This is a genomic window from Salinivibrio sp. IB282 (assembly GCF_001995685.1).
In the GTDB taxonomy this organism is placed as follows: Bacteria; Pseudomonadota; Gammaproteobacteria; order Enterobacterales; family Vibrionaceae; genus Salinivibrio; species Salinivibrio kushneri.
Genome location: NZ_MUET01000021.1, coordinates 1 through 42,040 on the forward strand (window position 1 = coordinate 1; position 42,040 = coordinate 42,040).

The window sequence follows — 42,040 nt, forward strand, 5'->3', positions numbered from 1 at the left end:
CGTGTGCCATGACACTGAGATCGGCAGCGTCTTTTAATCGCCACTCAAACCCTGCCGGATCGCAGTCGAGGCGATGCAGTGCCGGCGTTGAGACATACAGGTGGTTCAGCGCTTTCACCCATGCTTGGATACCTTGATGGCGACCGTATTGTAGCCAATGCCATTCAAGCTGACTGTCATGGTTCCACTCTGCGGTCTGACCGATCTCCGCCCCCATAAAGTTAAGCTTTTTACCTGGCTGACCATACATATACCCAAGAAAGGCACGTAAGTTGGCGGTTTGCTGCCACTCGTCACCGGGCATTTTACCGATCAACGAACCTTTTCCATAAACCACTTCATCATGCGACAGTGGCAATACGTAATTCTCGCCAAACGCATAAACCAATGGAAATGTTAGCGTGTCGTGGTGATAGCATCGATACACCGACTCTTCACGGATATAACTGAGGCTGTCATGCATCCAGCCCATATTCCATTTGAACCCAAACCCAAGTCCGCCGGCATAAGTAGGTGCCGATACTCCCGGAAATGTCGTCGATTCCTCGGCAATGGTCATCGCATTTGGGAAATAATGATAAACAGACTCGTTCATCCACTTTAAGGTAGCGATGGCATCATAGTTCTCGTTGCCGCCATCCACGTTGGGGACCCATTGATCCTGCTCGCGCGAGTAATCGAGATACAGCATCGACGCGACGGCATCGACACGCAGGCCATCGATGTGAAACTGGTCAAGCCAATACAAGGCGTTATTCACCAAAAAGCGGCGCACATGCTCTTTACTCATATCGTAGAGATGACAATGCCAGTCGTTGTGCCAGCCACGTCGTGGGTCGGGGTCATGATATAGCGGAGTGCCATCGAAAAAGGCTAAACCGTGATCATCGGTAGGGAAATGCCCCGGCACCCAGTCAAGGATCACACCAATACCCGCTTGATGGCACTGGTCGACAAAATACTTAAAATCATCTGGCGAGCCATAGCGGCTGGTCGGCGCAAACAGGCCAACCGGCTGATAACCCCAGGAACCATAAAACGGATGCTCACTGACTGGCATTAGCTCCACATGGGTATAACCCATTTCTACCAAGTAAGGAACGAGACGGTCAGCAAGCTCACGATAGCCTGGGCACTGACCCGATGCATCTCGCTGCCAGGAGCCGAGGTGAAGCTCATAAAACGATAACGCTTGCGTGTGTTTTTCGGTGACGGGACGCGCTTGCCAGTGCTGGTCGTGCCATTGATAAGCATGTTGATCATAGGTCAGAGAGGCAAAGGACGGGTATTGCTCGGCATACGCCCCGTAAGGGTCGGCTTTGTGCGGTAAGCACTGTCCATCAGGCCCCGTTAGGGCGTATTTATAGCGCTGCTGCATGCTAAGGTGAGCAATAAACCCGACCCAAAAGCCATCTTCAATGGGCGTCATCAAGGCGGTATCAGCTTGCCATTGGTTCCAATCGCCAATCACGCTGACCGATTGCGCATGAGGGGCAAAGACAATAAAACGCACGCCTTCAATAGGCTCACCGTTAACCGGCAAGGTCATAGGATGCGCACCCATGAGCTGATGCGCATAGCGAGGATTGTGCAAGGCCGCGAGATCGATGTCGTAGTGATCGGGGTGCGTATAATATGGTGTCATCGAGGAAGAGGAATGTGACACAGAAGGCTCCTTATAGAAAAACGCTCCATCCCATGCGTGTTGGCTAGCACTAAGGATAGAGCGTGGTCGCGTGGTGATCAGGCGATCAAACGGATAGACGACTCGCGTGTAAGCGTACCCGCGAAAGATCCTTCGCCAGTTGATTTAACTCTTCGCGGCTAAACAACGTATCTAGGTTCACTGAGAGTTTACGTCGCCAGTTAGGATACTCATCCACCGTGCCTGGGATGTTGACCGGTTTCTCCATTTCCAACCAATCTTCCAACTGGACACTTAACAGCGCCGATTGGCCGGCGGCAACATGCAATTGCAATGCGCGGCACAAGTGGCCATCCATCGGCACATAGCGCGCATCAGCCCCCACGCCATCCGGTAGCATGCCGTGCCAGCTTACACTGTCTAATATGCCTTGTTTGGCTTTTAAGCGATCATCAAACAATTGTTGGAGTTGCGCTTCATCTGGGTATAGGCCTAACTCTTGCCCCAGCTTTAAATCGTCGCAATGCCAAAAACCACGAATCGTTGGCATATCATGGGTGGCAAGCGTCGCCATCGCTTGCTCGGTGTAATGCGCCGGAGAAATAAAGCCACCGTCCTCTTCTGAGGTTTCAAAGAAGAATACCTTGTAGGAATGCACGCCCGCATCCGCAAGTAACGCGCCAATTTCATCGGGTACCGTCCCCAAGTCCTCACCAATCACACTGCACTGATGACGATGCGACTCAAGCGATAAAATCGCGAGCATGTCTTTAACGGGATAGTACAAGTAAGCGCCCTCGGTAGCATTTTTCCCTTTAGGGATCCACCATAAGCGCAGCAAGCCCAGTACATGATCGATACGCAACGCCCCACAATGACGCATGTTGGCACGTAGCAATTCGATGTAGGCATGGTAACCGGTGTGTTGCAGCGCTTGCGGATCAAATGGCGGCAAGCCCCAGTTTTGTCCCCGCGGTCCCAACACATCCGGCGGTGCACCAATGCTAGCATCCAACACTAACGGTGAATTATCCGACCAGGTTTCGCTTCCCGCGTCTGACACCCCAACAGCAAGATCACGGTACAAGCCCAGCGACATCCCCTGCTCTTCAGCAATGGCTTGTACCTCTTCCATTTGACCTTCGGCAATCCACTGTAGATACATGTACAGTTGAATGTCATCGCTATGCTGCTCGATAAATGCTTGCGTCGCCGCGTTTTCATAACGGCGATATTTTTCAGGAAACACCGGCCAACCCCAAGCGTGAGGATCATCGGCCCGTAAATACTGGTGCAACGCATCAAACGTCGCTTGCTGTTTTAAGCTCTCTCCCCCTTGCTCAATAAAGTCTAAAAACGCACGGCCACGTCGTGTCTGTTGCAGTAGTTCGCGTTGCTTAAACTCTTGAAATAAAAGCGGTAGTACGGCCATCTTTAAGGCGGCGACTTCACTATAATCGACCCAATGCGTGTCGCGTACTGCTTGCAGGCGACGCTGGAATTCGGCACTGCCCACGAGTTGCTGGGCACGGGCGCTCAAACAAAACTCTCGAACGTTGCTCACATCAATATACAAAAGATTAAGCCAGCGGCGTGATGACGGACTATACGGGCTCGCGGCTTCTGGATTGGCAGGGAACAACGCATGAATAGGGTTAAGGCCAACAAAGTCAGCGCCGCGCGAGGCAAGCTCACTAACCAATTGTTTGAGATCGCCAAAATCACCAATCCCCCAGTTGTGAGGGGTACGCAGTGTGTAGAGCTGAATACTCGGCCCCCACATTTTCTTGTGTTGATCCAATTCTGGCTGCTTATAACATTGGGTGGGCGCCATGATGAGTGTCATTTGATACGGGGCTTTGCGCCGTTTACGTATCACGGAAAGGCGGTGATAGCCCCACGGTAGGGAGCAAGGCAGGCTAAACACCAATGGGCCACCATTACTGCGCTCATCGCGAACGATTTGTGACTGTAAGTAACCTTCAAAGCATTCGCCCTGTTCGGTTTCCAAACGCCAACTAAAGTCACTTTCTCGCGCACTGGTACCTAAATGAAGCGCAATTTCAACCGGCTCATTCTCCTGCACCACCTGCACAGGGGCGAGCACATCCGCTTTGTGTTTTTTCTCCGCCGACGCCAATAACGCCTCGTCGTTTCGTGTGTCATAGCCAAGTGACGTTAGTAAGTCATGTAAGGTACTGTCCGGCACAGCCGCTTCTGAGCCCCATGCACTGATATAGCGATCAGCGAGGTTGGCCATTTGTGCGACTGTCTTCAATGCAGATTCTTTCATCGCTTTCTCCGAGGGGTCTGCCCCCTTCTTTTATTGGGCAATATTGTTGTCATTATTGTTAGGTGGCAAGGCTCATTCCTTGCCACCGATAAGGTTGTTAACCCGTTATATTGCAATTAGCGCTTAATCGCTTCTAACTGCCAAATGTTATTAACGTAATCGCGAATTGAGCGGTCTGAGCTAAACTTACCGACCAGCGCGGTGTTCAGAATCGCTTTACGTGCCCATTGCGACGCGTCACGGTAATCACGGTCAATGTCATTGTGTGCGCGCACGTAATCGGCAAAGTCAGCCAAACACAGGTACGGGTCGCCGCTACCCATCACGCTGTCAAACACAGGACGCAGGGCCCCTGGCTGACCTGGCGTGAACGTCTCATCCAGCAAACTATCCAAAGCGGCCTTCAATAGGGGCTGGCTGTGATAGACCGCTTCAGGCTGATAGCCTTTTTGGCGTAATTCGGTGACACCATCAACATCTAAGCCGAAGATATAGATATTATCGTCACCCACTTCTTCACGGATTTCCACGTTAGCGCCATCCATGGTGCCGATGGTAAGCGCGCCGTTGAGTGCCATTTTCATGTTACCCGTGCCAGACGCCTCTTTACCGGCCATAGAAATCTGCTCAGACACATCGGCAGCCGGAATAATGATTTCTGCCATGCTGACACGATAATCAGGAATGAAGACGACCTTGAGCTTGTCACCGACCCGTGGATCATTATTAATGGTTTCAGCGACCTTATTAATTGCATAGATGATCGATTTTGCTAATTCATAGCCAGGCGCGGCTTTCGCGGCAAAAAAGACCACTCGTGGCGCCATGTCAAAGTTTGGCTCGTTAAGCAAACGCTGATAGAGCGAAATCACATGCAATAGATTCAAGTGCTGACGCTTATATTCATGCAGACGCTTAATTTGTACRTCAAAAATCGCATCGGTATTGAGGGCAATATCGAGGTGCTCTTTGACCCATCCTGCCAAACGCTGCTTGTTGCGCTTTTTGACATCCATGAATGTCTTTTGAAACGCAGTATCATCGGCGTATTGAGCAATCTGCTCGAGTTGCTCTAATTGCGCTGGCCACTGCTCACCGATTTTTTCACTGATCAAGTTGGACAAGTCAGGGTTACAGAACTTCAACCAGCGACGCGGTGTGATGCCATTGGTCACATTTTGAATGCGGCCCGGATATAGCGCATCAAATTCTGGGAATAAATCACGCTTAACTAACTGAGAGTGCAACGCCGCAACGCCATTTACCGCATAAGAGCCAACCACACAAAGATTCGCCATACGCACCATGCGCTCACCTTTGTCGTCAATCACTGACAACACCTGCTTTTTCGCCACATCGCCGGGCCACTTCGCTTCTACCTCTTGCATGAAGCGATGGTTAATCTCAAAAATGATCTCCATATGACGCGGCAGCAAGCGCGCAATCAACGCCTCACTCCAGGTTTCCAGCGCTTCGGGCAGTAAGGTGTGGTTAGTGTAAGCAAAAGTACGACTGGCGATTGACCACGCCTCATCCCAGCCCAGACGATAATCATCCAGCAATACGCGCATCAGCTCAGGAATCGCGATGGTGGGGTGGGTGTCGTTTAATTGAATGGTTTCATACTCTGGCAACGCCGCTAGAGCATGACCTGCCTCTAGGTGACGACGGAGGATATCTGCGACCGAGGCGGCACTGTGGAAGTACTGCTGCATCAAGCGCAGCGTCTTGCCCGAATCATGGTTATCGTTGGGGTAAAGGACTTTAGACAGGTTACCCGCATCAATATCTGCTTGCTGCGCATGGGTATACTCGCCCGCATTAAAAGCATCAAGCGCGAACGGTGTCAGTGCTCGACCTTCCCACAAACGCAATGGATAAACGGTGTTACTTTGGTAACCGACAATGGGTAAGTCCCAAGGCATTGCCTGGATTTTCAAGCTTGGCACCCATTGGCGATAGGTATGCCCTGCTTCTTCAACGACCTCAACATGACCATAAAAGCCGATAATTTGGGATAATTCAGGACGTACCAGTTCCCATGGGTAGCCTTCCGGTTCGCGCCATGCATCAGGAGCCTCTTGCTGCGCCCCTTCATGAAAAGACTGACGGAAAAGCCCATATTCATAATGTAATCCGTAACCCACTGCCGGATACTGCTGTGCCGCCAAAGAGTCCATAAAACAGGCCGCCAGACGTCCCAAGCCGCCATTACCCAGAGACGGATCACGCTCTTGTTCGAGTAAATCCGTTAACCCAAGCCCAAGCTCACTCACGGCATCGGCGATAGCATCGTACAAGCCCATGCTAATCAGGTTGTTCCCGGTTAAACGACCAATCAAAAACTCGAGGGATAAATAGTTAACACTTTTCGCTTGTTTAATGGCTTGATCGTGTTCAGTGGCCACCAAGTCACTCGTCGTGTGTTCGGCTAATGCGCGGCCAAGCGCGAGGTACCAATCACGCAGTTGAGCAGTATCTGGTGCGTGACCTAGCTGGGTTAAGTGTTGAACCATACTGATTTTAAACGCACTTTTATCAAACGCATGTTGCTGTTTTGGTGTCATGTCGTTGCTCTCGATAATGGAATGAAACCTTGATGGTTAGTCATCCTGCCCAACCCGAGCACGGCAAACATCCTCCCACGTCGTTCTCATCAAAGGAGGAGACCACAGGGCGTAGAGAGCCAGGTCACACATCAACAGTGAGCGGGCTCTCATCAAAATGAAGCACAGCCCACTGACTGGTGATCTTCATCACGCTATGAGACAAAAGCCTGTCTAAGCCGGCGATGAAAAAAACCGTCTAGCTTTTGGTGATTTTTGTGCGCTAGCGCAAATTAAACCCTGACAAACCAACATGAATGTGTACACCGACGATAAAAAAAGCCAAGAAAAAGGCAATTGAGTGACATTTATCACAATTATAAGGCGTAGTTGCACTAAATTAGGGCACCCGTTAAGAGATCAGGGATAGATCATAGTTTGTGTCTTTGAAGTTACATACACTGCAATCAGGACAGAGGTGCGCACCAAAGATGACGCACCGCATTTGTAGTGAAGGACAGTGTCTTATGTGGATCCCATCAAAGCTGACTCGGCCTGGACGGCTTTATAACGCGATATTGCGCCCGCGTGTGCTCGATATTTTACAACAAGCCCCCCACTATAAGCTGGTGCTGTTTCGCTCTCCGGCCGGTTATGGCAAAACCACCATGGCTGCCCAGTGGCTCGCCGATCAACCCAATGTCGGTTGGTTTAGCATTGATGACAGTGATAACGACAGCTTTCGCTTCATAAACTATTTATTACAAGCGTTGCACCAAGCCACCCAAGAAGGCTGCGCTAATACGATAAAACTGGCGGAAAAACGCCAATTCTCATCACTTCGTGCGCTCTTGTCTGATGTTTTTGCCGAACTGGCCGGATTTCACGCCACCAGCTATTTGGTGCTGGACGACTATCAACTGGTTGATAACGAAGAAATCCATGAAGCGATGCGCTTTTTCATCAAGCACATGCCAGAGAACCTCACGTTAGTGGTGACGTCACGCGCTAACCCACCACTGGGCACCGCGAACTTACGCGTGCGAGACCTGATGATCGAGATAGGCAACGAGCTTCTCGCGTTCGATAACGAAGAGACAACCCGGTTTTTCAACCAACGTATCGACGATGGCGTCGATGAATCGACCGCGAATGCCTTATGTACCTACGTCGAAGGTTGGCCATCCGCGCTGCAACTGATCGCCATTCAAGCGCAGCACCAAAAACGCACGCTAATGCAAAGCGCCGCCTCGTGTGCAGAATTTAACCATGCCCATCTTTGGGACTATCTAGCGGAAGAAGTCTTCGACTTGCTTGACACGGAGACACGTCAGTTTCTGATGAAAGTCTCAGTGTTAGAAATGTTCAATGATGAACTGGTTTTCGCCTTGACCGAGCGAGAAGACGCCCTGGGCATGCTTGAGTCACTGAATCGCTATGGTTTGTTTATCTATGCGCTGGAGGGGGATAACAATTGGTTCCGGTTTCACCATTTATTCGCGGAGTTTTTGGCCCACGAGCGCCAAGCCAGGATCCCCCACCAGCAACAAACCTTGCATCGACACGCGGCACTGGCTTGGCTAAAGCTGCAGTCCCCTCATCAAGCCTTGCGCCACGCACGCTATGCCAAAGACGATGCGTTGCTGGCCGATATTCTCAATCAACACGGCTGGCGTATGTTCAATCGTGGCGAACTATCCACACTCGCATCCGCGATTATCAAGCTCAGTGATGAGCTTTTATACCAATACCCCAATTTGAGCTTACTGCGTGCTTGGTTAGCACAAAGCCAACACAGGTATCACGAAGTTGGCGAGTTATTGGCCAGTGCCGAAAAGGCGTATCAAGCCCGCGACATTCCACTGGATATTGATTACCAAGGCAATGCCAATGCCCTGCTTGCCCAAGTAGCCATTAATGCGAATGAGCCTGAGCAAGCGATGCAGCTGGCAGAAAAAGCACTCGAGCAACTCGATAGCGCCAATTACCGAGGACGTATTGTCGCGACTTCCGTGGTTGGCGAGGTGAATCATGTGCTCGGCGAACTGGATCGCGCTTTATCCATGATGCAACAAACGGAAAAGTTAGCGCGCCAGCATCAGGTATATCACCAAGCGCTGTGGGCCATTTTACAGCAAAGTGAAATTCTCCTGGCACAAGGCTATGTGCAAGCCGCGTTTGAGTTGCTCGACAGCGCCGATCAGCTCATTGAAGATCAGCAATTGCACCAAGTTCCTTTACATGAATTTGCTCTACGGCTTCGCGCCCAAATACTCTGGTGTTGGAACCGACTGGATGAAGCTGAAGCCTGTGCGTATAAGGGGCTACAGGTTTTGGAAAACCAACCGCCGAGCAAGCATTTGCATAGCTACTCTATGCTCGCGCGCGTGGCTGTTAGTCGCGGTGAGTTAGATAAAGCGGCCAAAAGCATTGAGCACATAGAGCACCTTCTACGAGAGTCTGTTTATCATGTTGATTGGACCGCTAACGCGTCACTCTCGCTATTGCTCTATTGGCACGCCAAAAACGAACTGACCAATATGGATGAGTGGTTACATCAAGCCGTTCGCCCCGCGACCGCCTGCAACCACTTTAGCCAGCTTCAGTGGCGAAACATTGCCCGCGCGCACCTGCATTTGGGTCAGTATGATCAAGCACGTCAAGCGGTCGATTTTCTGCGCCGCGAAGCGAACCGGGCCAACTTAGTGACGGATAAAAACCGCAATCTCATCGTCGAGGCCGTGCTCGCCAGTAAAGTGCAAGAGACGGAATACGCCAAAAGTCTCTTGCAAGATGCCCTGATCCTAACCAATCAAACCGGGATGATGGGTAACTTTTTAATCGAAGGTGATGCGCTCTCATCATTGCTGCACGCGTTGATTGAACAACATGCGCTCGGCGCATTAGAGCGCCACCGGGCACAGCAGCTATTAAAAGAAATCGCCAGCCATCAGCGCTCACGCTCCACCCACTTTGATGAAGCCTTTGTCGAAAAACTGGTCAAGCACCCTAACGTGCCAGAGCTGGTGCGAACCAGCTCCCTGACGCAACGCGAATGGCAAGTGCTCGGCTTGATTTATTCCGGGTTTAGTAACGAGCAAATTGCTCATGAACTGGATGTCGCCGGTACCACCATCAAAACCCATATCCGTAACCTTTACCAAAAGCTCAATATTGCTAACCGTAAAGAAGCGGTCGTCACCGCCGAAAACCTCCTTCAGCTTATGGGTAACTAGTCATCTATGCCTACGCCCCCAGACTTTTCGGGGGCGTAGTGGTCTTTCGCTCTCCCCCTACTTTTCGTGATACTTTACTGAATTTCATCATCTTTTCTGCCATAACACGCTGAGTTTTAACCCGATCACGCATGGTAGGTGTCGCCCTTCAGTATGCTGCGCCTCAGTATTGACACATGAGGAATAATCAATGAAGCGCACTCACTTTTTGCAACCGCTCGGCGCATCGGTTGCCATCGCGACTATCATGGTGAAGGTTGGAAGAAGTCGCCAACGATCGCCAGTTTGTCCAAGCCACCCAAGCAAACCTGGCCGGCACAGGTATTGGTTCGTTTTCTGACCGACTTCGTGATGCGGTTCGTGGCGGCGGTCCATTCGATGGCGGCGAGTACCTGCGTAAAAACCAAGGCTTTGGTAATGGTCAATGGGTCGCGCCCAATGATCTGCAACAGCAAAGCAACGGGGAAAGAGCCAGTGCCCTGCATAACGCCGATTTAGTCCGTTTGGGTATGGCGGGTAATTTAAAAGATTTTCAGTTACAAATTGCCAATGGAGATACGGTCCGAGGCGACGAGGTCGATTACAACGGTCAACCGGCTGGCTACGCACAAGATGCTTGGGAGATCCAAAACTATGTCTCCAAGCACGACAACCAAACCTTGTGGGATAACAATCAATACAAATTCCCTTACGCCATGCCGCTCGCGACACGCGTCCGTGCCCAGGCCGTGTCACTCTCCACTGCACTGTTGGGACAAGGGGTGCCTTTTATTCACATGGGCAGCGAGATGCTTCGTTCAAAATCCATGCAGCGTGACTCATATGATTCGGGCGATTGGTATAACCGCGTCGACTTTACCCAACAAACCACGCAGTGGGATCAAGGGCTGCCGCGTGAAGATAAAGACGGCTACAACTGGCCGATGATTGAAACCGTGATTGCCAACCACAACAACGAGGCCAAACCAACGCCACAGGCAATCAGCAACATGGACAGCTACTTTAATGAGCTGGTGGCGCTGCGTACGTCGTCAGGGCTGTTCAATCTGGGCCAAGGCAGCGTGATCAACCAACGTGTCAGCTTTCACAATACAGGCGCCTCACAAATTTCAGGGCTAATTGTGATGAAAATTGATAACAGTGGCAGTCTGCTCGACAGCACGATGGATGCAACGCGTGACGGGATTATCGTCGCGATCAATGCCTCAGGCGCGGCGGTCAATGACTTTGCCAACATCGACGCCACCGGCTATCAGCTTCACAGCTTGCAAGCCAATGCGGGCAACGGCTCGATAGCGTATAACCAACAGCCCGCTCAAGTGACCAACGGCAAACTCACTGTACCCGCTTGGTCCGTCGCCGTGTTCGAGAAACCTCAACAGCCTTAACCATCATTTGGGGGAGTCCGGCTCCCCCACTCCACTTGCCGCCCGGACATACAGGCTTAACGCCATCATCATCAACCTAGCCTTCCTTTAAAAAGCCGTTAAATACACGAGTTTTCTGGCCCGCGCTCGCGTTATTTATAGTGATATCAACGCTTGAATACGCTTTGACAGTATTTCCTCGTTTTTTGTGTTGCTATTGGCATAAACGCTGATCGGTTCACTCAACACCCGAGTACAGGATGTGATACGGTATTTCTCTCTAATTGGAACTGACATCACACTCATCAATAGTCACCGAGGAGTGTGAGCGGTCAATAAGGAATAAGTGAATGTTAAAAGATTTGGTCGTTGATGGACGTTATAAAAAAACACTGGATCAGTCGATACACGCTATCGTGACCATCGACGAAAAAAATGATGTTATCTATTTCAACGATGCTGCTGAATCGCTGTGGGGTTATCAACGCAATGAAGTATTAGGTCACAACGTCAAAATGCTGGTTCCAGAAGAAATTCGGGGCAGTCATGACGGGTTCATTAATCATCACCGTACGACCCAAGAAAATCGCATCGTCGGAACATCTCGCGATGTACAGTTAGAAAGAAAAGATAGAACTCGTGTATGGGTGAACATCTCGTTAAACCATATTAAACATGCTGGAAAATCTACTTACACCGCATTTGTTCACGATATCTCTTCACAAAAACAAGCTCAAGAGATTGTTCATCAAACCCTCGAGCAAGCTCTAGATGCAGTCGTGACTATCGATGGCCGTAACTGCATCACCTTTGCTAATAAATCTGCTGAGCAAATGTGGGGATACTCTCGGGACGAAATGCTAGGCCATAACGTAAAAATGTTGGTGCCTGAACAACACCGTCATGAGCATGATGAATTAGTCAATCGAAACCGAAGAACCGGTATCAACAAAATTGTGGGCTCCACCCGCGAAGTCCCTTTCGTACGTAAAAATGGTGAAAACCGTTGGGGAAGTTTCTCAATATCTAAAATAGAACTTGATGACGAGATTCAGTACACCGCGTTTGTCAAAGACGTCACAGAGGAAGTTGAGCGTCGGGAAGAATTCAAAATGCTGTCGATGGTAGCAAATGAGACAGATAACTCAGTCATCATTACCGATGCTGACGGCTATACCCGTTATGTTAACCAAGGGTTTGAAAAACTTACAGGTTATACAATGTCGGAAATGCGCGGCAAAAAACCAGGTACCATGCTTCAAGGGCCAGGAACTAACACCGAAACTGTCGCGAAAATCTCACAAAAACTAAAAAATCGCGAACCCTTTTACGACGAGCTCCTTAATTATAACAAACACGGTGATGCCTATTGGATATCTGTCTCTATCAATCCAATTTTTGATGATAACGGACAGTTATCTAGCTTTATTTCTATTCAAGCTGATATCACCGAAGCGAAACAACGATCACTTGAGGCAGAACGTCGATTTGATGCGATCAGTGTCAGCAACGGCATTATGCAGTGGAGTCTTGACGGTACACCTGATTCGTTTAATTCGTACATGCTTGACCACTTACGCGCAGAAACATCGTCGAACTCAGAAATTCTAAGCAACAACCTCAAGAATAAGCTCGGAGAACCGACATTTAGCGATGTGCTCTCGGGTAAACAAATAAAAGAAGTACTGCCGTTTACAGCTGCAGACGGAAGCGAACGCCGTTTCGATACTGTCGTCGCCCCCATTTTTGACTCCGAAGGGAACCCTGTGTACCTCGTCTCCTACGGTATTGATGTGACCAATAGAGCCCAAGCTGTTGATGTAACGGAGAAGGAAATGACAAAAGTCGAAGCATCTAGCAGCGAAATACAACAAATTATTGGTGTAATAAACGGCATCGCCGAACAGACAAACTTACTTGCGCTCAACGCAGCTATTGAAGCAGCTCGGGCCGGTGAGTCGGGCCGAGGTTTTGCCGTGGTCGCCGATGAAGTACGACAATTGGCACAACGCTCTGGAGAGTCTGCAGCCGAAATTCGTCGCCTTGTCGATCAAACGAATGAACGCGTGAGGGCACTAGCTGATGCTCTTCAAAATTTAAATGGCGAAGACGACTAGTCGTCCTAGTATAAGCAGGCCTATCACTGACGATTCATCTCGGTATAATGCAGCCCTTAGCTTTTTATCGATGAATAGCATTATGATCAAGAACCTGGTCTCAACTTACCTTAAAGGCATGGCGATGGGGGCTGCAGATGTGGTTCCTGGTGTCTCTGGCGGCACCATCGCATTTATTACTGGTATCTACACCCAGTTACTTGAGAGTATTCGGCGTATCACGCCGCGCCTTTTTACACTCTGGCGCAAGGAAGGGTTCAAGGCCGTCTGGCACCATATCAACGGCACCTTTCTTTGTGTGCTCTTAGCCGGCATTCTGACCAGTATTGCCAGTTTGGCCAAAGGGATAAGCTGGATGCTCACCCATCACCCGATCCCACTGTGGTCGTTTTTCTTTGGCTTGATCATCGCTTCAGCGTTGCATATTGCCAAACAATTGCCCGCCCCCAGAATAAGGCCTAAAACCGTTCTCGCCGCACTGCTAGGGATCGGGTTTGCCTATTGGATTACTATTGCGAACCCGTTGCAGCTCACCGCCTCGCCGCTCACCGTCTTTCTCGCCGGCGCCATCGCGATTTGCGCTATGATTTTGCCTGGGATCTCTGGCAGTTTTATTCTGCTGTTGCTGGGAATGTACAGTCCGATCCTAGATGCGGTTCATCAAACGCAGTTTGGCTTACTGGGATTATTTGCGGTGGGCGCGGTGACTGGCTTATTGACCTTTTCGCACCTGTTGTCATGGCTGCTGCGCCGCTACTACGCGCTAACGCTCGCGTTTCTGACCGGCCTGATGTTGGGCACGCTAGGTAAAATCTGGCCGTGGAAACACACGCTTACATGGCGTACCAACTCATCCGGTGAGCAAGTGCCTCTGATGCAAGATAACCTTCTACCGGGCGCGTACGAGGCAATCGTGGGACACCCGGCACAAGTTAGCTTGGCCATCATTGCCATGATAGGTGGCTTTGTGCTGGTATTATTGCTGGAGCGTTTCTCGCCTAAGCAGGACTAAATAATGCATATATCACCCTCACAATCACCCGTGAGTCGCCCATTGTTTATCACTGTCGGTCTCTTAATGCTGGCAGTGATGGCTTTTTTTCTTCCCTCTTGGCTATCTGGCTTTTTCTCGACCGCTTCGAGTTCAACCGTCGCGCCAGCCGCCTACTGTTCGCTAAATCAGCAAACGTGCCAATACAAGGGTTATCAAGCCCACTTAGGCAATCCAGTGGTTCATCCACTACACGCCAATACCCTCACGGTAACCGCCCCCCAGGCGCTTAACACGGATACCTTGCTCGTGAAGCTCCAAGGCGTCGAAATGAATATGGGGGAATATCGGCTGGTGCTTAAACAAACCGATAAACTGACTTACCAAGGGCAATTGATGCTGCCCGTTTGCACTGAAGACAGCATGACCTGGGCGGGAACCATTACACTTAATGATGATGCAAACACGCTATTCCCCATTAAAGTAAGCATGGAGCGACTATGAGTAAGAAAGCTTGGCTTGTCGCCATTATTGCCGTTTGTTTTGGCTTGGGTGCCCGCGCGCTATTTGATCACTATCAAACGTCACAAAAGCAGGCACAAGCGGGTGCATTACAATCACAAGGGCAACCGTTTAACCTTTACAATACCGATGACCCACGTCCGCGCATTGTTTACTTCGGTTATACCCATTGTCCTGATGTTTGTCCCACCTCGCTCGCCGTACTATCTGCTGCGTTAAAATCGCTCCCTGAGTCGACACGAAACGCGGTGTCGCCAGTCTTTATCACCCTCGACCCAAAGCGTGATACCAGCGAAAAAGCCGCGGAGTATGCCCATTTTTTCCATCCGGCCATCACCGGCGTCAGTGGTTCAGAAGCACAAATCGCCCAGCTGGCAAACCGTTACGGAGTTTTATATCGCATCACCGAGCTGGAAGACTCCGCCATGGACTATGCCGTTGACCATAGCTCCTTTTTTTATTTTCTCTCACCGAACGGTGAACTCGTAGAGAAAGTCCCTCACACCTTAAACCCTGAGATGCTGATCGCAGCGATTGAACGGGTGACTGGTCAAAACAAGGAATAACAATGACATCATTCAAATCTTTTATTGCCGCTATCGCTTTTATGGTTGCCCCATTGGTGCATGCCCATGGTGAGTTTTTTATTCATGATGCCTACGCGCGTGCCACTGCACCTGGCGCACCAAATAGCGCCGCTTTCATGGTGCTCGATAATCAAAGCAAGGTGCTAAAACGGGTGGTGAGTGCGAGTACACCGGCGGCGAAACGGGTAGAGTTGCATGAGCATGCCATGGTAGATGGCATGATGGAAATGCGACAAATTGCGCAAATCTTGGTGCCTGAAGGCGAGCAAGTCACATTAAAGCCAGGAGGCCTGCATGTGATGCTATTTGATCTTACCCAGCCACTCAAAGTAGGCGAGCACATTTCGTTGACCTTAAACACTGCAGACGGTCATTCACTGACCAAGCAGATCCCAGTGAAATCAGTCATGGATGGTATGCAGCACCATAGCGATGAAGGAAATCATCACCACGAATAGTCTTTAACGTGTCTCGATGGATGGGTCGAACAGCGCGTTAAATGTTAACTGTGTCAAGGTATGGCCGCCAAGTTGAGGATTCAGCAGCAAAATCCCCTACCAGCGTCTATGGTAAAAGGTAGTCGCGCTTGCGCGTGACCCTTTTGACGTGATTGCTATCTCCAACAACAATAGCGAGGTTCTCTATGAAAATCCGTCCAATGGCGCTAGCAGCAATAGCTTCAACCGTGTTGCTCGTCGGCTGTACTAGCAACACCGCACTACAACAAAGTGTTGATGATTTATCCGCGAAAGTCGATGCGCTCTCTAACGACGTTTCTATGATGAAAAGCGACGTGAGTGATACCAAAGATACCTCTCAAATGGCCTATGACGAAGCCAAACGTGCTAACAAGCGCATTGATAATATGGCGCAGTCGTATACCAAGTAGCGTATCGACTTAAGCACCGACGACGCATTGAATAAACAAAACGGCGCTACGCCATGCGCCGTTTTCATGCTGTTATCTGACGTTTACTCCTTCGTTCGCCTCACTGGCTTGACATCTACGTCTGCACGCTCGAGACGCTGCCAGGCTTTTAACTGTGCTGGGGTCAGTGTCGCGATCTCTATCGGCACGCCTTCCTGAACCGATAACGCCGCTCGGTACCGCTGAGGTGACAATTCCAATCGCGCTAACATCGCTAACACCTGAGGATCAGGCTCAATCGACAAACGCGCTTTGGTCTCTTTTTCATTTTTTGACAAAGGACGATGGGCTTCTACCATCACGCGCCCATCAGGCTCAACGCTTAGCTTCGCGGGTTGATTAATCACCCTCACGGGAGTATGAACGTCCACTTGCTCAAACAGCCATGCCACATCGTCAGGACGAAGTCGGATACAGCCCGCGCTGACTCGCAGCCCAATACCAAACGACTTATTCGTGCCATGAATTAAATACTCACCGTTACCGAAGCCCAACCTTAGCGCATGTTCACCTAAGGGATTGTTTGGTCCTGCCGGCACCACATCAGGCAAAATGATGCCGCGCTGTTTTTTATATTCATCACGAATGCTCTGAGGTGGCGTCCACGTCGGATGTTCGCGCTTTTGGCTAATATAGGTGTTCATGGTGGGGGTTTCGCGCCCCACTCTACCAATCCCGATGGGGAATACATGAACAGCACGTTGAGCGTCTGTTGTTTCTCCTCCTGCTCTAGCGGCTGGCTCAGGGAAATAGTAAAGGCGTAACTCGGCAAGATTAATCACGATCCCCGAGTGAGGTGGTGAGGGCAGCAAGAGCTGATTGGGTAAGCGCACCAAAGCGCCGGGCTCAGGCAAGTAGGGATCCATTCCTGGGTTGAGCGCTAAAAGCGCTAGAAACCCCACATCATAGTGTTTGGCAATGGCTTCTAAGTGCTCGCCCTCTTTGACGATGTGCGCTTCTGGATAGCCAACCAGTCGACTGCCGTCGGTGGGCAACGGATACTGGGTGGCAAACGCTGTTGGCACCGCTAACGCCCAAAGCATCGCACAGGCTAACCCCAGCGATGCAACCTTTTTATTAATCACAGACGGGAGTCGGCTAGAAATAAATCCGCGCCCCAGCGGCACCTTCAAACTCAATATCGCCTTTTTCCTCCCAATACCACGTCGTGCCCGCCTCGGCGAACAGTTCCACATCCCCCGTACCCACCGGAAGCGTGACGCCGAGCCCTGCGCGTGGGCCCCACTGGTGCGTTGAATCATCTACCCACTGACCCCCCGCATAGACATACATAGGCGCATATTCCATCCGCCCAAGCCATTCACCCAAATTCCAAGTCCCATCGACGGCAACGCCCACCTTGTCGATGCCCGCTTGAATTTTAAATTGGTTTTGTTTCAAGGTCACGCCCGACATCGGCGAGCCAAGGAAAACCCCCGCGGCAAGGCCATCAGCCGCGTATGAAGAAACGGGAAATGAGGCAACCGTCAACCAGACTGCTGCACGAAGCCAAAGGTTTAAATTCATGGTATTCCGTTGTATTACTGTGACATGCACACAGACAAAAGCAATTTTAGTGCCAATATGAGATAGCAATTGAACAGGCACTGGTGTGTCTCCAAATAAGGCAATGAGCCGGTGATCGTCAAGGTGACTGGGTCAACGCATCACCCCGTCCCCACCGAAGGAGGCAATAATCTGCCAATAAGGGTAGATAAAAACATACAAACCATGCCGCTTGATTGGTCACAACATGGTACCGATCGCCGTTCAGCCCCTCCCCGCGATGAGAAAGTGCGCACAAAGTAGCGTTTCTCCCTGATTTATTGGGCGATTTAAGTGATATACTGCATACTTTAGGCTGTGTGCCCTGATGAGTCCGCGCAACAGGACGACATCCGCGTTCAAGACGTTTTTGGTAGGAGTAACGGGTTTTTGTTAGATGATCTGGTCTCGCTGGCACTGCGCCAGTTTCAGCAAGATTGTGTCAAATTGTGCGAGCATCACTATCCGACGGTTCACAACCGGGGAATGCGTGATCCCCACATGGGCAAAGCACTCGCACGCCGACTCATGCGAGTGCTTGATGCACACGACAAGCCCGCAACGTTTCATTTGCTCGACGATACCCGCCCACATAGCCAAACCGTCTATCAACTACAACTTGATGGCAGCGCGATATACATACTCGCCCATCGCCTACTCAGCGGCAATAACGCTTGTCGTGATGCCCTGGTGCGTGACGTTGCTTGGCTACTGAATCATGGCATCACCAACCCGGCTGAGCCTGGACGCGTGATTGTGGTCAGTGATCACTGGATTGATCGCACCAACGCCAGTAAGGCCGTTCCTTCATGGTGGTTGGGACACCAGCCAATTCACGCAGACGCCTATCGCGCGCAAGGAATACGCCTGACCAGCGCGACATCGAGCCTTGCTGAGACCATCGCACCCTTAGGGTTAACTGAGGGGCGATATCGTATCTTTCACCCTTTGTTTCGCAAAAAAGATGGCTTACCGTTGCACAAATACCTTTTACTCACCGCCACGTTTCCGCTCGGTGTTGAAGAGGACAATAACAGTCTTTAATGTGGTTTGTGCCACACAGATTTAAAATCAAACCACCCCACTGCATTCGATGCCACATCTTGGAGATCTGGCGTTGCCATGACACCCATCCAAATATGAAACAACGGCACCATTTGATGCTCAACCAGACAACGGGCTAAGTGCTCAGCACAGCTATCATCTTGCGTGTCTCGCCAACGCTGCGTGTGACTTTCAATGGTTTTGAGCATGGGATCCGTGCAGGCACTCAATACCAGATCATGCGTCCCCAGCCAGTTGAATAACCCTGCCTGTCCGCGTTCTCCAAAGCTCATCGCCCCTAACCAGATATCGATTTTGCGGCCATATTGACCACTAAAATAGTCGGTAGGTGACAATGCCAGGGTTTTCACTTGAATACCATCCTCAAGTAAGTGCGCGTGTATTGCCTTGGCGAGAAGGGGATAGAGAGGATGATCAGATAAATACGCCACGGTCAATGACGTTGGCGACGGCACGACTGGTGACATGGACGAAAGGCCATGATGCATCCAACCTGGCATCAGTCCATACGCATTGAACAATCGGTATTCACCCATGCCACAATGCGCCAAGCGTGGAAGTAGTTGCAGCGATGAGAGCTTGGCATGTAGGTATTCACGCCATGCGGGTTGCTTTGCTAATCCATCGCGACAATTCAACAATAAATAACCGGCCCCCTGATCCATTTCTAACTTTTGACTCAAGGTCGTTTGATGGCTGGCTAATCGCTCCGGCGTCAGTGAGGTACTGGGAGTGAGATAGCACATTGCCGCCTCATCAAACACCATAATCTGGATCTCATCGGTCAGGGCACGATAACCAAAATAATCATCAAATGCCTCGAGAACTAAGCGGTGTGGCTGTTTCTCTGCCACGCGATAAGGGCCCGTCCCAATCGGTTGATAACTACTGGATTGAGCTTGGTGGCGATCGGCTGGACGAATGACTGCCTCTGGCAAGGTAAGCGCGTGATCAAACCTTGGGTCGGGGGACGAAAGGTGCACATCGATCATACGCGGACCCGGCGAGTCAACGCGCGAAAGGTGAGCAAAAAAACGCCGCGTAGAAAGCGCAGATAGGCTCGCTATCACATCCTGCTCGCGCATTAGCTGACCATCATGGAAGCGGACACCAGGACGTAAGTAAAACCGCCAATGAGTCGGCGACAACGCCTCCCAATGGTGGGCTAAGTCCGGCGTTACGATACGTTCACTACCACGATAACGCACCAAGCCATTAAAAATTTGCCCGACCAAGTGCTGCTCTGAACGACGCAAAGGTTCGCTTGGATCCAGCGTCTCGAGTTGACGGTAATAGGGCAGGCGAACAATTTGCCGCCCGTTTTGCGTACTCGGCCCCATCTGTTTTTGAATTAAGGCGGCGAGCTTGGTCGAGTCATGATCAAGGCACGCCAAGGCTTGATCCATTTTGCCCTGCGCCAACCAATGTGCTGCCTGCTCTTCTCGCAGTGCCATTTCACTTCGCAAAAACGCTAAACGAGAGAGCTTCCCTCGCCCTACGGAAGGCTGCCAGGTAAGCCACCCTTGCTCTTCTAGCTTGCTGAGCACCATTCGCGCATTACGCCGCGTACAGACCAAAATATCCGCCACAGCTTGCAAGGTTGTATCAGTGCTTTCACCATTGAAATGATGATAAAGGCGGGAGAACTGTGCACGTAGCCGCTGTCCAGACATAAAAGGGGAACCTAAATGCAGTATCATTCATTGTCGATACTTCCTATTTTACGCGACAACAGCCGCTCCGTCTGCCCAGTTTAAACGCAATCAGATTGGGGCTGTGATCTCTGGCAGGCTTTATTGTCGGGTGCTATCGCGCAGCGATTGTTATTTCTGCTCACTCCGTTATGATGCCTGTTGATTGTTGTTATCGCATGTGGTGTTTATGGACGCGTCTGAAATTATTTCCCATTTTGATGTTAAACAACGCTGGATGGCATGCCACGTAAAAAAAGCGCAATTCCCAACCAAAGAAAGCCTCGCGGGCTTTGATATCTATCACGCCGCCGCTAAGCCTCCTCAACCTTTCGAGCCACCCAGCGTACCGGACAAACAACCGCTAACGCTATATTGGGTCAACAACCACCCACTGATGATTCAATACGCCAAGCTTCAGGCGCAACAGTGGCCAGAATCAGATCGCGCCACTATGCTCGCTTACTTTGCCCAGCTTGCGCTTGAAGATGGCGTTGAAATTGACGACGCCACAGTAACGCTATGCATCGGCACTCAAAACGGGGAAACCTATGCCGCCGCCATGCGAGTCGATACAGTGTTAGACGGTCAAGCAGTCAGTGGTATTTATGATCTGATTGCCCCCAGCGACGACGCCCGCGCACAACTTCTTTATGCACTTAGTCAGAAGATCAACGGCGACGACAGGCTGTGGGTCATCGACCGCTAGTGGGCGGGACGAAGATTCTTGAGAGGGTGAACCACTTCCTCAAGCCCTTCCACTTTGAGGGCCAGGCACAGCTTCATCAGCTCTCCTAGCTCGCCTTTTGGAAACTCGGCTTTGTTTTGAAACCACAGTAAGTATTCTTCAGGCAGATCAATCAATACACGTCCTGCGTACTTGCCAAACGGCATGGGCATGTTGGCCAATTTAATCAGTTGCGCTTTGTCCATGAAGCAGACCTTGTCGATTACGCCGAGGCTTGTTGGGTGTTCTCACGCTGCTGAGCAATCATTTCAAGCAACATGGTTTCTCGCACCAACGACTGGCCAGCTTTCTCGCTGTTTGCCATCACTGCTTTGTTATGCGCAATTGCATGGTCAATGCTCACCCACACCGGCCGCATACCGTTATTGATTTCATAGTGCTCAAAGGTCGGTGTGCCGAGATCACGATCAACGCGGCAGTAAAAACAATACGACAGCATATGCATCACATCCGCACCATCACGATACCAAGGGCGGTACTCTTCACAACAGCCAAACGGGCGAATATCTCGAATCTGTTGCGCGCCTGTCTCTTCTTCTAGCTCACGGATCATAGCTTGCTCTGGCGTTTCGCCCTCATCCATACCGCCACCTGGCAGTGAGTAATCATCATAGCGTGCGGTGTACATCAGCAAAATCTCATCACCATCTAACGCGATGGCTCGCGCAGCATTTCGCTTGATAATGGCTTTATCTTCCAGCGGTAGCACCCGCTCATCCGTATGTTTGGCTATGATTTGCATAGTTACTCGCGTCATTAAAAAAAAGGCGCACAAGGATACCACACATAGCGCATTACAGAGCGGATGATCTTGCGCGCACAAAAACTTAATTTTCGCCGCATTTAAATAGCGTGGGTACGTCCTTTGAGCAATACTGTTTCCGATATTCATATCGGGATGATTATGTAGGAAGGACAATCTAGGATGTTGCAAAAAATTGGTATACAGCAGCTAACCCTTGGCATGTATGTTGAACACATCGAAACTGAACACTCCCGCACACGTATGGCAAAACCTGGCTATGTGCGTCGACCTGAAACGATTGAAAAGCTGCGTCAAAGTGGGGTGAAGCATATTTGGGTTGATGCGGACCAACTATTAAACCTGGATGAGATCCACTACAAAGGCCCTTTGGTCAGAGGGAAGTATGCCGCGACAGGCGCGGATATGGAAAAAGCCCGAGAATTAATCGATGCCTCAAAACAACAGCTTTGTCGGTTATTAAAAGATATCTACGCCAATAAGCCTATCGATATGACGCCTATCGAGGATTTAGGGCTCAGTATTGTTGATAATATCTTTGAACGACAGCACGCCGTTGCCTGGATCAGCGGTATTCGCGACAAGAGTGCTTACCTGATGGAGCACTCGCTCAATGTAGCCTTTTTGTTGGTGAGTTTTGGCAGGCATCTGGGGTTTGATCACGCGACTTTGCAAGAGCTTGCCGTCGGTGGATTAGTGCACGATATCGGTAAAGTGCTGGTTGCCGATGACGTGCTCAATAAACCGGGAAAACTGACCGCTGAAGAGTTCGACCACATGAAACTCCACCAAGTTTTTTCTCAGCCAGTACTGGATAGTATCCCTGACCTCTCACAAATCGCTCGCGATGTAAGCTTGATGCATCATGAAAAGCTTGATGGCAATGGCTACCCTAACGGATTACAAGGTGAAGAAATACATACGATTGGCCGCATGAGTGGCATTGTCGATATCTATGATGCGCTCACCGCCGATCGTTGCTATAAGCGAGCCATGTCACCGGCAGAAGCGTTTAAAATCATGATGGGACTGACTCCGTTTCATTTGGATCCCACTTTGTTGCGTGCGTTTATTCAGTGTATTGGCTTTTATCCGATTGGTTCGTTAGTGGAACTTGTCGATGGGCGTATTGGTTTAGTGTGGCAAGAGAACCTTGATGACATCACGCGTCCAGTTGTGAAAACCTTCTACTCCGTGCGCAGTAACCATTTTCGCGACGTCGAGTATATTGATCTCGATAAGCGCCATGATTTGCGTATCGCCCGCGCCACCAGCGAGAAAGCGCTTGATATCAATGTCGATGCATTTCGTTAATCCTGTGACGAGGCGAAGGCTTTTGCGTATACTGCCCTCCCTCAGTGACAATGCCTTAAGATAGAGAGAGAAAAATGAGAGTTTGCGCGGTTGATTTAAAAGCGAATGAAGCGAACCTGGTCTTGCTAGATAGTGACAATCATTTGTTTTCGGTGCCTGAGTGTCGAGCCAAGAAAATTACGCTGCCCTCGCCAGAAGCCCAAGAGAGTATTCAACATTTCCATCGCACCATGAGCAAGCTCATCGAAGACTATCAAGTGGATAAAATCGTTATCCGTGAGCGCCAGACCAAAGGCAAATTTGCAGGTAGTAGTGCGGGCTTTAAAATGGAAGCTGTTTTGCAACTGATCGAAGGCGTTGACGCCGAAGTCTTCTCCTCCAACGTGATGAAACAAACGCTAAAACGTCATCCCATCGATGTAAACTTAAAAGAGCTAGGCTTAAAGCAWTTTCAGGAAAATGCCTTTCTTACCGCTTGCGCCTATTGTAATCAAGACAAGAAATAACGTGCCGAACACGGAGGTACCATGAGCAAGAGAGCCTACTCTTCCCCTCTGGGGCCATTAAAATTGCTAGCCAATAACCAGGGATTAACCGCTCTGTACCTCCCTAACCGCGCACCGAATCATACTGATCACGTCAGTTCGCCAGAAAGCGGCGCTATTCTCGAGCTGGCCTGCCACCAACTTGATGAATACTTTGCAGGCACTCGACAGTTATTCTCGGTGCCTCTTGCCCCGCAGGGGACAGCCTTTCAGCAGCGCGTATGGCAGGCACTGCAATCGATCTCTTTTGGTGAAACGGCCAGTTACCAAGCGATCTCGCATCTGATCGGTAATCCAAAAGCCAACCAAGCTGTAGGCAGTGCCAATGGCAAAAATCCGATTTCTATTATTATCCCTTGTCATCGGATTATTGGCCGCCAAGGACAGTTGGTCGGCTATGGAGGGGGATTAACCGCCAAACGCGCATTGCTGACTTGGGAAGCAACAGGCAAGTGGCCCGACGCTGTTTCGAGCGAACTGAGCAGCACAGATCCCGCCCTGCCTTAGCWTCTGCTCACGCGGCCAGCGGTTTGATCAACCGTTCTGGGGTCAGCTGAAAACCACAGTGCATATAAAAACTCTGCGCATCTTCCTTGTGGTAACTTGGAACCACTTCAATGTGATCACACCCTCTTGCTATCAGCGCCTGCTCGGCAGCGACGAGCAGTTGACGCCCCAACGTCATATCACGGAATGGTTCGTCAACAATAATGGTGCTAATGCGCCCCATGTGGCCTGATAAACCTAATTGTGGGATCACCTGACAGACCACCACACCCGCCACCAAGCCGCAAAGCTCAGCCACGCTGACTGACACCAAGTCTTGATTAAGTAAGTGCCTGATATGGCGCTGCATCTGACGCTTGTCTACGTTATCTGACTGGCAAAGTGCGCAGAGTTGGCTAATGGCATCGATGTCTTTATCAATGGCTTGTCTTATCATTATCGTCTTCCTTGTTTGGGTTACCCCACCCGCAGACTGCTGGCTCAATCTACCGATGAGGCGTTGTGTTGTAAAAAGCGCGGGGATGGGTGACTAACGCTGAGCGGTTGGCGTATCCGCCATACGGCTTACCGTCACACGGCGGTCAAAGAAAAAGCCCTCATTTCCCGCTTGATTATCCAGTGGCTGACTGTCCCCATACGCCACCGTGTTGAGCTGATGCGGATCCACACCTAACGAGACGAGATAATCTTTGACTGCCTGCACGCGGCGTTCCGACAGTGCTTGGTTATAGCCTTGACGCCCTCTTGGGTCGGCATAGCCTGCGAGTTGCCATTGCGCATTTGGCATTTGTTGAATAAACCCGGCTAGCTCGTCGAGCTGGATCATAAAGTGCGGCTCGATATCTGCTGAGCTGGTGCGAAACTGAATATTCATCGCCAAGGCAAGATCGTCCACCTGATGCTGCGCACTGCGCAAACGCGCGAGTTCAAGCTGCGCTTCATTGTATTTTTGGCTAATCCGACTCAGTGATTGATTCTCGTCTCGGATCGTTTGAATCGTCTCACCCTGCTCGTCGGCCAAGTCTTCATAGCTGGCATTTTGTCCCATCACGGTGCCAATAATGGCCCCTGCAACCGCGCCGACAGGGCCTGCCACCACCGCTCCTGCGATGGCACCGCTTCCCATCCCGATCAACTCAGGCTGTTTATTGCGTTCAACCTCACTGGCGGCCATCCCTTGTGGTGTGGCGACCGCGAACATTGAAACGGCGAATACAGAGTGTGTAAGTGCTTTTTTGATATCCATAATGTCCTCGAAAGTGTGGTTGTTGTGCCGTGCTGGCGATGAGGACATTAAAACAAGCCGATCAGGCATTTTGCGGGAGTAAAAATGGCAATCTGGCGATCAATAGTGGCAAAAAAATGGCAATTGACGTTTCATGCGCGAAGAGGGTTTTCTCTGCACACAGTTTGGGTATAGTCATCACAACGCAAGATACGAAGACAGAGTTATGAAACACATCGCGATAGTGGAAGATGACGCGGCGATCCGAGAAAACTACGCCGATGTTATTCGCCGCCAGGGTTACCAAGTCCATACCTACCAAGACCGGCCCAGCGCGCAGGTGGCCTTTGAGCGGCAATTGCCCGACCTAGCGATCATTGATATAGGCTTAGGCAATGAAATCGATGGGGGGTTTGCCCTTTGCCAATCCCTCCGCGCCTTGTCGGCGACGGTGCCGATTATATTCCTCACCGCGCGCGACAGTGACATTGATACCGTGGTTGGGTTGCGGATGGGCGCGGATGATTACCTCACCAAGGATGTGTCTTTGCCGCATTTAATGGCACGTATTGCCGCCTTGTTCCGTCGCTCAGACTTATTGGCACAAAGCCCGTCTAAAGCGGATAAGCGTCTCCAGTGTGGCCCTCTTGACCTCGACCTGGACCGGATGCGGGTCTATTGGCATGACCAACTGATTGATCTCACCGTGACCGAATTTTGGATGGTACACGCCCTCGTCAAACGACCCGGGCATGTTAAAAGCCGTCAAGCGCTCATGGATGAAGCACATGCTGTGGTGGATGACAGCACTATCACCTCACACATTAAACGAATTCGTAAGAAATTCATGGTGGTTGATAAGCAGTTTGATTGCATCAGTACCGTTTATGGCATGGGCTACCGTTGGGATGAGGCCCCCGAATGATCGCGAAGTTACACCCGCTTGCGCGTCGCGTATGGCAACACCTGGCTGGGATCCGTACCAAAATAGTGGTGCTATCGAGCTTTTTGCTGCTGTTGCCCTATCTGGGGTACCAATATGTGTGGGAGATGGAAACCGTACTACGACAAGGGCAAGAGCAAACCTTGATGGGGACGGCACGCGCCTTTGCCATGGGGATGAATGACCGACCGGCGCTCTTTGCTTATCGGCAAACGCCCTCAAAGCTGGAACCAGGAAAGGATCTCCACGCTTTTCGTCTTAACCACCCCATCAGGTTGGATGGCGACTTGAGCGACTGGCACCCAGATCGCCATCATCAACGCCTTTACCAGCGTGATGGCCTGATTTTTAACCAAGTCCCCTACCAGAGTGACCAATTGGCGTTGTCAGTGCTCACCGGCAGCAATACCGATTCTGTTTATTTCGGTCTCAATGTCACCGATACGACGCCAACCCCAGCTCAGAAAAAGGGAGATATAACCAGCCAAGATCACTTGATTATCGCGCTCACATCCCCTCAAGGGGCGTTTTATCGCGTCGCGCTCAGCCAAGCCCGCAACAGCGATAATGCCCATATCACTCATCTCGCCAATGGGCTACCGGAGCGGGCTGATGAGATCACGATGGAAGGCCCCGCTCAGCCCTTGCCCATCGCGGCAAAATGGCAAGCGACAGAAAAAGGGTACAGCATTGAAGTGAAACTCCCCGCCAATTGGATTGGCCAGCAGCTGGCGCTTGCCTATTATGATCGCGGCAATGGTTTCGAGCGGCCACTTAACGCCATCATCGGCAGTGCTTCAACGCGCTCGCCCACCACTCTGGGCAGCTTTATGATGCCCTCGGCCGCTATCCAATCTCTGATTGAGCGAATGAATAACGACGCCTCGCGCGTTTGGGTCGTCGACAAACACAGTCGCGTGCTCGCCAAAGATGGCGATATTCAAACCTCCAATGGCGTTTGGCAGCCTCAGTCGCCTTCAGACCAACCAGAGGGGTTGATCCCCTGGATAACCGACACACTACTGCGCCCCTGGTATGACCGCTTGCTCGTGACGCCACCCGATCACTTCATCGACGCCATGCAGCAAGCCTCTATTTACCAAGGCGTGCAGGCACAGCAAGCGTTGCAAGGACGGCCCTATGCGGGTTGGCGCAGCTCGGACGATAACCAAGCGATGATCTTATCCGCCGCCTATCCTATCTGGCTCGACGACCGTGTCGCCGGGGCGGTGATCGTCGAAGAGACCACCAACGGCATTCGCAGTTTACGTAATGACGCATTGGAAACCCTGTTTTCCGTCATGCTGGCAGTGATTTGTACCGGAGTGCTGTTGCTGCTGTTATTTGGATCCCATATCGCCAAGCGCTTACGCCGTCTCCAACACGAGGCCGACCACGCTATCGATAGCCAAGGCCGAGTCACCGGCGCCATAACCACCACGCATAGCCATGACGAGATTGGCCGGCTGTCACGCACCATGGCCGACATGGTCAGCCGAATTGCCGGGTATAATCACTACTTGGAAGCTATGAGTTCGCGGTTATCCCACGAGCTACGCACGCCGATTGCCGTGGTGCGATCCTCGCTTGAGAACATGGCCTACACCCAGGAAAACCCAGCGCATTTAACCTACATTAACCGCGCGCAAGATGGGGTTCAGCGCCTCGCGGGGATTTTATCGACGTTAACCGAGGCCACCCGCCTAGAGCAGAGCTTTGATAACGCTGACAAGGAGACTGTGGATCTCAATGCCTTACTAGAAGGCTGTACCCAAGGCTACCAATTCGCTTACCCAGAGAAGACCTTTACCCTAAGCCTGCCCCACCACACCGTAAAGGTATGCGGTGTCCCTGATTATCTCGCGCAATTACTCGACAAGCTTATCGCCAATGCCGTGGAGTTTGACGACGGCACCACTCCCATCGCCTTATCGCTATCACAAGATACACATCAGGTCGCGATGAGCGTGAGCAATCATGGTCCATTGCTCCCCGAGCATATGCGCGAGCAACTTTTTAACTCTATGGTCAGTGTCCGCCCTGATGGTCAGAACGCGGATAAGCCTCATCTTGGCTTAGGACTGTATATCGCACGGTTAATCGCCGACTTTCACCAAGCCGAGCTTGTCGCTGCCAACCGGCCACACGGAGATGGTGTGACGCTGTCACTTATATGGCCCAATACACAGTCAATCACACACTGATTGATCTTAAACAGATTGGTCCCAATACTGATTAGCAGTGCCCTGTATTGATAAGGGACCGGTTTTTTACGGGATCACTCACCGCGTGACACCCCCGAGCAAGGAGCCAATATGATTGAATTTTATTCTGCTGCGACACCTAACGGGCAAAAAGTGGCGATTGCGCTAGAAGAAATGGGGCTGGATTATCAACTCCACAGCGTTGATCTCATGGCCAATGAGCAAAAACAGCCCGATTTTTTAGCCATCAACCCCAACGGTCGTATTCCCGCGATTGTCGATAGAGCCAATGGCGACTTTCCTGTCTTTGAGTCAGGGGCAATTTTACTTTATCTCGCCGAAAAAACGGGGCAGTTCTTACCCAAGGATCCCAAGGCGCGCTCGCAGGCAATTCAGTGGCTGATGTTCCAAATGGGAGGCGTGGGGCCAATGATGGGGCAAGCCAATGTCTTCTATCGCTATTTCCCAGAGACGATCCCCGCCGCGATTGAGCGCTATCAAAAAGAAGGCCGCCGCCTCCTTGAAGTGGTCGATAAGCAACTGCAACAGCACCCTTACTTGGCAGGAGATAGCTATACCATTGCTGATATGGCCACGTGGCCATGGGCGAGGATCCATGAATGGAGCGGTGTCGATGTTAGCGGATTAGACGCGCTACAAGCGTGGCTAGACAAACTCGCCGCGCGTCCTGCTTGTCAAAAAGCATTACTGACTCCCGCGCCTGATGAGGCAACAGACGATGAACGGGCCGAGCAAGTACGCGGCATGGTGACGCGATAGCAAACTCGCTATACTAACGCGTCATGTTCGAGTCAGACAGACAGCCTATCAACTGTCTGTCTGCTAGTTTGGTCGTTTTGAGGAGGTCGCGTGTTAACACCTTGCATTGGTCACTGTCGGCGTGAAGAAGACATTTGCCTCGGTTGCAAGCGCACGCTTGACGAAATTGTTCGCTGGGGAAAAATGACGGACACCGAGCGCGAAACCATTATGTTAGAGCTGGAAAATCGACCAGACCCTTGCCCTACTGACCCGCCTCGCCGCTCACGAAACCCGTTCAAGCGCCGCACTGGCTGAAGGCGCAAGCGGTTTGCGATACTCGATAATCACCGTACTGCCCTCATAATGCACGGCTTCAATCGCCCCATCGACGATCACTTTACTGGTCACGAGCACGTCTTGCTCGACCTGTTCGCGGTCGCGCAAGCTGGGCAGAACCTTGTTCGGCTCAACGCCCATTGCTTGGCAAAACGCAAACACAAACTGGCTATCAAGGACGGCATCGCCGTGAATGCACCGCGAAAAGCTAAGGTGGCTGATCTCAAGCTTTTTTGCCATTTCTATCTGGGTAATCCGAGCTTTCGCTTTATAAGACATCCATATCTCATACAAAGCCTGTCGGTCTTGCTCATTAAACGTCATCACGGTGTCCACTGGCTATCGTTTAAAAACCACTAGCCTAACAACCCAGTACGCCACAATGTCAGCTCGGGGTAAACGACGAGTAAATCTTGCTGGAATCGAGCAGCTCGGTTAGGATCCAAGAGCCCTGATCAGATAAGAGATGTGCTATGGACGTCAACTTGGCGAATCTACCTGCCGACGAGAAACAAAAAATTGAACTCGATAAACAAGCTGCCTACGCCGTATGGAAGGTAGTGAATAACCAAGCGCCACAAACCCTTTACCAGCAGGAAGCCAGCGCCTTAGTCGATTGGCAGCGCGAGGTGTATCTCGCCAGTGTAGAAAAATACCGTGCACAACCTGACGCCTTTATCATCCCTGAGACCGCTTCCTCCGAATAAGGTTTTACCAGCACCTTCGCATCGGTGCTGGCACCTGTCAGTCAGCGTACGCCACACGGTTTTTATTGCCGACATCATTACGCCAAGCATTCATACTTCTCACCCCCTCACCACTGTTTGGTTTTACCTTACTCGCTGCTGATAGGTGCTGAAAATAAAGCACTTATATCAGTAAGCCTCTTACACGGCGTTTAAAACCCGAACCCCTGTCTTTATTGCCTAATAATTCCTTCATCAAAACAGCACCAAATTGTTATACACTTTTCATCTATCAACTAGCAAAAACCGCCCCCTCCCTCTATTGTTATTCTTATCAAAAATTTCTTTTTTTATTTGGCACAAAGGCAATATAAGCACTAATTTCAAATAAACGTTGGCTGGGTGACTCCTGGTTGGGCAACAAAAAACCGCATAAAAAAGCGGACAATACACGCACACCAAGCACAGGAAGCACCCTTACTTTTTAGACAGGCAAACACGCGCTCAGTAAGGGGTAATTGTCATGACCTTAGGGTTTAAATCACGCATTATTTTGGGGGTCGGGCTGCTCGTCACCCTCTCGCTGGTGGTTCTCGGTTCGATCAATGCGATGTCATTACGTGACAAGATGGTCAGTGCCTTGGTCGAACAAACGAAAAACAAGGTTGATCACCATGTGCTTGAATTAGAGCAATTAGTTCAGTCTCAGCTCACTGCGGTAGAGCAAGGTGCCGGGCACTTCTCGAGAAATTTGACCGAGCCTGAGAATGTCGCACAAGTCCGTATGCTCGCGGACACCGCCGGTATTGCCAATGTGATCATGACCTACGAAAACGGTACGTCGTACATGTCTAATCACAATGGTAATGGTGTGACCACCAATGAATATAACTTCCGAGACCGAGACTGGTACCGCACGGTTAAATCCGATCAGTCCATTCACTTGACTGACATTTACACGGACAAGGTCACCGGTGGAAAAGTGATCAGCGCCGTGGCACCAGTGTTTGAAAACGGCCAGTTTATCGGCGCGCTGCTTGGTGATATTCCGTTAGAAGATGTCATCACGCAAGTCAGTGAGATGCGCTTTGCAGGGGGCGCGGCTACACTGGCGGATCAAAACGCCGTGTTTTTCGCGAGTGATGATCCTAATGATATCGGCAAGACCCCCTCGCAGGTAAGCGCGAACTTTGCACAGATGGAAAGCATGTTCCGCAGTAGCGAGCAAGGTCACCTCACGTTCCCCTATTTAGGCATTCAATTTGATGGCTATTTCCAGCGAGTCAACCTAACCGAAAACAGGTATTGGACCCTGATGGTTTTTGTTGACCAAGAAACCGCCTTGGCGGGAGTTCGCGATGCCCAATTCGAATCGATTGGCACCGGTGTTGTCCTCCTTATCGCCAGTCTGGGTGCCATTTATGCGATTATTCAGTTTTCGTATCGCCCCTTACTCAAACTCAAAGAAGCAGTATTGGATCTGTCGCGCGGCGAAGGGGATCTCACCGCTCGCCTTGACGTGAACGGCAATGATGATTTGGCGCAAATCAGTGACGGCTTCAACCGCTTTGTCGAGAACTTACAAGGCATGATATTGAGCGTCGCCGAGTCGAGTCAGGCGATCTCCGCCAATATCAGTCAGCTTTCCCAAACGACCAGCGAAAACGAATCTGTGCTCGACGCGCACTCCTCTGAAACCGAGCAAGTGGTCACCGCTATCACTCAAATGAGTGAGAGCGCGCGAAACATTGCAGAAAACGTTTCTCAGTCAAACAGCATCACCGCCTCAGCCAGTAAAGAGGCCAACCAGTCACTCAAAGTGGTTGATAACGCTGTCGTCACGGTCAGTGCACTGGTTGATGAAGTGGAAGAAATGTCTGGCCGAATCACCAGCATGAACAAAGATGCGAACCGGATTAGTGACGTGCTGACGGTAATTGGCGAAATTTCCGAACAAACGAATTTGCTGGCGCTCAACGCGGCCATTGAAGCGGCGCGCGCTGGCGAGCAAGGCCGAGGTTTTGCAGTGGTTGCCGATGAAGTGCGTGCCCTCGCCGCTCGCACGCAAAGCAGCACCACGGAAATTTCTGAGATGCTCACCGCGTTACTCGATGGCACCTCGAGTGTGGTCGAAGCCATGGAGAAAACCAAAGAGCAGTGTCAGACCACGGCAGACAAAACCTCAGAAGTGTCTAACAGCTTGACCATCATGAGCTCATCTGTCACCGAAATCGACGATGTGAGCACCCAAATCGCCACGGCCACCGAGCAACAAAGCTCTGTCGCGGAAGAGCTGAGCAAAAACATGCTGTCGATTCGGGATATGGTGAATAAGCTGGTAGACAGTGGCAATCAAACCACCGCGGCCACCAAGTCGCTGACTCACTCGAACGAAGAGTTAGACCGCATGGTTCACAACTTTAAATTGCAATAAGTCAGCAAAGCCCTGTAGCTCAGCGGGATTGGCGTTGCAAGGCCGCGGCGCCATATCCCGTACCAAGCAAAACTCGGCTCAGCACGACACAAGCCAACTATGGCTGACGTTCACCCGATTAGGCAGTACATGACTGCCTGCTCCCTATTGGCTAGGGTTGTACCTATGTTTCGTTCTTTTCCAGCACACGCTTTAACCGCGACGTTTGCACAACAATACCAAACCATTCGTCAGCATTTTTTCAATCGAGACCCTGATCGTTGGCCCGTCTATCGGACGCCAGAGCTGGCTCATTGGCTAGAGAACGGCATGCACCCTGCCGTGGYCGACGCGGCGAGTCAATTTAATCAACAAACGCATATTCCCGAACAGAGTGACATTAGCGCCAAAACACTGCCTCACTTGGCACTGCAAGCCGCCACCTACTCCAAAGATTGGACATCACCCCGTGCGGTGGAAAACGTAATCACCGCTCCCTGCGATCCGGCGATACACGGGGCTCTGCTTGTTGGTCTAGTTACCAACGCCAAAAGTGCGGCATAAACAGCGTCAATACGGTGAAATACTCCAAACGCCCTAAGATCATGGCAATATTTAGGATCCAAATGCCTGTATCTGTCACCGGTTGGAAGTTACTGCCTACTTCACCAAAACCTGGCCCAAGCACATTGATACAGGCGACCACGGCGGTAAATGCCGACCAAAAATCGAGCCCGGTCATCATCATTAATAGGGTAAACACACCGGTGGTCAGCGCGGCTAGCGACATAAATGCCATCACCGCTTGAGTCACATCGTTCGAGACCACCTTGTCTTGATAACGAATCGGGATCACGGCCGAGGGGTGTACCAGTTGGTGTAATTGGCGACGAATGATTTTAAAAGTAACAATATCGCGAATAATTTTATTGCCGCCCGCCGTTGACCCTGAGCAGCCACCCAGATAGGCACAAAATACTAAAAATAAAGCGGTTGCCGCTGGCCACGAGCTAAGATCCGCGGCCCCAAACCCGGTACTGGTAATAAAAGAGACCACATGGAACGCCGCAAAGCTTAGTGATACCCAGAGCGATTCATAACGAGCTTCACCATAAAGGTAAAAACCCAGCACTAGGGAGAGACACGCCACCACAATCAAAAATACCCGTGACTCTTCATCATCGATATACAGTTTTAAACCGCGCCAACCGATACGGAAAATACGAAAATGCAAACCAAAATTGATCGCGCCCAGCAGCATAAACACATTAGAAATCATTAAGATAAGATGACTTTGAAAGTGCCACATACTGGCATCGTGGGTGGAGAATCCCCCGGTTGAGACGGTAGAAAAACTATGCGCGATCGCATCGTACACACTCATTCCAGCCACATAATAGGCCAGCGCACATACAAGGGTGATCACCACATATACCCCCCACAAATAGTGCGCCGTTTTTGAGATTCGGGGGGAGAGTTTTTCGTCTTTGATTGGCCCGGGCGTTTCCGCTTTTAATAGCCGCATGCCACCCACGTTGAGCATTGGCAATACCGCGACCACGAAGATCACCACGCCAAGCCCCCCCATCCATTGCAAAAATTGGCGGTAGAGCAAGAACGAAGCAGGCATATTGTCCAAGCCACTTAAAATGGTGGCCCCTGCCGTACTCAGCGCACTGATCGACTCAAAGGTGGCATCAGTAAAGTTAACCCCAGTGACCAACTCTATCGGAATACCGCCCAGCAACCCCACCAATATCCAGGTCAGCGTCGAAAACAGTAACGCATCGCGAAAGGTGACCTGATTGAGTTTGCTTTGCCGAAAAAGCCACGAGATGACCAATGATGAAATCATCATTAGCAAGGAAGGATAAAAGAAGTCAGTTGAGACACCATCGCGGAAAATAAAAAGCGATAAGAGTCCAAAAACAAATTGGACAACACCCATCCATAAAATAGGCATGCCAAGTAGACGCAGGGTATTTTTAAAGTTAATCATGACAGAGGCAACTCATCATTAACACGCTCGTGGTTTATCGATCCATCGCCACCACGCGTAGCGACAAACAGTGGCGTGACGCTTATCACCTCACCGTTTAACTATATCGGTCTTATTCCTGAATGTCATTGTGGATTAAAGACCTCATATCTACGTCGTTAATACCCTGCATACAAGGCATTACATCGCAGACACGTTAAAAAAAAGCCGGGCTTCACTGCCCGGCTTCCTAATTTTACTGTGCTTGACGACGTTCGCCGCGCGCAGGGCCACCACGACGCTCGTTGCCGCGGTCACGGTTGAAACGACGTTCGCCACGGCCACGCTCATTACGGCCACGACCGCCACCATTGCGGTCACCACCACGACGCTCACGCATGATCTGACCTTCAACACGCTGTGCGTTGGTCTCTTTTTGGCGAATGCGCAGTTTTTGCAACTGTGCAAACACGTCTTTCGGCATGGTTTTCGGCAGCTGTACAAACGTATGTGCCGGGGCCAGTTTGATCGCGCCAATGTTTTGCTTGTTTAAGCCAAGTTCATTCGCGATAGCACCCACAATATCTTTAACCTGAACACCTTGCTCACGACCCACGTCCAATTGGTACGTATCCCAATCAGCTGGGTTGGTGTCACGACGGTCAGTGCCATTTTGACGGTCATCACGACGACGTTCACGGCGTTGTTTCTCACGCTCCATCGCTGCAATCATCGGGTCTGGGCCCTTGTAGAACAATGGACGCTTGCCTTGCTGGCGTTGTAACAGCATCGCTGCCAAGGTGGTTGCATCCACGTCGATATCGTTTTGCAGTTGCTCAATCAGATCAACGAAAGGTGCCATGGCATCGCCATCTTTCTTTTCAGCTAACTCGCCGGCTAGTTGAGCGACACGTGCTTCCGCCACTTTATCGCGGTTTGGCAGCTGAATTTCTTCCATCTTGGTCTGCGTGACACGCTCAACCGTGCGCAGCATGCGCATTTGGTTAGGGCGCACCAACAGAATCGCTTTACCCGCGCGGCCAGCACGGCCAGTACGACCAATACGGTGAATGTAAGACTCCGCATCAAACGGAATATCATAGTTAAATACGTGAGTGATGCGCGGTACATCAAGGCCACGTGCCACGACGTCAGTCGCGACCAAAATATCAATCACGCCACGCTTTAAGTGATCAACCGTGCGCTCACGCAGTGACTGTGGGATATCCCCGTGCAGTGCCGCCGATTTAAAACCACGCGCTGACAACCAGTCGGCAAGACGCTCGGTGTCTTGGCGGGTGCGCACAAAGACGATAGACGCATCAGTGTCTTGCGTTTCTAGCAGACGGCTCATCGCTTCGTCTTTTTCAACACCTTTAACCACCCAGAACTGCTGCTCAACCTTCTCAACCGTACGGTTGCTACCCGCGACGTCGATACGCGCCGGCTCACGCAAGAAGCGATCAACGATTTGTTTAACGATAGGCGGCATGGTTGCCGAGAACAGGATGCGCTGTGCACTCTCAGGCGCTTGCTCCATGATCCAGGTAACATCGTCCACAAAGCCCATCTTGAGCATTTCATCCGCTTCGTCGAGGATAAAGGTATGCACTTCGTCGAGTTTCAAGCGATCGCGGTTGATCAAGTCTTTCACACGTCCTGGCGTACCAACCACGATGTGCGCGCCGCTTTTCAGCGCTTTCATTTGGTCAACAATCGACGCACCGCCGTAAATCTCAAGGACTTTTAAGCCTTTGATGTTTTGTGCCAGCGTCTTCATTTCCGCCGCGACTTGGATGGCAAGCTCACGCGTTGGTGCCATAACGATAGCTTGTGGCTTACGCTGGCTTAAGTCGACTTTGTTCAACAGCGGCAGCGAGAATGCAGCGGTTTTACCCGTACCGGTTTGTGCTTTACCGAGCGCATCACGGCCTTCGAGGAGTACAGGGATAGAAGCGGCTTGGATAGGTGTGGGGGTTTCAAAGCCCATTGAGTCAAGCGCAGACAAAAGGGTGTCGGCCAGATCTAACTGGCGAAATTTGGTTACAGATTCTTGCATTGGGATCCCAATCTATAGAGTGTAGCGAAACGGGGCCCCTCAAGCGTTCTGCTCAACCATGCAACACTGTCTTTTATACAGTGTTAGTCACCAGCGCCATGGGCCTCGGTCATTAAGGATGTGCATTCTGCGCTATTTACACTAAAAAAGCCAGAAAAAGTTGAACAAGTTCACAAAATTTGCGGCATGTGAGCAGGTTTATAGCAATTTGTACATAGAGGCAACAAAGGTCTCGGTCATTCTCCGGACTTTCCATACGTTTAAATCGAGTCACAGGATTTTAGTGTCACGGGTTGGTTTTGAAACAGTGAATCCGTATAGTGTGGCGATCCGTTTATCGAGACCCGAGTTATGTTTCAAGACAATCCCCTGCTAGCACAGTTAAAGCAACAAATCCAAGAAACCTTGCCGAAAAAAGAAGGCCAGGTAAAAGCCACCGAAAAAGGCTTCGGCTTCCTCGAAGTTGATGACAAGACCAGCCTTTTTATTCCGCCTCCTTATATGAAGAAAGTGCTCCACGGTGACCGTGTTGAAGCCTTTGTTCGCACCGAGAAAGACCGCGAAGTGGCTGAGCCGGATACGCTGGTAGAAGCCAGCTTAGATCGCTTTATTGGCCGTGTGCAGTGGGTCCGTAACCGTCTCAACGTGGTTCCCGATCACCCGCAAATGAAAGACGCCCAGCGCGCAAAAACGCAGCGTGGCTTGTCGCAAGACAACTTGAAAGAAGGTGACTGGGTCGTCGCGTCCCTCATCCGCCATCCACTGAAAGGCGATGACAACTTTATGTGCCAGGTCAGTGAAAAAATCACTGATGCGGAGGATAAAATTGCGCCTTGGTGGGTCACGCTGGCAAAACACAACTTGCCCAACCAAGAGCCGGCACCAAAAGATGAGTGGCCACTGCTGGAGCAAGGACTCGAACGTCGCGACCTGACTGATTTACCGTTTGTGACCATCGACAGTGAATCCACCAAAGACATGGACGACGCCCTGTATGTAAAAGCTAACTCACAAGGTGGCTTTTCCATGACAGTGGCCATTGCCGATCCAACGGCATACATTGATGCCGATGAGGCGCTCGATAAAGTCGCGCGTGACCGCGGGTTCACGATTTACTTGCCTGGGCGCAATATCCCAATGCTGCCGCGTGATCTGAGTGATGACTTATGTTCACTACGAGCCAACGAAAAGCGCCCGGCGCTTTGCTGTACCTTCAATATCGCTGCCGATGGCACCATTGCCGATGACGCAGAGTTCTTCTCGGCTTGGATTCAGTCACATGGCCAGCTGGCCTACGACAAGGTATCTGACTATATCGAACAAGGCGAACAGGCTGCATGGCAACCAGAAACACCGGCCATCGCCGACCAAATTCATCAGCTTCACCAGTTTGYACTTGCTCGCATTGAGTGGCGTGAAACGCATGCGGTGACCTTCCCCGACCGTCCTGATTATCGCTTTGAGCTCAGCGAAGACAACGATGTGATTGCCATCCACACCGATCAGCGCCGCATTGCCAATAGGATCGTGGAGGAGTCGATGATCAGCGCCAACATCTGCGCGGGTCGCAAGCTTCGTGACGCATTCGGGTTTGGTATCTTTAACACACACGCCGGCTTTAACAGTGAAAAGCTCGACGACGTGGTCGAGCTGGTAAAAGCGCACGACGGCGAAGCGGACAGCGAAAGCCTAGCCACCGTCGAAGGTTTCAGCGCACTCCGTCGCTGGTTAAATAGCTTAGATACCACCTATCTCGATAATCGCTTGCGCCGTTTCCAAGCCTACAGCGAAATTGGTCATGAGCCAGCACCACACTACGCGATGGGCCTAGATGTCTACGCCACGTGGACATCACCTATCCGTAAATACGGCGATATGATCAACCACCGTTTGCTCAAAGCGATTATTCGCGGCGAAACAGAGGCCTATGCCCCTGCCGATACCGTGGGTGAAGAGCTTGCCGGTCATCGTAAGCATCACCGGATGGCCGAGCGCGATGTCGCTGATTGGCTCTATACCCGCTTGCTCAAGCCAGAAGTTGAAGCGCAAACTCGCTACACCGCGGAGATTTTTGACATCAACCGAGCCGGAATGCGTGTACGCTTGCTTGAAAATGGCGCGCCTGCCTTTATTCCATCGTCGTTGATTATGGATAACAAAACGCGTATCGCTTGTGATAAAGAGACGGGCACAGTGACTATCGACGGGAATATTGAGTTCAAGCTCGGTGATAGCCTAGAAGTCGTTATCGCCGATATTAAAGAGACAACGCGCTCGATTGTGGCCAAGCCGACCCAGGTATTTACCCTGCCTGACGCGTCACCGAGCGAATAAACCTGTTCTCGCTCTAACCACGCCCGTCGTGCAAAATATCCGCAGAAAGCCAAGCATCGCTTGGCTTTCTTTTTGCCCCCAAAATGATAGTCTAATCATTAAAATAAACTGACTCGCTAGACCATTGCAGTTATCACATTCTCAGCGTCAGGCCACCCCCTAAGCAGCTATCCGTGGTACGTTAATGGTGTTACCTCAACCCAATAAGAGGTTTCATGGGATTTTCGCGTTCATCCGTGGTCCGTATGGGGACGCCCATTGTTTTACTGCTGCTGCTTGCCGCGAGCTATCAACCCTTGATGGACTCGCTAGCTCCCTATTACAACCTAATTTACGCGGCGCCGTATTTTCTGTTATTCACCGCGCTCCTTTTAAGCCACTTATTCAAAAGCGCCCGCGTCGGTATGATGGTGGTGATCTTATTAGTGGGATACACAGTGATCCTTACGCGACTACAATCGCCACTCAATCATGGCACGACCTACATGGAGTACTTGCTGCTCACGGTCGCGCTACCGATTAACTTGCTGTATATGATCATCGTACGCGATCAAAAACTCACCTCTCGATTTGGTCTGTTCTTTTTCCTCGCCATTGGTATGGAAATCGGCTGGTGTGCGCTTCTCGTGCAGCAATTCGGTGAGCTGTCTATCTCTCTCCATCAACACCCGGTATTAGTCAGAGTAACGTCAGTGAGCCCCATGCCATCGCTGCTGATCGTGCTGCTTTCTATTTTGGTCTGTGTCAGTATCATTCGACTGTTGCGCAAAAATAGTATTGAGGACCATGCCGCCTTTGTCAGCGTGTTATGCGGTGTCACAACCTTGGTGTTTTTTAATGTGCCTTTTATCTCTTCGCTGATATTTTCGTTGGCAGGTGTGTTATTGATTGCCAACCAGATATCGCTCAGCCACCAACTGGCCTTTGTGGATGGGCTTACCGAAATTGCGGGGCGTCGCGCACTTGAAGACGAGCTCAAACATCTGGGCCGCCAATATACCCTCGCGATGCTCGACGTTGACCACTTTAAAAAATTTAACGATAAATATGGTCACGAAACAGGCGACGATGTCCTTAAGCTCGTCGCCAAACATATGGCACATTGTGAAGGAGGCGCCAGTGCCTTTCGTTACGGCGGCGAAGAATTTACCTTGTTGTTTAAAGGAAAAACCAACGAACACTGCCTACCGTTTCTTGACGCCCTGCGTGAGGATATCGCCAATTACCCCTTAGTGCTGCGTGATGAATCGCGTCCTCATGATGACAAGCAAGGCCGGCAAAAGCGCGGACATGCCAGCGACAAAAAACCGGTCAATATTACTGTTAGCATTGGCTATGCCGATGCCTCGCAAGCCGACACCCCCGACGAGGTATTACAGTTGGCAGATAAAGCCTTGTACAAAGCCAAAGAGGCCGGGCGTAACTGCATTAAGGGCAGTGTATGAAGCATTGGTTAGTGATATTCGTTTTTACCGTTTTTCTGGCAGGCTGTGCGATGCAGCGTGACGCGGCAACGACAGCTGACATGCCGAAACCGGACAAAACGATTAGCGATCAAGCGCTAGACCAAGCACTTACCCAACTTTATCGTCAGTGGCAAGGCACCCCTTATCGGTGGGGAGGTACCTCACGCCAAGGCATCGATTGCTCAGCGTATACGCAACGCGTCTATCAAGAAGCGCTCGCCACGCCACTACCGCGCACCACCCACGGCCAAGCAAAAACCGGCTATGCCATTGACTATCAATCCGCACGACAAGGCGACCTGGTGTTCTTTCATATCCGCCCAGGCTTGCGTCATGTTGGTGTTTACCTTGGCGAGCAGCGATTTATGCATGCGTCAGCTTCCAAGGGTGTGACAGTGTCACGAATTGATAATCCTTACTGGCAAGCGCGATTCTGGCAATTCCGCCGTTACTTCTGAGTGTGCGCTTTTACCGAATCGGCCAGTTCGCAACAGGGTTGATACCGCGGACACGTGACGACATGATCATTGACCATGCCCAGCGCTTGCATCAACGAATAACAAATGGTTTCTCCCACAAACTTAAATCCACGCTTTTTCAAAAAGCGACTCATGGCACGGGACTTGTCCGTCGCAGTAGCCACATCGGCATCTGATTGATGCTGGTTCACAATCGGTACACCGTCAGTGAACTGCCAAAGTGCCTTAGCCAATGATCCGTACTGTTCCACCAGCGTTACTGCAGCCTTGGCATTGGTAAACACAGAGGCCACCTTCAGTCGATTACGGACAATCTCATGGTTGGCCATGATCTCAGCAATATCTGGTTCAGCCACCGCGGCAAGCTGATAAAAATCGAAGCGAGAGAAAGCGTCACGATAAGCCTGCCGTTTTTCCAGTATTAGCCGCCAATTTAATCCTGCTTGCGCGCCCTCTAAACAAATGAACTCAAAGATCGCTTGATCATCAAATGTCGGTACGCCCCACTCGGTATCGTGATACACACGTTCAGATTCACTGTACTGCGCCCATTGGCAAATTTTCATCTTTTTTCCCTTCTTCAAACACGACATCGGGTGTCAATTTTGTTGCTTATGGCACGAAATCAGCGAGTTAACTGGGTAAATGCTATCGTTATGTGCAATATGACGCTATCTTTGATCGCGATAAGTGCATGAAACGTAATATAACCGTTAATCCTTGTTATTGATGCCATCCATACATA

The 42,040-nt window shown here is 50.8% G+C and carries 35 protein-coding genes and 2 pseudogenes; 23 read left to right on the forward strand and 14 right to left on the reverse strand.

From position 1 onward, the window contains the following. The 3 genes from glgB to BZG14_RS06575 form a co-directional block, all read right to left on the reverse strand. A partial coding sequence (glgB, locus tag BZG14_RS06565) for a 1,4-alpha-glucan branching protein GlgB (RefSeq protein ID WP_443508672.1) occupies positions 1 to 1,810 on the reverse strand: 1,810 nt, incomplete at its 3' end. Continuing rightward, complete coding sequence (malQ, locus tag BZG14_RS06570; protein ID WP_077608298.1) at positions 1,752 to 3,938, reverse strand: 4-alpha-glucanotransferase; 2,187 nt, start codon at positions 3,936 to 3,938, stop codon at positions 1,752 to 1,754. The genes glgB and malQ, both read right to left, overlap by 59 nt. 116 nt (positions 3,939 to 4,054) lie before the next feature. Next, complete coding sequence (locus BZG14_RS06575; protein WP_077608299.1) at positions 4,055 to 6,505, reverse strand: glycogen/starch/alpha-glucan phosphorylase; 2,451 nt, start codon at positions 6,503 to 6,505, stop codon at positions 4,055 to 4,057. A gap of 506 nt (positions 6,506 to 7,011) precedes the next feature. Here BZG14_RS06575 and malT point away from each other — a divergent pair. The 8 genes and pseudogenes from malT to BZG14_RS06615 all read left to right on the forward strand — a co-directional run bounded on the left by malT (position 7,012) and on the right by BZG14_RS06615 (position 16,193). After that, a complete protein-coding gene (gene malT / locus BZG14_RS06580) occupies positions 7,012 to 9,720 on the forward strand; it encodes an HTH-type transcriptional regulator MalT (protein ID WP_077608300.1) in 2,709 nt (902 codons plus the stop codon). 210 nt (positions 9,721 to 9,930) lie between these two features. Next, positions 9,931 to 11,108, forward strand: a pseudogene (locus BZG14_RS06585) (alpha-1,6-glucosidase domain-containing protein); the annotation flags it as partial. A 329-nt stretch (positions 11,109 to 11,437) separates the two neighbouring features. After that, a pseudogene (locus BZG14_RS16000) lies at positions 11,438 to 13,117 on the forward strand (PAS domain S-box protein); the annotation flags it as partial. Positions 13,118 to 13,286: 169 nt separating this feature from the next. After that, the gene (locus BZG14_RS06595; RefSeq protein WP_077486643.1) at positions 13,287 to 14,216 is read left to right on the forward strand and encodes a DUF368 domain-containing protein; all 930 of its coding nucleotides are present in this window, start codon (positions 13,287 to 13,289) and stop codon (positions 14,214 to 14,216) included. 3 nt (positions 14,217 to 14,219) lie between these two features. Next, positions 14,220 to 14,699, forward strand: coding sequence for a hypothetical protein (locus BZG14_RS06600; RefSeq protein ID WP_077486642.1), 480 nt, complete (start codon positions 14,220 to 14,222; stop codon positions 14,697 to 14,699). Further along, the gene (locus BZG14_RS06605; RefSeq protein WP_077486641.1) at positions 14,696 to 15,283 is read left to right on the forward strand and encodes an SCO family protein; all 588 of its coding nucleotides are present in this window, start codon (positions 14,696 to 14,698) and stop codon (positions 15,281 to 15,283) included. The genes BZG14_RS06600 and BZG14_RS06605 overlap by 4 nt, the downstream gene beginning before the upstream one ends. 2 nt (positions 15,284 to 15,285) lie before the next feature. Beyond that, positions 15,286 to 15,762: a copper chaperone PCu(A)C gene (locus BZG14_RS06610; RefSeq protein WP_069362923.1), complete on the forward strand. Its 477-nt coding sequence runs from the start codon at positions 15,286 to 15,288 to the stop codon at positions 15,760 to 15,762. A gap of 185 nt (positions 15,763 to 15,947) precedes the next feature. Continuing rightward, positions 15,948 to 16,193 carry an Lpp/OprI family alanine-zipper lipoprotein gene (locus BZG14_RS06615; protein WP_077457827.1) on the forward strand — a complete coding sequence of 82 codons (246 nt, stop codon included), beginning with the start codon at positions 15,948 to 15,950 and terminating at the stop codon, positions 16,191 to 16,193. 83 nt (positions 16,194 to 16,276) lie between these two features. Here BZG14_RS06615 and BZG14_RS06620 read toward each other — a convergent pair whose 3' ends face one another. Both BZG14_RS06620 and BZG14_RS06625 read right to left on the reverse strand, forming a co-directional pair. After that, the gene (locus BZG14_RS06620; RefSeq protein ID WP_077486649.1) at positions 16,277 to 17,275 is read right to left on the reverse strand and encodes a L,D-transpeptidase family protein; all 999 of its coding nucleotides are present in this window, start codon (positions 17,273 to 17,275) and stop codon (positions 16,277 to 16,279) included. A 55-nt stretch (positions 17,276 to 17,330) separates the two neighbouring features. After that, a complete protein-coding gene (locus BZG14_RS06625; RefSeq protein ID WP_077457829.1) occupies positions 17,331 to 17,759 on the reverse strand; it encodes a hypothetical protein in 429 nt (142 codons plus the stop codon). A 408-nt stretch (positions 17,760 to 18,167) separates the two neighbouring features. Here BZG14_RS06625 and BZG14_RS06630 point away from each other — a divergent pair, with 408 nt between their 5' ends. Continuing rightward, positions 18,168 to 18,821 carry a hypothetical protein gene (locus BZG14_RS06630; RefSeq protein ID WP_069362919.1) on the forward strand — a complete coding sequence of 218 codons (654 nt, stop codon included), beginning with the start codon at positions 18,168 to 18,170 and terminating at the stop codon, positions 18,819 to 18,821. Here the strand turns inward: BZG14_RS06630 and BZG14_RS06635 are convergent. Next, a complete protein-coding gene (locus tag BZG14_RS06635) occupies positions 18,818 to 20,515 on the reverse strand; it encodes an SgrR family transcriptional regulator (RefSeq protein ID WP_077486640.1) in 1,698 nt (565 codons plus the stop codon). The genes BZG14_RS06630 and BZG14_RS06635 overlap by 4 nt on opposite strands. A 208-nt stretch (positions 20,516 to 20,723) precedes the next feature. Here BZG14_RS06635 and BZG14_RS06640 point away from each other — a divergent pair, with 208 nt between their 5' ends. Next, positions 20,724 to 21,242 (forward strand): hypothetical protein, encoded by a 519-nt coding sequence (locus BZG14_RS06640; protein ID WP_131825168.1) that lies wholly within the window; start codon positions 20,724 to 20,726, stop codon positions 21,240 to 21,242. On the opposite strand, the gene BZG14_RS06645 is transcribed toward BZG14_RS06640, so the two are convergent. Continuing rightward, the gene (locus tag BZG14_RS06645; protein ID WP_077457835.1) at positions 21,239 to 21,466 is read right to left on the reverse strand and encodes a DUF3820 family protein; all 228 of its coding nucleotides are present in this window, start codon (positions 21,464 to 21,466) and stop codon (positions 21,239 to 21,241) included. The genes BZG14_RS06640 and BZG14_RS06645 overlap by 4 nt on opposite strands. 17 nt (positions 21,467 to 21,483) lie before the next feature. Then, positions 21,484 to 22,023 carry an NUDIX hydrolase gene (locus BZG14_RS06650; RefSeq protein ID WP_077486638.1) on the reverse strand — a complete coding sequence of 180 codons (540 nt, stop codon included), beginning with the start codon at positions 22,021 to 22,023 and terminating at the stop codon, positions 21,484 to 21,486. Between the two features lie 183 nt (positions 22,024 to 22,206). On the opposite strand from BZG14_RS06650, the gene BZG14_RS06655 reads away from it, so the two are divergent. The 3 genes from BZG14_RS06655 to BZG14_RS06665 all read left to right on the forward strand — a co-directional run bounded on the left by BZG14_RS06655 (position 22,207) and on the right by BZG14_RS06665 (position 24,410). Next, positions 22,207 to 23,358, forward strand: coding sequence for an HD-GYP domain-containing protein (locus BZG14_RS06655; protein ID WP_077486637.1), 1,152 nt, complete (start codon positions 22,207 to 22,209; stop codon positions 23,356 to 23,358). 74 nt (positions 23,359 to 23,432) lie between these two features. Beyond that, positions 23,433 to 23,864: a DUF3010 family protein gene (locus BZG14_RS06660; protein WP_077608301.1), complete on the forward strand. Its 432-nt coding sequence runs from the start codon at positions 23,433 to 23,435 to the stop codon at positions 23,862 to 23,864. A 21-nt stretch (positions 23,865 to 23,885) separates the two neighbouring features. Beyond that, complete coding sequence (locus BZG14_RS06665; protein WP_077486636.1) at positions 23,886 to 24,410, forward strand: methylated-DNA--[protein]-cysteine S-methyltransferase; 525 nt, start codon at positions 23,886 to 23,888, stop codon at positions 24,408 to 24,410. A gap of 7 nt (positions 24,411 to 24,417) precedes the next feature. Here BZG14_RS06665 and BZG14_RS06670 read toward each other — a convergent pair whose 3' ends face one another. Together BZG14_RS06670 and pdsO are read right to left on the reverse strand one after the other, a co-directional pair. Beyond that, a complete protein-coding gene (locus BZG14_RS06670) occupies positions 24,418 to 24,846 on the reverse strand; it encodes a GNAT family N-acetyltransferase (RefSeq protein WP_077486635.1) in 429 nt (142 codons plus the stop codon). A gap of 93 nt (positions 24,847 to 24,939) precedes the next feature. Then, positions 24,940 to 25,656 (reverse strand): sortase-associated OmpA-like protein PdsO, encoded by a 717-nt coding sequence (gene pdsO / locus BZG14_RS06675; protein WP_158011734.1) that lies wholly within the window; start codon positions 25,654 to 25,656, stop codon positions 24,940 to 24,942. A gap of 205 nt (positions 25,657 to 25,861) precedes the next feature. Here pdsO and pdsR point away from each other — a divergent pair, with 205 nt between their 5' ends. The 4 genes from pdsR to BZG14_RS06695 all read left to right on the forward strand — a co-directional run bounded on the left by pdsR (position 25,862) and on the right by BZG14_RS06695 (position 29,859). Further along, positions 25,862 to 26,560, forward strand: coding sequence for a proteobacterial dedicated sortase system response regulator (gene pdsR, locus BZG14_RS06680; protein WP_077486633.1), 699 nt, complete (start codon positions 25,862 to 25,864; stop codon positions 26,558 to 26,560). After that, entirely contained in the window at positions 26,557 to 28,782 is a 2,226-nt protein-coding gene (gene pdsS, locus BZG14_RS06685; protein ID WP_077608302.1) for a proteobacterial dedicated sortase system histidine kinase, read from the forward strand. The genes pdsR and pdsS overlap by 4 nt, the downstream gene beginning before the upstream one ends. Before the next feature lie 111 nt (positions 28,783 to 28,893). Then, positions 28,894 to 29,562 carry a glutathione S-transferase family protein gene (locus BZG14_RS06690; RefSeq protein ID WP_077486631.1) on the forward strand — a complete coding sequence of 223 codons (669 nt, stop codon included), beginning with the start codon at positions 28,894 to 28,896 and terminating at the stop codon, positions 29,560 to 29,562. A gap of 90 nt (positions 29,563 to 29,652) precedes the next feature. Then, entirely contained in the window at positions 29,653 to 29,859 is a 207-nt protein-coding gene (locus BZG14_RS06695) for a DUF1289 domain-containing protein (RefSeq protein WP_077457855.1), read from the forward strand. Here the strand turns inward: BZG14_RS06695 and BZG14_RS06700 are convergent. Next, a complete protein-coding gene (locus tag BZG14_RS06700) occupies positions 29,827 to 30,204 on the reverse strand; it encodes a hypothetical protein (RefSeq protein WP_077486648.1) in 378 nt (125 codons plus the stop codon). The genes BZG14_RS06695 and BZG14_RS06700 overlap by 33 nt on opposite strands. A 149-nt stretch (positions 30,205 to 30,353) precedes the next feature. Here BZG14_RS06700 and BZG14_RS06705 point away from each other — a divergent pair, with 149 nt between their 5' ends. The 3 genes from BZG14_RS06705 (at position 30,354) to BZG14_RS06715 (ending at position 33,543) form a co-directional block, all read left to right on the forward strand. Continuing rightward, on the forward strand, positions 30,354 to 30,587 hold the full coding sequence (locus tag BZG14_RS06705; protein WP_077486630.1) for a DUF3283 family protein: 234 nt from the start codon (positions 30,354 to 30,356) through the stop codon (positions 30,585 to 30,587). Between the two features lie 502 nt (positions 30,588 to 31,089). Next, positions 31,090 to 33,000, forward strand: a complete 1,911-nt coding sequence (locus BZG14_RS06710; protein ID WP_077608303.1) for a methyl-accepting chemotaxis protein — start codon at positions 31,090 to 31,092, stop codon at positions 32,998 to 33,000. Positions 33,001 to 33,165: 165 nt separating this feature from the next. Beyond that, positions 33,166 to 33,543, forward strand: coding sequence for a hypothetical protein (locus BZG14_RS06715; RefSeq protein ID WP_077608304.1), 378 nt, complete (start codon positions 33,166 to 33,168; stop codon positions 33,541 to 33,543). Here BZG14_RS06715 and BZG14_RS06720 read toward each other — a convergent pair. Next, positions 33,518 to 34,978: a TrkH family potassium uptake protein gene (locus BZG14_RS06720; RefSeq protein ID WP_077608305.1), complete on the reverse strand. Its 1,461-nt coding sequence runs from the start codon at positions 34,976 to 34,978 to the stop codon at positions 33,518 to 33,520. The two genes, BZG14_RS06715 and BZG14_RS06720, sit on opposite strands and share 26 nt — an antisense overlap. A gap of 235 nt (positions 34,979 to 35,213) precedes the next feature. Next, complete coding sequence (locus BZG14_RS06725) at positions 35,214 to 37,016, reverse strand: DEAD/DEAH box helicase (protein ID WP_077608306.1); 1,803 nt, start codon at positions 37,014 to 37,016, stop codon at positions 35,214 to 35,216. A 351-nt stretch (positions 37,017 to 37,367) separates the two neighbouring features. On the opposite strand from BZG14_RS06725, the gene BZG14_RS06730 reads away from it, so the two are divergent. The 3 genes from BZG14_RS06730 (at position 37,368) to BZG14_RS06740 (ending at position 41,274) form a co-directional block, all read left to right on the forward strand. Next, entirely contained in the window at positions 37,368 to 39,350 is a 1,983-nt protein-coding gene (locus tag BZG14_RS06730) for an exoribonuclease II (protein WP_077608307.1), read from the forward strand. Between the two features lie 215 nt (positions 39,351 to 39,565). Next, entirely contained in the window at positions 39,566 to 40,795 is a 1,230-nt protein-coding gene (locus BZG14_RS06735) for a GGDEF domain-containing protein (RefSeq protein ID WP_077608308.1), read from the forward strand. After that, positions 40,792 to 41,274 carry a C40 family peptidase gene (locus tag BZG14_RS06740; RefSeq protein ID WP_077608309.1) on the forward strand — a complete coding sequence of 161 codons (483 nt, stop codon included), beginning with the start codon at positions 40,792 to 40,794 and terminating at the stop codon, positions 41,272 to 41,274. The genes BZG14_RS06735 and BZG14_RS06740 overlap by 4 nt, the downstream gene beginning before the upstream one ends. Here BZG14_RS06740 and BZG14_RS06745 read toward each other — a convergent pair. After that, on the reverse strand, positions 41,265 to 41,861 hold the full coding sequence (locus tag BZG14_RS06745; RefSeq protein ID WP_077608310.1) for a DNA-3-methyladenine glycosylase I: 597 nt from the start codon (positions 41,859 to 41,861) through the stop codon (positions 41,265 to 41,267). The two genes, BZG14_RS06740 and BZG14_RS06745, sit on opposite strands and share 10 nt — an antisense overlap. Positions 41,862 to 42,040 lie beyond the last annotated feature (179 nt).

Coding starts and splice junctions, on each gene's coding strand:
- malQ (WP_077608298.1), bottom strand. CDS start 3,938: ATGAAAGAATCTGCATTGAAGACAGTCGCACAAATGGCCAACCTCGCT.
- malT (WP_077608300.1), top strand. CDS start 7,012: ATGTGGATCCCATCAAAGCTGACTCGGCCTGGACGGCTTTATAACGCG.
- BZG14_RS06595 (WP_077486643.1), top strand. CDS start 13,287: ATGATCAAGAACCTGGTCTCAACTTACCTTAAAGGCATGGCGATGGGG.
- BZG14_RS06600 (WP_077486642.1), top strand. CDS start 14,220: ATGCATATATCACCCTCACAATCACCCGTGAGTCGCCCATTGTTTATC.
- BZG14_RS06605 (WP_077486641.1), top strand. CDS start 14,696: ATGAGTAAGAAAGCTTGGCTTGTCGCCATTATTGCCGTTTGTTTTGGC.
- BZG14_RS06610 (WP_069362923.1), top strand. CDS start 15,286: ATGACATCATTCAAATCTTTTATTGCCGCTATCGCTTTTATGGTTGCC.
- BZG14_RS06615 (WP_077457827.1), top strand. CDS start 15,948: ATGAAAATCCGTCCAATGGCGCTAGCAGCAATAGCTTCAACCGTGTTG.
- BZG14_RS06620 (WP_077486649.1), bottom strand. CDS start 17,275: ATGCTTTGGGCGTTAGCGGTGCCAACAGCGTTTGCCACCCAGTATCCG.
- BZG14_RS06625 (WP_077457829.1), bottom strand. CDS start 17,759: ATGAATTTAAACCTTTGGCTTCGTGCAGCAGTCTGGTTGACGGTTGCC.
- BZG14_RS06635 (WP_077486640.1), bottom strand. CDS start 20,515: ATGTCTGGACAGCGGCTACGTGCACAGTTCTCCCGCCTTTATCATCAT.
- BZG14_RS06640 (WP_131825168.1), top strand. CDS start 20,724: ATGGACGCGTCTGAAATTATTTCCCATTTTGATGTTAAACAACGCTGG.
- BZG14_RS06645 (WP_077457835.1), bottom strand. CDS start 21,466: ATGGACAAAGCGCAACTGATTAAATTGGCCAACATGCCCATGCCGTTT.
- BZG14_RS06650 (WP_077486638.1), bottom strand. CDS start 22,023: ATGCAAATCATAGCCAAACATACGGATGAGCGGGTGCTACCGCTGGAA.
- BZG14_RS06655 (WP_077486637.1), top strand. CDS start 22,207: ATGTTGCAAAAAATTGGTATACAGCAGCTAACCCTTGGCATGTATGTT.
- BZG14_RS06665 (WP_077486636.1), top strand. CDS start 23,886: ATGAGCAAGAGAGCCTACTCTTCCCCTCTGGGGCCATTAAAATTGCTA.
- BZG14_RS06670 (WP_077486635.1), bottom strand. CDS start 24,846: ATGATAAGACAAGCCATTGATAAAGACATCGATGCCATTAGCCAACTC.
- pdsO (WP_158011734.1), bottom strand. CDS start 25,656: ATGGATATCAAAAAAGCACTTACACACTCTGTATTCGCCGTTTCAATG.
- pdsR (WP_077486633.1), top strand. CDS start 25,862: ATGAAACACATCGCGATAGTGGAAGATGACGCGGCGATCCGAGAAAAC.
- pdsS (WP_077608302.1), top strand. CDS start 26,557: ATGATCGCGAAGTTACACCCGCTTGCGCGTCGCGTATGGCAACACCTG.
- BZG14_RS06690 (WP_077486631.1), top strand. CDS start 28,894: ATGATTGAATTTTATTCTGCTGCGACACCTAACGGGCAAAAAGTGGCG.
- BZG14_RS06700 (WP_077486648.1), bottom strand. CDS start 30,204: ATGACGTTTAATGAGCAAGACCGACAGGCTTTGTATGAGATATGGATG.
- BZG14_RS06705 (WP_077486630.1), top strand. CDS start 30,354: ATGGACGTCAACTTGGCGAATCTACCTGCCGACGAGAAACAAAAAATT.
- BZG14_RS06710 (WP_077608303.1), top strand. CDS start 31,090: ATGACCTTAGGGTTTAAATCACGCATTATTTTGGGGGTCGGGCTGCTC.
- BZG14_RS06720 (WP_077608305.1), bottom strand. CDS start 34,978: ATGATTAACTTTAAAAATACCCTGCGTCTACTTGGCATGCCTATTTTA.
- BZG14_RS06725 (WP_077608306.1), bottom strand. CDS start 37,016: ATGCAAGAATCTGTAACCAAATTTCGCCAGTTAGATCTGGCCGACACC.
- BZG14_RS06735 (WP_077608308.1), top strand. CDS start 39,566: ATGGGATTTTCGCGTTCATCCGTGGTCCGTATGGGGACGCCCATTGTT.
- BZG14_RS06740 (WP_077608309.1), top strand. CDS start 40,792: ATGAAGCATTGGTTAGTGATATTCGTTTTTACCGTTTTTCTGGCAGGC.
- BZG14_RS06745 (WP_077608310.1), bottom strand. CDS start 41,861: ATGAAAATTTGCCAATGGGCGCAGTACAGTGAATCTGAACGTGTGTAT.